This is a genomic window from Prauserella flavalba (assembly GCF_003202235.1).
Classification (GTDB): domain Bacteria; phylum Actinomycetota; class Actinomycetes; order Mycobacteriales; family Pseudonocardiaceae; genus Prauserella_A; species Prauserella_A flavalba.
Window position 1 is genome coordinate 228,827 of sequence record NZ_MASU01000009.1, and the last position, 55,921, is coordinate 284,747.

Here is a 55,921-nt window from a genome sequence, read left to right on the forward strand (position 1 = left end):
TTGGTCCAGGGGCAGCCGGGTTTGGTGAAGCGGCGTTTGATGCTCCAGGCCGTGCAGACCCAGCCCCAGTCGGTGCCGCGCCGGTAGACCAGGGCGTTGTCGGTCAGGACGCGGCGCACGCGGATGTTGTGGGCGGCGAACCAGGCCAGCGCGCGGTGCAGGAAGGCCGCACAGGTGTGGTCTTTCTCGTCGGCGAGGACCTCGCTGTAGGCCAGGCGGGTGTGGTCATCGATCGCGGTGTGGACGTAGTCGTAGCCGATCTTGGTCTTCTTGTGGCGGTTCGCGACCGATACCTTCGCCTCGCGCCCGTGCAGTCGCCACCCGCCACCGGCCGGGATCCGGCCCAGTTTCTTCACGTCCACGTGGATCATTGACCCGGGTGTGCGGTGTTCATAGCGGTGGGGGCTGCACCGCGAACCGCGTACCGGCTCGCCGGTAATCGGGTCGATCGCGGCCAGGTGCGGCACGGCGTGGCGGGCCAGGATCCGTCCGACCGTCGACGGGTTGAGACCGAGCTCGGAGGCGAGCGCGACCGCGCCGCGACGGCGGCGTCGCCGCGCGGCCAACACCCGCTGCTCGACCCATTTCGGGGTGCGAGTGGGCATCCGCCGCGGCCGCGACGAACGATCACCCAACGCGGCGTCGCCACCCTCGGCGTAACGGCGCACCCACTTGTACACCGTCGCGCGCGACACCCCCAGCTGCTCGGCCACGTGCGCGGCCGGCCACCCGGCAGCGACACGCTCAACGATCAGGCGACGAGCGAACACATTGGTACGGGCATTAGCGTGAGCCATCGAGGACCTCCTGCGGGTGAATGCCAGACACATCCACTCCGCCAGGAGGTCCTCCCACGTTCAAGCAGGCGCGCCGTCAACAACCTCCCGGGTCACGACATCTAGGCGCCGCCAGGTTCGCCTCCGGCGGGGACGGCGGTTAGCCTCGCGGCATGGCGACTCTGGTTACCTTTCACGCCCACCCCGACGACGAGTGCATCGGTTGCGGCGGCATCATGCGCAAGGCCCACGAGGAGGGGCACCGGGTCGTGCTCGTGGTGGCCACCCGGGGTGAGCACGGGGAGGTTCCCGACGGTTTCCTCGCCGAGGGTGAGCCGCTCTGGGAGCGCCGCGTCGCCGAGACCCACGCCTCCGCCGGCATCCTCGGCGCCCAGCGCGTCGAGTTCCTCGGCTACGCCGACTCCGGGATGATGGGCACCCCCACCAACGACGCGCCCGGCTCGTTCTGGACGACGCCCGTCGAGGACGCCGCCCACAAGCTCGCCGCCATTCTGCGCGAGGAGTCCGCCGACGTGCTCACGTGCTACGACGACAACGGCGGGTACGGCCATCCCGACCACATCATGGTCCACCGCGTCGGCATGCGTGCCGCCGAACTGGCCGGCACGCCGCGCGTCTACCAGAACACCATCAACCGCGACCACATGCTGCGCGGCAGGCAGGCGCTGGCGAACGTTCCCGAGCTCGCCGGGATCGACATGCAAGAGCCGGACGAGAGCTTCGGCAAGCCCGAGTCGGTCATCACCGCCGCCGTGGACGTCACCCCCTTCCTCGGGCACAAGCGGCACGCCATGCGCGCGCACGCGAGCCAGATCAGCGAGCAGTCGTTCTTCCTCGCGATGCCCGACGAGGCGTTCGCCTACGCCTTCGGCACCGAGTGGTTCATCCGCGAGGGACAGGGCCCCGGCATCACCGAGACCGACCTCCTCGCGGGGCTGTGACCGCGGCCGTGTCCGTCTCCATCGCACTGTTCACCCGTGATCCGCGCGGGCGGCGCACGTCGCCGCCGACGTCAGCACCTGCCCGCACCGGCGGGAAACGGCGGTGCGGCAACGACTTCGCGAGAGCAGGCGCGAGCTGCGGGTGCACGATGCCGTGACCCCGCCGCTGGTCGGCCGAGCGCAAGCGCCCGGTGCTCGGCCCGCCGGGCATGATCGCCCCGCCCCGGCTGAGGGCTGGGAACTCCACGGCTCAGGGTGCCGGGGCGCCGACCGGGTTCGGAAACGGCACGACCTCCGCCGCGAGCGTCCGCGCCGCGGGCCGCAGAAACGCCGCCAGGCTCGTCAGCTCGGTCTCCCGCACCACCCCGTACGGCGGCGCGGCCAGCACGTCGGTGCGCCGCTCGATGTGCTCACGCAGCGCGCGGCCGCTCTCGCTCAACGACCCCGGAGCGCTCAGCAGCCCGCGCTCGCGCAGGCGCTCGGCCGCCTCGGCCCACTCCTGTTCCGTCCAGCCGCGGGCGGGCTCGGTGACGGCCCTGCTGCCGTCGGCGGCGTCGCGCAGCACGTGGGCCTCCACGCCGTCGATGCCCTCCGAGACGAGCACGGCGACGTGGCCGTCGCCCCGGTGCTCCCGCAGGGTCGTCGCGGCTTGCCAGAGCGCGGCCAGCGGCTCGTCGGGCCAGTCGAGCGCGGCATTGGCGGCGGCCAGCGGGCGGCCGGACCACGAGACGGCGCCGACGATCCGGTGCAGCACCTCCACGCTCACGGAGAGCCGGGAGTCCTGGCGCAGCGACGGCACGTACGCGTCGAGCGCGGCGACGGCGCCGTCGCCGCGCGCGGCGAGCGCCTGCGCCGGGGCGGCCATCTCCCACACGGCGGGAATGGAGCGGGCGAGGAAGGCCGGCGCGAAGTTGTGGAACACGGCCGTCACGGTGCCCAGGCCCACCACGCCGAGCGGAGCGGCCCGCGTGGCGACGTAGCCGCGCCAGAAGCCGCGCAGGCCCACGGCCTCGTGCGCGGCCCGTGCCTGCGGGGCGAAATACGTGACGTCGTGCACCGGCTCCAGCAGGACCCATAGCGAACGCGCGGCTTCGGGGCTCACCGGCTCAGTATGCCGGAGCCGCGAGGGCCGACCGTGGGATCATGGCCACGTGCCGAGCGCCTCCGACCGCCGCCTGATCGACCCGCCGAGGGTGGAAGCCGCCCTGGCCGGGCTCGGCGACCGCGAGACCGTGCAGGAGTGGGCGGGGCGGTTCTCCGTGCTGGCCGACCCGTCGCGGCTGACGCTGCTCGTGTGCATCCACTACGCGCGGGAGATCTGCGTGTCCGACCTGGCCGTGGCGGCGGGTATGAGCGACACGGCGGTCTCCCAGGCGCTGCGGCTGCTGCGGGCGCACGGGCTGGTGACCGCCCACCGCAGCGGTCGGGTCGTCTACTACCGCCTCGCCGACGAGACGATGCACGAGCTGATCCACCACGTGCGGCCGCACACTACGGCCGAGTAGCTTCTCCCGTTGTGCGGCCCCTGCCGCGGTTCTACCGTGGAGACATGAGGCCCCGGGTTCTCCTCGCCGGCGTCGGCAACGTGTTGCTCGGCGACGACGGCTTCGGCGTCGAAGTGGTCCAGCGGCTCGAGGAGGCGGTGCTGCCGAGCTGGGTCCAGATCGCGGACTACGGCATCGGCTGCGGGCGGCTCGACCGCCTGCTCGGCGGGTACGACACCACGATCCTCATCGACGCGACACCACGCGGGGGCCGTCCCGGCGAGGTGTACGTGATGGAGGCCGAGCTCGACGAGCACCCCTCGCGCATTCCAGAGCTGCTCGACCCGCACGGCATCCGCCCGGAGGGCGCGCTGCGGCTGCTGCAGGTGCTCGGCGGTGACGCGGGCCGCGTGCTCGTGGTGGGCTGCGAGCCGGTGAAGCGGACGGGCATCGGGCTGAGCACACCGGTCGCGGCGGCGGTGGCCGAGGCCGTGCGGGTGGTCACCGACCTCGTGTGGGGCACGGACCCGCGCCGCCCGGTGACGTCAGTCCAGCCGGAAGCCCCACGGCAGCTCGAGGCGATGGGCGGCGAGTAGCCCCCGGTCGGCGAGCAGGTCGCGGGTGGCCCGGTCGGCCACCACGACGCCGTCGTCGATCAGCACGCTGCGCGGGCACAGCTGCAACGCGTACGGCAGGTCGTGGCTGACCATGAGCATCGTGCGGCCCAGCCCGAGCAGCAGCTCAGCGAGTTCGCGGCGGGCCACGGGCTCCAGGTTCGACGACGGCTCGTCCAGCACGAGGATGTCGGGGTCGCACGCGAGCACGGTGGCGAGCGCGACGCGGCGCCGCTGCCCGCCGGAGAGGTGCATCGGCGAACGGTCGGCGTGCGCCGCCATGCCGACGGCCGCGAGCGCCTCGTGCACGCGCGCGGGCACGTCGGCCTCGGGGACGCCGAAGTTGCGGGGCCCGAACGCGACGTCCTCGGCGACGGTGGGCATGAACAACTGGTCGTCGGGGTCCTGGAAGACCACGCCGACACGGCGCCGGATCTCCTTGAGCGTGCGCTTGCGCACGGGCACACCGGCCACCTCCACGTGCCCGCGCGTGGCGGACAGGACGCCGTTGAGGTGCAGCACGAGCGTCGTCTTGCCCGCCCCGTTGGGGCCCAGCACGGCGACCCGCTCCCCCGGCTCGACGCGCAGGTCGATCCCGGCGAGCGCGCGATGCCCGTCGGGATAGCTGAACTCGAGGTCCTTGACCAGCAGTGCGGCGGTCACGTCGTCCACAGTGCCGTCCCGCAGACGAGCGCGGCCAGCAGGGCCGGGGTGAGGCCGGCGAGCCAGCGCCGCGGGCCCGCTCCCGGCGACGGCGGCACCGGCAGGGCACCGGTCCAGCCGCGGGCGAGCATCGCGAGGTGCACGCGCTCGCCGCGTTCGTAGCTGCGCAGGAACAGCATGCCGATGCCGCGAGCCGTGGCGGCCGCCTGCCACAGGAAACGCGGGTCGTGACCCCGGCAGACGCGGGCGGTGCGCATGCGCCGGGCCTCGGCGGCGATCACCTCGGCGTAGCGGAGCATGAGGCTCGCGATGGTGGTGAGCAGCCGGGGCGCGCGCAGGCGCTGCAAGCCGGCGACGAGGTCGCGCGGATGGGTCGTGGCAGCCAGGGTGAGCGAGACGAGCACGCCGAGCGTGCCCTTGGCGAGGATGTTCCACCCGGCGAGCGCCCCGTCGACCGACACGGACACGCCGAGCACGTCGGTGCGCGGCCCGCCGCCCGTGAACGGCAGCACGAACGCCAGCAGCACGAACGGCACCTCGATGAGCGCCCTGCGCGCGTACCAGCCCGGGGGCACGCGCACCACGGCCCACACGGCGAGCAGCACCAGCAGGTGCAGGCCGAACGCCCAGAACGCCGCGCGCGGCGTCGCGACGACGCACAGCACGGCGGCGAACGCGCACACCACCTTCACCTCGGGCGGCAGCCGGTGCACCGGCGAGTCGCCGGGCCGGTGCAGCACCGTGGCGCTCACGGCCCCGGCGAGCCGTCCCGCCCGGAGCGGGACCGGGTGCGCAGCAACCAGAACAGCCCGCCGGACACCACCAACGTCGCCAGCACCCCCAGTACGCCGGCGAGGCCGGTGAGCCCGTCGTCGCCGCCGACCGCGTAGTCGGCGAGCGGCGAGTCCGCGAGCGCGTGGTCCTCGGCGTGCGCCGCCGGGCACGCGCCCTGAAGCTGCCCCGCGACCTCCGTGCAGCCCCGCGTGGTCACGTGATCGAGACCGTCGGGGTCGCCGTCGGCGAAGTACGACACCACCCCGGCCAGCACCAGTGCCACCACGGCGAACGCCGCGAAGAACCACGCTCCCCGTTTCCGGGCGCTCACGACGCCGCCTCCCTCGCCACCGGTGCCCCGCGCAGCAGGTGCACCAGGTCAGGCCGCGCCGAGGCGACCGCACCCACCGTCAGGGCCGTGATGACGCCCTCGCCTATCCCGATCAGCACGTGCACGCCGAGCAGCGCGGCGGCGAAGCCGCCGAGGGACACCGCACCCTGCCCGCCGATGGCGTACTCGAGGACGAACCCGGCCGACGCGACGACGGTGTTGACGAGCGCGGCCGTGAAGGCGACCGCGAGCAGGCCCGGCCTCGACCGCGTCGCGAACCGGCGCAGTGCCACCGCGACGACGTACCCGGCGGCGGTGCCGAGCAGGGCCATGTTGGTGATGTTCGCGCCGAGCGCGGTGAGCCCGCCGTCGGCGAACAGCAGCGCCTGCACCACGAGCACCACGCTCACGCACAGCGCGCCGGTCCACGGTCCGACGAGGATCGCGGCGAGCGCGCCGCCGAGCAGATGACCGCTCACACCGGGCAGCACGGGGAAGTTGAGCATCTGCACGGCGAAAACGAACGCCGCCACGAGCCCGGCGAGCGGCGCGGTGCGGTCGTCGAGCTCGCGCCGCGCCTTGCCGGTCGCGACGGCGAGGCCCGCGACGGCCACCGCCCCGAACAACAGCGAGGTCGGCGCGTTGAGCAGTCCATCACTGGCGTGCATCGCGAGCGTGCTCATCGATGCCTCCGAGGGTGCTCGTCTCATCATCTTTTCAGCCGCTCAGATGTTAGACGTGGCGGCTGTCGAAAACCACCACTAGCGTGAACCGCATGATCGGGTTACCCAGCACGATCACGGCGTGCCTCTTCGATCTGGACGGCGTGCTGACCAGCACCGCGGCCCTGCACCGGCAGGCGTGGAAGCAGACCTTCGACGACTTTCTGAAACGGCGCGACGCGACGCACTTCACACCGTTCACCGAACGTGACTACGCGTCCTACGTGGACGGCAGGCCCCGGCTCGACGGCGTCCGCACGTTTCTCGCCTCGCGCGGGATCGACCTGCCGGAAGGCAGCCCCGGAGACCCGCCGGACGCCCAGACCGTGCACGCCGTGGGCAACCGGAAGAACGACCTCGTACTGCGCATCATCGACGAGCAGGGCGTGCGGCCCTACCCCGGCTCGGTCCGCTACCTCGAGGCCGTCGAGCGCGCCGGGCTGGCGATCGGGGTGGTGACGTCGTCGGCCAACGCCGTGAGCGTGCTCGCCGCCGCCGGGCTCGACCGGTTCGTGCGCAGCCGCATCGACGGCGTCGTGATCACCAGGGACCGGCTGCGTGGCAAGCCGGCGCCCGACTCGTTCCTGGCCGGCGCCAGGGAGCTCGGCACGGAGCCGGAGCACGCCGCCGTGTTCGAGGATGCGCTCGCCGGTGTGGAGGCGGGCAGGGCGGGCCGGTTCGGCTACGTGGTGGGGGTGAACAGGGCCGATCAGGCGGACGCGCTGCGGGAACGCGGCGCCGATGTGGTGGTGGACGATCTCTCCGAGCTGCTGGGGGTTTCCGCGTGACCGACGCCGCACGTGGCTACGAGTGCTCGCCGTGGGAGCTGCGCTGGCGAGGGCTGGCGGTCGACCAGCTGCAGCGCACGGAGTCCACTTTCGCCCTGTCCAATGGGCACATCGGCATGCGCGGCACGCTCGAGGAGGCGGAGCCGCGCGGCCTGCCCGGCACGTACCTCAACGGCTTCTACGAGGAGCACGGCCTGCCCTACGCCGAGGCGGGCTACGGCTATCCCGAGGCGGGCCAGACGGTCGTGAACGTCACCGACGGCAAGATCATCCGCCTGCTGGTGGAGGACGAGCCGCTCGACATGCGCTACGGCCACGCGACCGCCCACCACCGCGTGCTCGACTTCCGCTCGGGAACTCTGCGCAGGGTCACGGACTGGACATCGCCGACGGGTCGCAGGGTGCGCGTGCGCACCGAGCGGCTGGTGTCGTTCACCCAGCGCGCCGTGGCGGCCATCCGCTACGAGGTCGAGCCGCTCGACGACGAGGTGCAGCTGGTGGTGCAGTCCGATCTGCTCGCCAACGAGCCGATCGAGTCGGACACCAGCGACCCGAGGGTCGCGGCCGCGCTGGAGGCGCCGCTGCAGGCCGAGTACATGAAGGCCGAGGACTACCGCGCGGTGCTCGTGCACCGCACGAAACGCTCGGGGCTGCGCATGGCGGCGGCGATGGACCACCAGGTCGATACCAACGACGGGCTGCGCACCGACATCAGCGTCGAGGAGGACCTCGCGCGGCTGACGATCGCGGTCGACGTCCCGCTCGGGCACACGCTGCGGCTGACGAAGTTCCTCGGCTACGGCTGGTCGGCGCAGCGCTCGATCCCCGCGCTGCGCGCGCAGGTCGACGCCGCGCTGGCCGGCGCGCTGCAGACCGGCTGGGAGGGGCTGCTCGCCGAGCAGCGCGAGTTCCTCGACCAGTTCTGGCGGACCGCCGACGTCGAGCTCGATGGCGATCCCGAGCTGCAGCAGGCGATCCGCTTCGCGTTGTTCCATGTACTGCAGGCCGGGGCCCGTGGCGAGAGCCGCGCGATTCCCGGCAAGGGCCTCACCGGACCCGGCTACGACGGGCACGCCTTCTGGGACACCGAGAGCTTCGTGCTGCCCGTGCTCACCTACACGCTGCCGGACGCGGCACGCGACGCGCTGCGCTGGCGGCACTCCACACTGGACAAAGCGAAGGACAGGGCCGCACAGCTCGGGCTGCGCGGCGCCGCGTTCCCCTGGCGCTCCATCACCGGCGCCGAGTGCTCGGCGTACTGGCCGGCGGGCACGGCGGCGTTCCACGTCAACGCCGACATCGCCGACGCCGTCGCCCGCTACCTCGCGGCGACCGGCGACACCGAGTTCGAACGGCAGCACGGCACCGAGCTGCTGCTGGAGACCGCGCGGCTGTGGATGTCGCTCGGGCACCACGATCCGCACGGCGGCTTCCGCATCGACGGCGTCACCGGGCCCGACGAGTACTCGGCCGTGGCGGACAACAACGTCTACACGAACCTGATGGCGCAGCGGAACATGCGCGAGGCGGCCGACTCGTGCGAGCGGCATCCGGACGTCGCCGAGTACTTCGGTGTCGACGAGGCCGAGATCGCGCGCTGGCGTGACGCGGCACGGAAGATGCTCGTGCCCTACGACGAGCTGCTGTCGGTGCATCCGCAGTCGGAGCGGTTCACCGAGCACGCGCGCTGGAACTTCGCGGCCACACCGCCCGGCAACTATCCGCTGCTGCTGAACTACCCGTACTTCGACCTGTACCGCAAGCAGGTGGTGAAGCAGGCCGACCTGGTGCTCGCCATGCACCTGCGCGGGGACGCCTTCTCGGCGGAGCAGAAGCGCCGCAACTTCGCCTACTACGAGGGCCTGACCGTGCGGGACTCGTCGCTGTCGGCGGGCACGCAGGCCGTGCTGGCCGCCGAGTGCGGGCACCTCGACCTGGCCTACGACTACCTCGCGGAGGCGGCGCTCACCGATCTGCACGACCTGCACAACAACGTCCGCAACGGACTGCACATGGCATCGCTCGCGGGGGCCTGGGTCGCCACCGTCGCCGGGTTCGGCGGGATGCGCGACCACGGCGGGAAGCTGACGTTCCGGCCCCGCCTGCCGTCCGCTTTGGACCGGATCGCGTTCCGGATGAACTTTCGCGGTTCACAGTTCGCCGTGGAGATCGAGCAGGACAAGGCGAGCTACCGCCTGGTGCACGGGGACCCGCTGACGATCACGCACTACGACACTCCCATCACGGTCACCGAGCAGACCACGCCGCTGCCGGTGCCGGATCTGGAACCGGCCGAACGGCCGAGCCAGCCGGAGGGCAGGGCGCCCGCGCGCCGGGGCGACGACATCGCCCGCGAGGGCGACACCATCCAGCCCTGGTACGCCCGCGAGCCCCGCTGAGGTCCACCGGGGAGCCCCACCGCAGTGAAGGTGGCCTTGCCTGCGTTCAACGCAGTGAAGGTGGCCTTCACTGCACACAGGACTGCACACGGGCTCAGTCCGGGGGTTCCGTGGTGCCCGCCTCCGGGGTCACGTCGTCGTCGGGGCGGATCTCGTCCTTGTTCGGCGGTTCCGGCACGTCCTCGGTGCCGTGGTCGAAGTCGTGATGGGGCGGGGCCGGGACGTCCGGCGACAGCGGCCGCTCCGGTTCCCTGGGGTTCACCTCGTCGTTCCGCATGCCTCGATCTCTACTCCCCTCGACGCCGCTTGTCATTCCGGCTGGCAGCGCGGGCACCACACCGTTCCCCTGCCATCGACCCGGCCGTGGCTCAGCGTCGTGCCGCAGCGCGGGCAGCTGCCGGACGGTTCGTCCCTGCGCCCGGTGAGCCACGACGGCCTGGGCGGCACGCGGCCCGCCTCGACCGACCGGCGCAGCACCGTGCCCATGCGCGCGTGCAGGCGGGCGACGTCGGCGCTCGACAGGTCCGTCGTCGAGCGTCGCGGGTGCAGCCTGGCGCGCCACAGGATCTCGTCGGCCAGCAGGTTGCCCAGGCCCGCGAGCACGGACTGGTCGGTGAGCGCGGGCTTGAGGCGACGGCGCAGGCCGGAGAGCAGCCCGCCCAGTTCGGCCTTGGAGACGCTCAGCGCGTCGGGCCCGAGCCCGGCCAGCACCTCCTCCCGCTCGGACGCGTCGCGGGCGAGCCGCAGGCCGGTGAGCTTGCGCATGTCGCGGTAGCGCAGCTCGCCCGAGGGGAACGTGAAGACCACCCGGTCGTGCCGGTGCCTCGGCTCGCGGTCGCCGGCCCAGTCGAGCGAGCCCGTCATGCCGAAGTGCAGCAGCACGGCCTTCCCGGTTCCGCTCACCTCGCTGACGAGCCACTTCCCGTGGCGCGCCGGGTCGCCGAGCCGGTGTCCGCGCACGGCCTCACGGAACGTCTCCGCCCCGACGCCCTTCAGCACACCGGCGTCGAGCACCTCCACGTCGCGCACCCGCCTGCCGGCGGCGTGCCCGGCGAACACGCGCCGGAAGCCTTCCACGTCGGGCAGCTCGGGCACGGCCTCACGCCACCGATCGGCGTGGTCCCCGCTGCTCGGTCCTGTCGAGCAGGGTCAGCAGCAGCCCCTGGGTGGTCGACCAGGGGCAGACGACGAGCGAGCCGCCCAGCACGGTCAGCAGCGCCTCCGCGACCACGGCCCCGCCGAGCGCCTGGTGGGCGCGCGAGCGGGAGATGCCGGGCAGGTCGGCCCTGCGGGCCGCGGGCATCACGGCGAGCCGGGGGATCCACGTGCGCAGGTCGTCGACGTGCAGTTCCGGCGACGTCGCGTCGCGGCCCGGCCGCGCGCCCGCGAGGCGCGCAAGCTGCCGCAGCACCTTCGAGCAGCCCACGGTGCGGTAGCCGCGCAGCGTCGGCTCGGCCTCGGCCAGCACGTCGCGGGCCCGTTCGAGCGCGAAGCCGCGCAGCGCCGCGATGCGTTCCTTCGGCGGGACGTCGGTCTGCAGCCAGGTCCGCGTGCTCTCGCGGGCGCCGAGCCGCAGCGACCGGGCGAACGACGCCTGCTCACCCTCCCCCGCGGCGAGCTCCACCGTGCCGCCGCCGATGTCGAGCACGGCCAGCGGTCCCGCCGACGCGCCGAACCAGCGGCGAGCGGCGAGGTAGGACAGCTCCGCCTCGCGCTGGCCGGAGAGGAACCGCAGCTCGGTGCCGGTCTCGCGGCGAACGCGCTCCACGACCTCGGTCGCGTTGGCGGCATCCCGGATCGACGACGTGGCCAGCGGGAACACGGAGTCCACGCCACGACGGGCGGCGATCTCGCCGGCCTTGCCGACGGCGGCGACGATCGAGTCGACGCCCTCGGGCCCGATGCGTCCCTCGCGGTCGAGTGCGCGGTCGAGGCGCAGCCGGGTCTTGTGGCTGCACACGGGGTCGAGCAGCGAACCACCGCGCTCGACCACCAGGAGCCTCGCGCTGAAGCACCCGACATCGAGCACGCCTACCGCTGTCGCCGTTCTCACCCTCGACCTCCATGTCCGCCGCCGAATCGGACATTCCCACTAACCGGGGCGGATAACGAGTGGATAACCCGAATGAGTGACATTTAACCGTGTGACGGTCCGGCCCGTAACGACACATACCGCTCACGGCGATCAGCAGGCATCGACACGCAGACGGGGAAACACCGTGCGTGCAGGGTGGGAAACTCCTGGTAGAGGGGGCGGCCATGAGCCGAACGCTGGCCGTGGGCCGAGGGGGCGGCGAATTCCGGTGGATGTGACCGTGAACACTCGGAGGGACGACACGGGCAGGCTCGGTGCCGTGGCGGCCGCCGTGGTGGTGACGCTGGCCGCCGTGCTGACCACGGTGACGCTGGTGCGCTCGCAGCCCGGTGACACGCTCGACCACACCACCCCGCTCGGCACCGGCACGCCGACCGGCACGGGTGAGGTGCTGAGCGGTCCGGTGCCCGAAGCACACGATCCACTGCCCGCCTCGGCACCCGAGTCGCTGCACGTTCCCGCGATCGGACTGGACACCGGGTCGCTGGCCGAGCTCGGCCGCACCCCGACCGGGGTCGTGGAGGTGCCCGGCAACGCCGCGACCGTGGGCTGGCTCGCCGAGACGGGCAGCCCCGGTGAACGCGGCGCCGCCGTGCTCACCGGTTTCGTCGACTTCGCCTACGAGCGCGGCGCGTTCTTCCCGCTGGACGACGTGCGGCCCGGCGCCGAGGTGAGCGTCGGCAGGGCCGACGGCAGCACCGCCGTCTTCACCGTCTACCGCGTGGGGACGCTGCCGAGGGCCGCGGCGCTCGCACAGGCCACCGCCCACAGCGACCACCCAGACCTGCGGCTGCTCAGCGTTTCGGGCGAGTTCGACTCGGCGGGCGCCGAGCCCGACGCCGTCGTGGTGTTCGCCCGCCTCACCGGAGTCGAGCGCTGACCCAGTCCGCCACCGCGTCGGCGAGCACGGACATCGGCAGTGCACCGCTGCCGAGCACGAGGTCGTGGAAGGCCTTGATGTCGAAGCGGTCGCCGAGCGCCCGCTCCGCCTCGGCGCGCAGCCGCTGGATCTCCAGCCTGCCCACCATGTACGACAGCGCCTGACCCGGGTACGCGATGTAGCGGTCGACCTCGGCGACGATCTCCGTCTCGGTCATGGGCGTGTGCTCCAGCAGGAAGTCGATCGCCTGCTGCCTCGTCCAGCCCTTCGCGTGCAGGCCGGTGTCGACCACGAGCCTGCCCGCGCGCGTGGAGTCCAGGCTGAGCATCCCGAGCAGCGACACGTCGCCGGAGTACAGCCCCATCTCCTGGGCGAGCCGCTCCGAGTACAACCCCCAGCCCTCGGCGTAGGCGTTGAAGTCACCGAGCCTGCGCAGCAGCGGCAGGTCGGTGAGCCCGAGCGCGGTGCTGAGCTGGAAGTGGTGGCCGGGCACGGCCTCGTGGAAGGCCGTCACCTCGGCGGTGTGCCGCAGCCGCTCGGTGACCTGGTAGGTGTTGGCGAAGTAGGTGCCCTGCCGGGAGCCGTCCGCCGAGGGCATCAGGTAGTACGCGGCCACCGTGCCGGGCGCCTCCGCGGGCGGGACGGGCTCGACGGCGCACGACTGCTCCGGGATCCGGCCGAACCACTCCGGCGCGGCGGCCTCGGCGCGGGTGATGGCGGCGCGGGCGGTGTCGAGCAGCTCGTCGGCGTCCTTCCAGCGCAGCGCGGGATCGGTGCGCAGCCGCCGGAAGATCTCGGGCACGTCACTCGTGCCGAACACCCGCCCGCCGATCTCGGCGTACTCCCGCGCGAGTTGCTCGATGAGCGCGAGGCCGGTGGCGTGCAGGTCGTCGGGGCCGCGGTCGGTCGTGGTGTGAACGCGGGCCAGTGCGGCGTACAGCGCGTCGCCGCCGGGCAGGTGGCACACGCCGGGGCGTTCGTCGGGCCGCCCGTGCGGGAGGATCTCGCGTTCGAGCACGTCGCGGTACGCGGCGAACGCCGGGCGCACCGTGTCCCGCAGCAACGCGGCCCTGCGCTCGGCGAAGTGCTCGTCCGGCGGCTCCTGGCGCAGCAGCGGGTCGGCGTCCGGCTCGGCGAGGTAGCGGTCGACGTGCTCGACGGAGGCTCGCACGAGCCGTGCCACCGGCACGCGCCCGCTCGCGACGCCGGTGCGGTGCCGCTGCGCCACCTGCTCCAGGTAGGCGGGGATCGCGGCGAGGCGGTCGAGGTGCGCCGCCCCCTGCGCGCTGTCGGAGACCGGCACCATCGGCAGGATGGTCAGCAGCATCGACGCCGGTGCCACGAACATCGGGCTGACCGTGAACTCGACCAGCCTGGCGTCGATCTGCTCGACCCGCGCCCGCGCCGAGGCGAGCAGCACGTCACGCGTGATCCGGTCCTGCGGCTCAAGCCCCGAGGGATCGAGCGCCTCGGCGCGCCCGATGATCTCCCGCAGCGCACGCCGGTGCCGCTGCTCGGCCTCCTCACTGAGCTCCTCCAGCCCGGACCTCGGCGGCTTGAAGCCGAGCATCGCGGGCCACACGGGGTCCGCGTCGAACAGCAGGTCCATGTACTCGTCCGCGAGCGAGGCGACAGCGGTCATGGCCGCAGCATACTGACGCGCACGCCGCCGACTACGCTTCTCGGCGTGGCTGTGACCGACCCTCTCGACGCTCGCCTGCTCGCCGCGCTCGCGGAGCTGGGCAAGGCGGCGGTACACGAGGTCGCGGCCAAGGTCGGCATGGATCCGCGCGACGTCGCCTACCGGCTCGTGAACCTCTCCGCGAGCGGCCTGCCCCTGCTCGTCGGTGTCGAAAGCGATCCGAACGGGCTGCGCGCCGCACTCGCGGGCGCGTGGGGCGCCCCGCAGCAACCGCCACCACCCCCTCAGCCCCCTCAGCCCCCACAGCCCCCACCACCCGCACAGCCACCGCAGGGCGTCCACGGCGCCCCGAGTGGCGCCTACCCGGTGCAGGGCGCGCCGAGCGGCGCGTACCCCGTGCACGGCGCACCCAGCGGGGCCTATCCCGTGCAGGGCGCGCCGAGCGGGGCGTATCCCGTGCAGGGCACCCCGTCCGGCCGGTACCAGCCACCGCCACCCCCGCCGCAGCAGCAGCGGCCGCCCCAGCCACCCCAGCCGCCGCCACCCCCGGACCCGGTGATGAGCACGTGGGGCCCGCCGCAGAGCGCGCTGTGGGCCCGCGGCGACCAGCCCCCGTCGGGCGCGCGGGCTCCCGCGACGCCGAAGACGGGCCGCGCCGGCGACGTGCTGGAGACGCAGGGGCTGGAGGGCGAGCAGCTCGCGGTGCAGCTGCTGGAGGTGCAGGATCCGGCCGACTACCTCTTCGGCGCCGCGGGTTACCGGCTCGACGAGGGCGAGCGCGCCGTGGTGGTGCACACCGAGATCACCAACCGAGGGCGGATCCCGTTCGCGTCGCTGCCCGACAACTACCTGGAGCTGATCACCAGCGACGGCGCCGCGATCGCCAAGGCGCCCGTGTCGCTGACCTCCCGGCCACCGCACAAGATCGGCGTGCAGCCCGGCGAGACGACGGGCGGGCACACGGTGTACGTGCTGCCGGAGGCCACCCGGATCGCGTCGGTGCGCTGGAGCCCGCGGCCGGAGCCGGACGAGCGCTCGCTGCTCTGGTCGATCGACGACTGAACGCTGAGTCCTAGGACTCGGCGCGCAGCACGTCGAGTGCGGCCGCGAGGTCGGCGGGGTACTCGCTGGTGAACTCCACGTGGCGGCCGTCGGCGGGGTGGGCGAAGCCGAGCGTGCGGGCGTGCAGCCACTGCCGGGAGAGGCTCAGCTTGCGCGCGAGCACCGGGTCGGCGCCGTAGGTGAGGTCGCCGACGCAGGGGTGCCGCAGCGCGGAGAAGTGCACGCGGATCTGGTGGGTGCGGCCGGTCTCCAGCTTCACGTCCACGAGGGACGCGGCGCGGAACGCCTCGATCACCTCGTAGTGCGTCACCGAGGGCCGGCCGCCCGCGACGACCGCGAACTTGTAGTCGTGCCGGGGGTGCCGGTCGATCGGGGCGTCGATCGTGCCGCGCGTCGGATCGGGGTGGCCCTGCACGAGCGCGTGGTAGCCCTTGTCCACGGTGCGTTCCTTGAACGCGCGCTTGAGCACCGTGTAGGCGTGCTCGCTCTTGGCCACCACCATCACGCCGGTGGTGCCCGCGTCGAGCCGGTGCACCACGCCCTGCCGCTCGGCGGCTCCGGAGGTAGAGATCCGCAGGCCCATCGCGGCGAGCCCCGCCACCACGGTGGGCCCGGTCCAGCCGGGGCTCGGGTGCACGGCCACGCCGACGGGCTTGTCGACCACCACGATGTCGTCGTCGTCGTGGAGCACCTTCAGCCCGTCGACCGGCTCGGCCACGACCTCCAGCGGCGCGTCGGGCTCCGGCAGCGTCACCTCCAGCAGGCCGCCCGCGGTGAGGCGGTCGGATTTGCCGGCGGGCTTGCCGTCGAGCAGCACGTCGCCGGTCGCGGCCAGCTCGGCGACCACGGTGCGCGAGAGGCCGAGCAGCTTCGCGAGGCCGGCGTCGACCCGCATGCCGTCGAGCCCCTCGGGGACCGGGAGCATCCGCGCGCTCACGCCGTGCCCTCTTCGGCGTCCTCGTCGGCCCGCTTCTTGGTCTTGGTGCTGGTGCCGTCGTAGTCCTTGCCGAGCAGCGAGAGCAGCACGATCAGCACGGCGCCGATGCTGATGGCGGAGTCGGCGGCGTTGAAGACGGGGAAGAAGTCGCCGTTGGGCTGGAACGCGGAGATGAAGTCGACGACGTGGCCGTGCAGCGGGCCGGGCGCGCGGAAGATGCGGTCGGTGAGGTTGCCGAGCGCACCGGCGAGGATGAGGCCGAGCCCCACCGCCCAGCCCGCGGAGCGCAGCCGCCGCGAGAACCAGATGATCGCGCCGACCACGAGCATGGCGACGATCGCGAGGATCCAGGTGCCGCCGAAGTCCATGCCGAACGCCGCGTACGGATTGCGGACGAGCTGCAGGTAGACGGCGCCGCCGAGGATGCGGATGGGCTCCTCGCCCTCCAGCGTCGCCGTGACGATGATCTTGGTGACGAGGTCGACGGCGTAGGCGAGCACCGCGACCACGGCCAGCAGCCAGATCCGGCGCTTCGGGGGCGCGGCGGCGGGCGGCTCCGCTTCGCCGGTGGTCTGCTCGGGTTCCTGCTCGGTGCTCACCGTTCCATTGTCCACGGCTACGCCGAGTGCCTCGCACGCAGCACCAGCGCCACCATCGCGCCGGCCAGCGACACCGCGGCGGGCACCACCAGCGCGGCCGGGTCGGCGGCGCTCACGGCGCCCCCGCTCAGCAGGAACAGGGCCGCGACCGCGCCGAGCAGCACGCTGCGGTGCACCCACGCCAGCAGGAACAGCCCGGCGCTCAGGACGATCACGGCGGCGGCCTCGTCGGCCGAAGGGAGCAGGACCGAGCCGATCGCGACGCCCAGCAGCACCACGCCCAGCACGCCCGTGACGCGGCGCGCCGTGCCCTTCAGGAAGTAGGCGCCCGCCAGGGAGATCAACCCCAGCAACGCCAGCGGCAGGCTCAGCGCCGCGGCGAAGGCCTCGCCCGTGAGGCCCTTCGGGACGTTCAGCAGCCCGAGGTAGGCACCCTCGACGGCGAGCGCGCCCCCGGCCGCGACGACCACGATCCGCGGCGCCGGCCACGGCGTGCCCGCCTTCCGGGCGCGTGCCGCGTACCAGGCGACGCTCGCCAGGAACAGCGCGACGATCGCGACGTGCGCCTGCCAGCCGTAGGCGCCTCCGGCGACGACGTGGAACCCCGCCTCGACGTCGACCGACTCCGCGTAGCTGACGCTCGTCAGGTACTGCCGTTCACTCCCCGGCCGGTAGGCGAACCAGCCGACGTCGGCCGCCGGCCGCACCGTGACAGCACCCAGCAACCCGAACCCCAGTAGCGCCAGCGGAAACCAGTAGCCGTACCTCTCCGCACGCATGGCGGTCAGTCTCCCAGCTCGCCCTTCCACTTCGCGAGCGGGCCCGCGCGGTCCACGGCCCTGATGCGGCGCTCCGCCGCGGACCTCGCGGCCTGTGTGGTGACCACCAGCAACTGGTCCAGCTCCTGCAGGCGCGTGGTGTCGGCGGGGGTGAAACCCTTGCCCTGCCGCACGACCAGGCTCACGCCGGAGCCGCTCGGCAGCCGCAGCTCCGCGAGGTACACGCCGTGCAGGCGCGAGCCCCGCTGGATGCGCACCTGCAGCAGCACCGCGCCGAGCTCGTCGAGCGGGGCCGCGTCGACCTGGATCTCCTCCGGTTCGGCGTCCCTGGCGAGCCCCAGCCATCTCGCCAGCGGACCGAGCAGCGCGGCCTGCAGCAGCGTGAAGACGATCACGAGCACGAACACCGCGTCGAGCAGCCGCTGGGCACCGGGCAGGCCCTCGGCGAGCGGGATGGTGGCGAGCACGATGGGCACGGCTCCGCGCAGCCCCGCCCACGACAGGAACACCTGTTCCCGCCAGGGCACGCGGAACGGCGCCGCCGACAGCACCACGGAGACCGGCCGGGCGAGCAGCAGCACCACCGCCCCGGCGACGAGGCCCGGCACGACGCTGTCCACGAGCCGCTCCGGCGAGGCGAACAACCCGAGCAGCACGAACAGGCCGATCTGCGCGATCCAGCCGAGCCCCTCGGCGAAGGAGAGCGTGTCGGAGCGGTGCGGGAGCCGCGAGTTGCCCAGCACCACCCCCGCCACGTAGGTGGCCAGCAGCCCCGAGGCGTGCCCGGACTGCGCCGACGCGTACGCCACCACGCACACGGCGACCGTGGCGAGCGGGTAGAGACCGGTGGCGGGCAGCGCGGCCTTGCGCAGCGCCAGCGCCCCCGCCCAGCCCAGCAGGAACCCGATCAGCGCGCCTGCCACGAGCTCGTAGACCACCAGCAGCGGCAGGCTCCACGTCAGGGTCGCCCCCGTCGCGAGCAGCACCACCGCGATGTAGGCGGGCGCGTCGTTGAGGCCCGACTCCAGCTCGAGGGTTCCGGTGACCCTCCTGCCGATCCCCGACGAGCGCAGCACCGAGAACACCGCGGCCGCGTCGGTCGAGGACAGCACGGCGCCCCACAGCAGCGCCGTCCGCCAGTCGAGGCCCAGCAACAGGTGCAGCACCGAGCCGGTGACGAGGATGGTCACCAGAACGGCCACTGTGGACAGAGCGATGCCGGGTCCGAGCGAGGGCCGCACCGTGGACCAGCGCGTGGTGAGCCCGCCCTCGGTCAGGATCATCACGAGCGCGGCGAGGCCGAGACTCTGCGTGAGCTGCGGGTTGTCGAACTCGACCCCGAACCCGGCCTCGCCGATCAGAACGCCGATCCCGAGGTAGATCAGCAGCGAGGGCAGGCCGAGCCGGATCGAGAAGCGGACGGCGAGCACCGAGGCGAGCAGGACGATCGCGCCCGATCCGAGGATGACCGGAAGATCGCCCATGTCACCTCCCGTTCAGCCCGTTCGTGGAGTTTGTGGGCCCTCCACAATAGATCCACGCAGGGTCGCGAGCCGCCGCGCGGTGTGCGGCGGGGCGTCCGCGAGTTCCATCAGCTTGTCGCGAGAGCGTTGTCCCCGCACGACAAGGAGATCCCGGGCACGCACCGACAGCTCCGTGGCGAGCACACGGCACACCGCCTCGTTGGCCTTGCCGTCCACGGCGGGTGCCCGCACCGACACGACGAGTGCCTCACCGAGCGCGCCGTCCCACCGGCCCCCGACGGCGTCGCGCTTGGCCCCGGGCTTCACCCGGACGGCGAACCTCACGGCAGGCATGGGCCTCACCGTAGCCGGTTCAGCCCGGCAGCCCGCCCAGGAACGTCCCCGCCGCCCGCACCGCGGGCCCGGCGCTGCCCGCACGCTCGACCAGCACGGCGAACGCGACGTCGCCCCGGTACCCGGCGAACCAGCCGTGGGCCTGGGCCGGGTCGGCGAGCTGGGCGGTGCCGGTCTTGCCGCGGACGTCGCCGAGCCCGGCGAGCGCGGTCGCGGTACCTCCCGTGACGGCCTCGCGCATCATGCCGCGGACGTCGGCCAGCACCGCGGCGGGCGGTGGTTCGTACCCCGTGACGACCGTGGTGCCGAGGTCCCGCCACAGCTGCGGCGTCACGGCCCGCCCGCTCGCGACGGTCGCCGTCATGAGCGCGAGACCGAACGGGCTCGCCTGCACCCTGCCCTGCCCGATGCCGTCCTCGAGCCGCTGCACGGGGTCGGCCGCGGGGTCGGCGCGGCCTGCCTCCGTGGTGAGGCCCGGGATCTCGAAGTCGGCGCCTGAGGCCCAGGCTGCTCGCCGCTGCCGAGAGGGCGTCCGAGGGCAGGCCCGCGGCGAGCCGGGCGAAGGTGGTGTTGCAGGAGTGGGCGAACGCCGTGCGCAGCGGCACGGCGCCGAGGTCGAACTCGCCGTCGTTGGGGATGGTCCTGGTGCCGATGCGGTCGCGGCCGGGACACGGCAGCACCGTTTCCGCCTCCGCCGCGCCGGTGCCGAGCACGGCCGTGGCGGTGGCGATCTTGAACGTCGAGCCGGGCGCGGAGAGCCCGTTGAGCGCCTTCGGCGCGTCCCCGGCGGCCGGGTTCTGTGCCACGGCGAGGATGCCGCCGGTGGAGGGCTGGATGGCCACGAGCAGCGCGGGCGCCGCCACCTCGTCGACCGCGGTCTGCGCGGCCCGCTGCACCGGACCGCTGAGCGTCGACACGAGCGGGCCCGCCCCGGCACCAGCGGGGGCGTGGACAGTGCTCACCTCGGCGCCCCCGGCGTCGACGATCACCACCGACCAGGCGGGCTTCAGGTGCCGGGCCGCGAGCCGCGACATCGCGGGCAGCAGAGTCCGCGCGCCCGCCACCTCCGCCGGTTCCCGTCCGCCCGCGCGCCGTTCGAGCAGCGGCGGCCCCTCGCGGTCGACCACGCCGGGCGAGCCTTCGCCGGTCCGCAACTCCAGTGCCTGCCCGTCCTTCAGGCGGGGGTGGATCAGGGCCGGCGTCCAGTCCACGCGACGGCCCTCGCCCGTCCGCACTACGCTCACGCGGTTGTCGTAGGCCCATGTGCGGCCTTCGCCGAGGGTCCACGTGACGCGGAAGTCGCGGAAGGTCTCGTCGCCCCTCGGCGGTACGGCCCTCGTCTCGGCACCGGTGACGCCGAGCCGCGTGGTGGCCCGCGACAGCGCCGCCTGGGCGGCGGCCGGGTCATCGGTCAGCGCCGCGGCCGCCGCGACGTCCCCTGCGGCGAACGCGTCGAGGAAGTCGAGCGCGACCTCGCCGGCACCGGCATCGTCATGGGGCCGCTGCGCGGTACCCCGGGTCGACTCGCCATACAGCACGAGCACGCCCGCCGTGACGATCGCGACCACGGCCAGCGCCGCGCCGCCCAGCACCCAGCGTCTCCTCCGAGCCTCCACGCGGCTCCCCCAGTCTGTTCAGTTCTCAGTGTTCACCCGCGTGAACCCTAGCGGTGGTGGCAAGCGCCGAGCCCACGAGAACGAGCCGCAGCGCGCGCTCGGTGGCATCGGCGACCAGGTCCTCCGCGTGCTCGATGGCCTCCGCGAGCGCGATCGGTGCGGCGAGGATGCCCGCGTACGCGTCGATCCCGGCGTCGTGCGTGGTGCGGGCTCCCCTGCCGATCGTGCCTGCCAGCGCGATCACGGGCTTGCCGAACAGCTTGGCGCGTCTGGCGACCTCGGCGGGCACCTTGCCGCGCGGGGTCTGGAAGTCGATCGCGCCCTCGGCGGTGATCACGAGGTCGGCCTCGGCGAGCCGGGCGTCCAGGCCGGTGTGGTCGAGCAGCACGTCGAACCGGGAGCGCAGCGTCGCGCCGAGCGCCCCGGCCAGCCCGGCGCCGAGACCGCCGGACGCGCCGCCGCCGGGCACCAGCCGCAGATCGGTCCCGCAGCGGTGCTCGATGAGTTTCGCCCACCGGGTCATGGCCGCCTCCAGCACCGCGACCTGCTCGGCGCTCGCACCCTTCTGCGGCCCGAAGACACGGGCGACGCCGGAAGGACCGGTGAGGACGTTGTGCGGATTGCAGGCAACGAGTATGTCCGTTCCCTCGAGCCGAGAGTCCATCCTGGACAGATCGAGTTCCACGGCGCCGGCGAGCGCGTACCCGCCGGGCTCGGCCTCCCCGCCGGAAGGGCCGAGCACACGGGCGCCGAGCGCCGTGAGCGCCCCGGCCCCGCCGTCGCACGTGCCCGAGTCTCCGCAGCCGACCACGATCCGGCGGCAGCCCTCGTCGAGAGCCGCGCGGATCAGCTCGCCGACGCCGCGCGTGGTCGTCAGCCCGGGGTCGCGCGCGCCGGGTGGCACGAGCCGCAGCCCCGCCGCGGCGGCCATCTCGACGAACGCCGTTCTGGGCCCGTCCCCGCCGAGCACGGCGAAGTGCGCGTCCACCGGGTCGCCGACGGGGCCCGTGACGGTGACGGGCACGAGCCTGCCGCCAGTCGCGGCGGCGAGGGTGCGTGCGGAGCCCTCACCGCCGTCGACGAGCGGCACGGTGTCGATGACGGCACCGGGCACCACGCGGCGCAGCCCGGCGGCGATCGCCCCGGCCACCACCTCGGCGGTGAGCGACTCCTTGAACCCGCTCGGTGCGACGACGAAACGCAGCGGCATGATCGCGGTCATCTTCTTGTCTCCCTGGGGTTTTGTCAGCGCAACGGCAGGCCGAGCGCGGGCCAGACGGCCCATGCGAACGCGAGGACGAGCAGGATCGTGAGCGGGCCGAGCACGGCGGAGAGCCGCAGCAGGTCGGTGCGCCGGTACGTCGGTGCGCCCTCCACCGAGGCGAACAGCGCGACGGGTTTGGCCGACGAGGGCAGCGTGTGGCAGAAGCCGGCCGCCGCGGTGGAGGCGAACGCGACGGCCGCCGGGTTCAGTCCCGCCGCGGTCGCGAGCGGGATCAGCAGCGGCACCAGCACCGACGAGCGGGCCGAGCGCGACTGCAGCACGAGGTGTGCCGCCGCGCTGACGCCGACCACGACGGCGAGGAAGGTCAGCTCGTCGGCGGTGTCCCCCGGCAGCGCGCCGCCGAGCCACGCGGCCGCGCCCGACGACGTGAGCGCGATGCCGAGCACCGCCGTGGTGACCATGAACAGCAGCAGCGACCACGGCACCGAGGCGAGCGCGGCACCGAACCCGGTGGTGCCGAGGCCCGGCGCGGTGATCAGCACGGCCCCGGCGAGCGCGACCAGTGCGGGCGAGGCGCCGTGCAGGGTTTCCGTGCACCAGAGCGTCACCACGAGAACGAGCACGGCGAGCGCGCGGCGCTGCGATGGCGTGAGCGGGCCGGTGACGGTCGTCCCGGCGAGCTCGGCGACGTGGGCGGGGTCGAGCTCGAGCGGGTGCCGCCGGTCGGCGCGGCGGGTCATCAGCAGGAGCACGACCTCGGCCGCGAGGTGGGAGCTCAGCACCGCGAAGGGGAAGCCGAGCAGCAGCCAGTGCGCGTAGCCGATGCCGGCACCGGTCGCGTCGGCGAGCAGCTGGCTGGTGATCACGTGGGCGCCCGCACCGGTGAGCGTGGCGACGGCCGAGAGCAGCACGACGGTGGGGAACAGCAGGGCGAGCGCGCGGACGACCCGCTCGCGGCAGGCGAGCGCCGTCGCCAGCGCGAGGAAGACGGGCAGGGCGAGCGCCGCGCGTCCCGACGTGGCGGGGATCGCGAGCGCTGTCAGTACCAGTGCGGCGGTGACGCGGTGGGCGAGGCCGCGGACGGTGCGGGCGCGCCCGCACACCGCGAGCGCGACGCGCGTCGGCAACCCGGTGGCGGAGAGCCCGGCGGCGAGCACGAACGCGGCGATGAGGAGCCAGATCGCCTCGCCGCCGAGCGCGGCGAAGAGGTCCCCTTCCCGGAGAACGCCCGCGCCGACGAGCACGAGCACGGCCGCGAGCCCGACGAACGTGTCGTCAAGCCGGGTGACCATCCACAGGAGAACGGCGACGCCGAACACCCCGAGGGTGACCCAGCCGTGCGCGGAAAGTCCAGCCATGGAAACCAGAATCGGTCGCACCGCTGAACCACGGGTGAAACCCACATGAGGCGATCTTCATGCGCCGCGAGTCGTGCACTCAGGTTCGCGAGTCGTACGTTCCGGGGCGCGAGTCGTGCACTCCGGCGCGCGAGTCGTGCATTCCGGACGGCGAGTCGTGCATTCCGGGGCGCGAGTCGCCCACTCGGGACAACGCAAGGCACCCCCAGGTCGCCCCGAACCCGAACGCAGTGAAGGCCACCTTCACTGCGTTGAACGCAGGGAGGGTGGCCTTCACTGCAGCGAGCGCGTCCCGGGCGGGCCCCGGTGCCCCAACGGGGAACTCGCGGGCCCGAGCGGGGACTCGCGAACCGGAGCGCACGACTCGCGAACGGGAGCGCACAACTCGCGAACGGGAGCGCACAACTCGCGCGCTGGAGTGCACGACTCGCGAACGGGAGTGCACGACTCGCGGGTCAGCCCAGGCGGTAGCCCATTCCGCGCACGGTCACGATGTGGTCCTGGCCGATCTTGCGGCGCAGCGTCCGCACGTAGACGTCCACGACGTTGGAGCCGGGATCGAAGTCGTACCCCCACACGTGCGAGAGGATCTGCTCGCGGGAGAGTACCTGCCCCGGGTGCCGCAGGAACAGCTCGAGCAGCGCGAACTCCCTCGCCGTGAGGTCCACCATTCCCTCCGGGGTCTCCGCGCGGCGCGTACGGAGATCCAGCGACACGGGTCCGTTGCGCAGCACGGTGACCTCGGGGGTGCGGTCGGCAGGCCGGAGCCGGAGCCGGACCCGCGCCAGCAGCTCCTCGAAGCGGAACGGCTTGGTCATGTAGTCGTCGGCGCCGCCTTCGAGGCCGGCGACGGTGTCGTTCACCGAGCCACGCGCGGTCAGGATGATCACCGGCGTGTTGACCCGCGCCTGCCGCATCGCCTGCAGCACCGCGAAACCGTCCCGCCTCGGCAGCCCGAGGTCGAGCACGACGAGGTCGAACCCGCCCGCGACGACGTGGGCGAGCGCGGCGTCGCCGTCACCCACCACCGTCGTCACGAAACCGTTGGCGCGCAAGCCCTTCTCGACGAACGAGGCGATGCGCTGCTCGTCCTCGGCGATCAGGATCCGGCTCATCCTCGTGCTCCCCCCGCTGGTAGTTCGAGCCCGAACGTCGCACCCTGGCCCGGCTGCGACACCACCCGGGCCTGGCCGTGATGCGCCTCGGCGATGGCCTTGACGATCGCCAGGCCGAGGCCGGCGCCGCTCCCGTCGCGCGCACCGGAGGCGCCGCGCACGAACCGGTCGAAGATCCGCGGAGCGTCCTCATGCGACACTCCGGGTCCCGTGTCGGTGACCCAGAACGACACCGATCCGTTGTGGACTGCCGAGCCGATCCTGATCACCGCGCCGTCCTTCGTGTGCTGCACGGCGTTCTGCGCCAGCTGCACCACCGCCTGGGTGACCCGCTGGCCGTCGATCCAGACCTCGCCCTCGCCGAGCGACTCCAGCACCCACGACCTCGGTGCGATGGCCCTGACCTTCGCGTCGATGTCACTCGTCAGCTCCGGCACGGACGTCCACTCGGGACGGAGGAAGTCCGGCTGCTCGGCCTTCGCCAGCAGGAGCAGGTCGTCGACGATGCGCGCCATCCGGTCGAGCTCGTCGGTGCACAGCCGCACGACCTCGGCCCGCTCGGCGGGATCGTCGCCCATCACCTCCAGATGCCCCCGGATGATCGTGATCGGGGTGCGCAGCTCGTGGCCGGCGTCATCGAGGAACTGCCTGCGCGTGGCGAACGCGCTCTCCAGCCGGTCGAGCATCGCGTTGAACTGCTCGGCGAGCGCGGCGATATCGTCGCGGCCGTGCACGGGGATCCGGTGGGTGAGGTCCTGTTCGGTCAGTTCCGCCGCCGCGCGGCGCACCGTGTTGACCGGCGCGAGGATCTGCCCGGCGACCACCCACGACACCCCGGCGGCCAGCACGAGCGCCACGGCGCTGATCGCCAGCAGCGTGCGGACCGTGTCGTTCGCGTCGGCCTTGGCCACGTCGACGAAGTAGCCGCTGACGAACCACGCCTGCGGCTGACCGGAGCCCGACGGCGGCAGGACGTCCACCCGCAGCCAGCGCAGCTCGCCGCCCTCGGTCTGCACGGTTCCGGTCGCCTGCGGCGGGTTCACGATCTCCCGCAGCAGGGCATCGTCGAACGCGACGTGGTCGAGCCCCTGGTCGCTCTGCCGCACGGTCTTGAGGCCCCCGGCCTCGGTCACGACACCCAGCAGCACCTCGGCCCGGTCCGGGTACTGGCCTGCCAGGTGCCGCTCGAACAGCTGGTACGGGTCGGTCAGCAGCTGGTCGGTCGCCGGATCCCTGCCCATCTGCGCGACCCGGCGGAACTCCTCGACGTCCTGCTCGAGACCGCTGTTGACCCTGCGGTCGATGGCCCGGTACTCGAACTCGGCGACGAGCAGCACCACGGTGGCGAGCCCGGCGGTCATCACGAGCACGAGCCAGCCCATGATCTGCACCCTCGCCGGCACGCGCGTGCCGCGCGCCGACGCCGGTTTGCCCGCGATGGGCTGGTACACGGTCGGCCGGTCGCTCATCGGCGCACCCGGCTGCCGCCCCGGGCCGTCAGCCATCGTCACGGTCGTCGTCATCACGGTCGTCGTCGTCATCGTCGTCGTCCACCGGCGGTGGCGGCGGCAGCTTGGTGCGGCTCGGGGTGCTCGTCGGCTCGCCGGACGGCGTGGTCGGCGTGGCGGCGGAGGTGCCTGCGGGCGCGGACTCGCCGATGCGCACGACCTGGGAGGTCTCCTTCGGCGGGCTCGGTTCCGACAGCAGCAGCGTGGCCAGTACGGCCGCGACGGGCAGGGCGAGCACCGCCACCAGCGCGACGATTCGCGGTGTTCGGCTCATACCCCCACTCTCCTGCCCGGAGGAAAAGGCCGGATGAGCCGAAGATGAGGAAATCTTCATCGACGGCTCACCCGGCCCGGTCCTCAGCTTTTCGCGACGGCGACGCTGACCTTCTCGCCCTCGCCCACCGAGCCGGAGAACCCGGCGGGCACCGGGCCGTACTCGACGGCCGTGGCGAGGGTCTCGGCGGCGAGGAACCGCTCGTGCGCCCTCGCCGCGGCGAGCACGTCCTCCGGCGCGTCGACGGTCAGCGCGATCCGGTCGGCCACGTCCAGCCCGGCGTCGCGGCGGGCCTGCTGCACCACGCGCACCAGGTCCCTCGCGAGGCCCTCGGCCGCGAGCTCCGGGGTGACGCCGGTGTCGAGCAGCACGAGGCCGGAGCCGCCGGGCAGCTCGGCGGCCGCGCCGGAGTCCTTCGCGACGAGCTTGCGCTCGTACTCGCCCTCGGCCAGCTCGATGCCGGCGGCGACGACGGCGCCGTCGGGGGTGGTGCTCCACTCGCCGGCCTTGACCGCCTTGATGACGCGCTGCACGTCCTTGCCGAGCCGGGGCCCCGCCGCCCGCGCGTTCACCGCGACCTCGAAGCCGCCGTGCGCGGCGACGTCGGTGGTCAGCTCCACCGACTTGACGTTCACCTCGTCGCGGATGATGTCGGCGAACGGCCGCAGCAGCTCCGAGTCCTCGGCGGCCACCAGCAGCTTGGCCAGCGGGAGCCGCACGCGGAGCTTGTTGGCCTTGCGCAGCGACAGCGCCGACGAGCACACCTGGCGCACCCGGTCCATCGCCGTGACGAGCGCGGCGTCGGCGGGCAGCTCGGACACGCTCGGCCAGTCGGTGAGGTGCACGGAACGGCCGCCGGTGAGCCCCCGCCACACGGCCTCGGTGGTGAGCGGCAGCAGCGGGGCCGCCGTCCGGCAGACCACCTCCAGCACGGTGTGCAGGGTGTCGATGGCGTCCTGCTCACCCGCCCAGAACCGGTCGCGCGAGCGCCGCACGTACCAGTTGGTCAGCACCTCGAGGAAGTCCCGCAGCGTCGCGCACGCGCCCGCGACGTCGTAGTGGTCGAGCGCGTACTCGACGTCGGTGACGAGCTCGTGGGTCTTCGCCAGCACGTAGCGGTCGAGCACGTGCCGCGAATCCGTACGGACCTTGCCCTCCACCCCCTCGGCACCCGCATACAGCGCGAGGAAGTAGTACGAGTTCCACAGCGGCAGCACGGCCTGGCGCACGGCGTCGCGGATGCCCTTGTCGGTGACGATCAGGTTCCCGCCGCGCAGGATGGGGCTGGCCATGAGGTACCAGCGCATCGCGTCGGAGCCGTCCCGGTCGAACACCTCGGTGACGTCCGGGTAGTTGCGCAGCGACTTCGACATCTTCTGCCCGTCGGAGCCGAGCACGATGCCGTGTGAGACGCAGGTCCGGAACGACGGCCGGTCGAACAACGCCGTCGCCAGCACGTGCAGCGTGTAGAACCAGCCGCGGGTCTGGCCGATGTACTCGACGATGAAGTCGCCCGGGTAGTGGTGCTCGAACCAGTCGGCGTTCTCGAACGGGTAGTGCACCTGGGCGTACGGCATCGAGCCCGAGTCGAACCACACATCGAGCACGTCCGGCACGCGGCGCATGGTCGACTTCCCGGTGGGGTCGTCCGGGTTGGGCCTGGTCAGCTCGTCGATGTAAGGCCGGTGCAGGTCGGTCGGGCGCACCCCGAAGTCGCGCTCCAGCTCGTCGAGCGAGCCGTAGACGTCCACGCGAGGGTGGTTCGGGTCGTCCGAGATCCAGACCGGGATCGGCGTGCCCCAGTAGCGGTTGCGCGAGATCGACCAGTCGCGGGCGTTCTCCAGCCACTTGCCGAACTGGCCGTCCTTGACGTGCTCCGGGTACCACGTGATCTGCTGGTTGAGCTCGACCATGCGGTCCTTGAACTCGGTGACCGCCACGAACCACGACGAGACCGCACGGTAGATCAGCGGGTTGCGGCAGCGCCAGCAGTGCGGGTACGAGTGCTCGTAGGTCTCGTGCCGCAGCAGGATCGCGCCCTGCCGCGCCGGGGAGCCCGTGCCGTTCTTGAGGTCGCGGATGATGTTCGGGTTGGCTTCGAAGACGTTCTGGCCCTCGTAGTCGGGCACCTGCGCGTCGAAACGCCCCTTGGCGTCGACCGGCGTGACCGGGGTGATGCCCGCCGCGTCGGTGACGACCTTGTCCTCCTCACCGTAGGCGGGGGCGATGTGGACGATGCCCGTGCCGTCGTCGGTGGTCACGTAGTCGGCGGCGAGCACGCGGTGGGCGTTCTCGTGGCCGACGAAGTACGGGAACGGCGGCGCGTAGCGGGTGCCGAGCAGGTCGGCGCCCTGGTACCTGCCGACGACCGACGGCTCCTCGCCGAGCTCTTTCGCGTAGGCGGCGACGCGGGCCTCGGCGAGCACGAACCGCCTGCCCTCGGCGTCGGCCACCTGGACGTAGTCGACGTCGGGGTGCACGGCGGTGGCCAGGTTGGACGGGACCGTCCACGGCGTGGTGGTCCAGATGAGCAGGTACGCGCCGTCGAGGTCGCTGTCGTTGCCCTCGACGCGGAAGCCGATGGTGACCGCGGGGTCCTGGCGGCTCTGGTAGACGTCGTCGTCCATCCGCAGCTCGTGGTTGGACAGCGGCGTCTCGTCGCGCCAGCAGTACGGCAGCACCCGGTAGCCCTCGTACACGAGGCCCTTGTCCCAGAGCTGCTTGAACGCCCAGATCACCGATTCCATGTAGGTGACGTCGAGTGTCTTGTAGTCGTGGTCGAAGTCCACCCACCGGGCCTGGCGGGTGACGTACTCCTGCCATTCCTTGGTGTAGCGCAGCACCGACTCACGGCAGGCGCGGTTGAACTCCGCGATGCCCATCTCGTCGATCTGCGACTTGTCGGTGATGCCCAGCTGGCGCTCGGCCTCCAGCTCGGCCGGCAGGCCGTGGGTGTCCCAGCCGAAGCGGCGCTCGACGCGCTTGCCGCGCATGGTCTGGTAGCGGGGAACGATGTCCTTGACGTAGCCCGTCAGCAGGTGCCCGTAGTGCGGCAGGCCGTTGGCGAAGGGCGGGCCGTCGTAGAACACGTACTCGTTGGCACCGTCGGTGCCGGGCTCGCGGGCCTCCACGGTCGCCGCGAACGTGCGGTCCGACTCCCAGTAGGCCAGGACGTCCTTCTCCAGCGCGGGGAACGACGGCTGGGAGGGGACCTGGTCGGCGGGCTGCCCGCCGACGGAAGCCTTGGGGTACATCCGGGATGCTCCTCGCGGTTCGTCTGCTCTCGTACGGGCTCTGGAGCCCACACGGGGACGACACGGCGCACTGGGCGCACGTTCCGCGGTACCACCCCGCTTGCCCGCGCCACGCGGCGAGGGCCTCTCGTTCGGCGGCTGTGACGGGCCGCGACCGTCCGGTTCTACTGAGGCACGTACCGCGCCCGTTCTTCCGGAGGCTCCCCGGTGATGGCCGGATCGACGCCTGTGCCTACCAGATTAACGGGTCCCGGCAAACCCTTTGTGCGCGGCTCCTCCGCGTCACTTGCGCGACTTGCGCCTCTCGCGGTGCTCGGCGGCGAGGGTCGCGTCGGGGGTGCAGAGCGCGCACGGCGTGAAGCCGAGGTCGCGGGCCTCCTTGACGGGCAGCGGAATGGTGTCCTTGCTCTCCAGCCACGTGCACCCGCCGACGTGGTAGCGCGGGTACTCGTCGACCACGAGCACCTCGGACTCGAGTGCGGAGACCACGAGCAGGTCGGCGGCGTCGGTCTGCTCCTCGGCCGGGTCACCCGCGACGGTCTTGAGCTCGCCGCTCGCGGGCAGCAGCGCCGTCTGGGCCTCACCCGCGGGCTCGTCCGCCGCGTCCTGCCCGGTGTCCTCGTCCCCTGCCGTGTCGCCGTCACCGTCGCCGGCGCCGTCCGGTTCGGCGTCGGCGGGGCTCTGTGCCCTCGCCGCGGCCCGCCTGCGCAGCCAGTCGACGACCAGCAGGAGCCCGGCGAGCACCGAGAGGCCGATGGAGATCCAGGCCCACAGCGAGTTGGCGGTGATGAGCGCCGTGACCACCAGTCCGAGGGCGGCCAGCACCAGGATGAGGACGAAGTAGAGCACGGTGAATTACAACACGGAAGAGACAGAAAAACGGCTCCGACCCTCCCGCGAGGAGTGTCGGAACCGTTTCTGAGCGCTACGAGCGGGCGTCAGCCCGCCTCGGCACGGGGACCGAACGAGTAACCCTGTCCGCTGCCGCCGCCCGAGCCGCCGCTGCCGGACTGGCCGGAGCTGGTCGAGGACGCCGAAGCGGGTGCGGCGGAGCCGCGGTCGTCGAGTTCGCGCAGCTGGGACTCGAGGAACCCGCGCAGGCGCGTGCGGTACTCGCGCTCGATGGTGCGCAGCTCCTCGATCTTCTTGTTCAGCGAGCTCTTCTCGGCGTTCAGGTTGTTCATCGTCTCGGTGTACTTGCGCTGCGCCTCGCGATCCAGGGTGGTCGCCTTGTCGCGCGCCTGGCGTTCGAGGGTCTCGGTCCTCGTCCGCGCGTCGTTCAGCATGGTCTCGGCACGGGTGCGTGCCTCGTTGACCATCGAGTCGGCCTTCGAGCGGGCGTCGGAGAGCAACTGCTCGGACTTGGTCCGCGCCTCGGCCAGCATGCCGTCGGACTCGGTCTTGGCCTCGGCCGTCAGCCGGTCGGCCATCTCCTGCGCGAGCCCCAGAACCTTCGCGGCCTGCACGTTCGGCTCACCGCTGTCCCCCATGAAGCCGTGGGCCTGCGTCTGCTCCATCGACGACGGCGGGGGAACCGGCGCCAGCCTGCGCGACGGGGTCTCGTCGCGGGGCGGAGCCTGCGGCGGGGCGCCGACACCGGCCTTCGCGGACTCCAGCTCGCTACGAGTCGATTCCAACTCGGCATCGAGCTGTTCGACCTGCTGCCGCAGCTCGTTATTGTCCTCGATCAACCGGGCAAGTTCGGTCTCCACCAGGTCGAGGAACGCATCCACCTCGTCCTCGTTGTAGCCCCGCTTGCCGATGGGAGGCTTGCTGAACGCGACGTTATGCACGTCAGCAGGGGTCAACGACATCTGATCACCTCACGCACTCCATGGCCTGCCGGACAACCCGGGTTCCCCGTTACCCGGGATACGCCAGTTGCATCAGTATGAACACAACCAACAGCAGCACCATAATCGATAAGTCCAGCCCCACGCCGCCGATCCGCACGATCGGAATAATCCGGCGGACGAGTCGAACCGGTGGGTCCGTCACTGTGTAGATGGTCTCGAGCGTGACCGCAACCCCTCCCGCGGGCCGCCAATCACGGGCGAACGCTCGAACCAGCTCCACCACGATCCGCGCCGTGAGCAGGAGCCAGAAGGCAAAGAGCAGCCAATAAAGGATCAACCGGACCGCATCCACGTCACCACTCTGCCACACCCCGGACATCCGCCTAGTGGCGGAGGAACAAGCCACCCTCGGCGATGCGCCTGCGGTCCTCGGCGGTCACGTCGACATCCGGCGGTGAGAGCAAGAACACCTTGTTGGTGACCTTGTCCATGGAGCCCCTGAGCGCGAACGCGAGCCCCGCCGCGAAGTCGACAAGTCGCTTCGCGTCGGCGTTCTCCATCTGGGTCAGGTTGATGATCACCGGGGCACCGTCGCGGTACGCCTCGCCGATCTCGCGCGCCTCGTGGTAGCTCTTCGGGTGCAGCGTGGTGATCCGGCTCAGCGGATCGCGGCCGGCCGCCGCCGACGACGACACCGCACGCACCGGCTCCGGCGCCGGCCGCAGACGCGCCACCGGGTCGGGCTGCCGGTCGACCGCGAGCGCTCCGTGTGTCGCGGGCTCGCTCGGCGTGACCGGACGGCGGGTGCGCACCGGCTCGACCTCGTCGAACTCGTCCATCACGTGGTAGCGGGGCCTCGATCGGCGCGGCTGCGCGTCGCGGGGCTCGTCGTAGCCGTCGTAGTCGTCCTCGTCGGAGTAACCGCGCCGGTAGTCGTCGTCGAAGTCGTACTCGTCCTCGGCTGGGACCATCCCGAAGTAGGCCTTCAGCTTCTGCAGCGCGCTCATGCCCCTCCTTCGCCCTTCACGGCCGTCCCCACCCTGACGCTGAGTCACGCGCACGGACGCCGCTGTGGGTGAACCTCTCTATGGCGAGGCTAGACCGCGACCCCCGAGCAACGCAGTTCCGACACGCACACACGTCGAGCCGTGCGCGATGGCATCCTCCAGGTCGCCGCTCATACCAGCGGAAATCTCGGTCGCCTCGGGATGATCACGACGAAGCGACGCGGCGGCCTCCGCGAGCCGCGCGAACGCGGGCGCCGGTTCGGCGCCCAGCGGCGCGACCGCCATGAGCCCCCGCAAGTGGAAAATGTCACCCTTCCGAGCGACCTGCTCGGCGAGCGCCGGCAACTCTCCGAGCGGGCAGCCGCCCCTGGCCGGGTCGTCGTCGAGACTCGCCTGCACCAGCACGTCGAGGGGCCGGTCGCGCTCGCCGGCGTCGCGCGCGGCGGTGACCGCCTTCGCGAGCGCGTCGGCCAGCCGGGGCGAGTCGACGGTCTGCACCTCGGCCGCCCATCTGGCGACGGAGCGGGCCTTGTTCCGCTGGAGCCTGCCGACCATGTGCCAGCGGACCGCCGCCTCCGGCCGCAGCCGCGCGACCTCACCGGTCTTGGCCGCCGCCTCCTGGTCCCGGTTCTCCGCGAGCTCGGTCACCCCGAGGTCGGTCAGGAGCGCGGCGTCCCCGGCGGGGAACGTCTTGGTGACGGCCAGCAGCCGGACCTCGCTCTCGGGGCGGCCCGCGGCCTCGCACGCGGCGGCGATCCTGGCGCGGACGGCGGCGAGGTTCTCGGCGAGCTCGGCGCGGCGGTCCATGTTCAGTCCTCGATCCACGTGATGCCGGCCAGCCGCCCGGTCGGGGCCTGCCTGCGGTGACTGAACAGCGTGTCGTCCTCGAACGTGCACCGGGGGTCGACGCCGATCTTGCCCACGCCGGCGTCGGCGAGCTGGCGCCACAACCCGGCCCGCAGGTCGAGCGCCGCGGTGCCCTTGCGGCTGCGGCACCGGCTGCCCGGCAGGTGGGCCTCGACGTCGGCGGCCATCTCGGGCGGCACCTCGTAGCACTCCCCGCACACCGACGGTCCCAGCAGCGCCTCGATGCGGTGGGGCTCCGCGCCGAGCGAGCGCATGGCCTCCAGCGCGGCGGGCACCACGCCGACCCTCGCGCCGACGCGGCCGGCGTGGACGGCGGCGACGACCCCGGCCTCGGCGTCGCCGAGCAGCACGGGCACGCAGTCGGCGACGAGCACGACCAGCGCGACGCCCGCCCGCGCGGTCACGAGCGCGTCGGTGGCCTCGGCGGGCTCGCGCTCGGTGCCGTCGACGATCGTCGCGGTGCGGCCGTGGACCTGCTCCATCCAGGCGATGCGGTCCAGGCCCAGCTCGGTGGCGAGCCGCTCGCGGTTGGCGGCGACGGCGGCCGGGTCGTCACCGACGTGGTCGCCGAGGTTGAAGGAGTCGTACGGCGGCTTGGACGCACCGCCAGCCCTGGTCGTGACCACCCGCCGGATGCGCAACACGCCACCCTTTCCGTCAGTGCGAAGTCTTCCCGGAGAGCCTAATAAAAGCCCCCAAGGCCACCTTCGGTGCGCTGAACGCACCAAAGGTGGCCTTGGGGGCAGTTGTCAGTGGGTCAGCGGCGCATGAAGGGCGGGACGTCGACGTCGTCGTCGGACGGGTCGTCGGTCACCGGGAAGGCGCGGCTGGGTAGGCTGCCCTGCGGGCGCTGCGCCGACGACGCCGGCTGGTAGCCGCCGCGCGCGCCCGTGCCCGCCTGCGGCGGGAGGGAGCCCGACTGTGACCCGTGCCCGTTGCCGGCCGCGGGCGGCTGGGTGCGGTTCACCGGCGGCGTCGGGTGCCCGTTGCCGCCGTTGCCCGCGGGCGGCGGGGTGCCGGGCGCGGGAGCCTGGGCGGAGCCGCCGCCGACCTGTCCGGCCTCGGCGCTCGCCGTGGAGCCGCGCGAACCGAACGTGCCGGGGTCGAGCTTCTTGTGGGTGGGCGCGCCCGCGTCGAACCCGGCCGCGATCACGGTGACCCGCACCTCGTCGCCGAGCGAGTCGTCGATGATCGTGCCGAAGATGATGTTCGCCTCGGGGTGCGCGGACTCCTGCACCAGCGAGGCCGCCTCGTTGATCTCGAAGAGCCCCAGGTCGGAGCCGCCCGCGATCGAGAGGAGCGCGCCGTGCGCGCCGTCCATTGACGCCTCGAGCAGCGGCGAGTTGATCGCCTTCTCCGCGGCCTGCACGGCGCGACCCTCACCACGCGCCGAGCCGATGCCCATCAGAGCGCTGCCCGCACCCGACATCACGCTCTTGACGTCGGCGAAGTCCAGGTTGATCAGACCGGGCGTGGTGATGAGGTCCGTGATGCCCTGCACACCGGAGAGCAGCACCTCGTCGGCCGAGCGGAACGCGTCCATGAGCGACACGCCGATGTCGCCGAGCTGCAGGAGCCGGTCGTTGGGGATCACGATCAGCGTGTCGCACTCGTTGCGCAGCGCCTGGATGCCCTCCTCGGCCTGGCGGCCGCGGCGCTTGCCCTCGAACGAGAACGGGCGCGTGACGACACCGATCGTGAGCGCACCGAGCTTGCGCGCGATCTGCGCGACGACGGGCGCGCCGCCGGTGCCGGTGCCACCGCCCTCGCCCGCGGTCACGAACACCATGTCGGCGCCCTTGAGGACCTCCTCGATCTCCTCGCGGTGGTCCTCCGCGGCCTTCTGCCCGACCTCGGGGGCGGCGCCTGCGCCGAGGCCACGGGTGAGCTCGCGGCCGATGTCCAGCTTGACGTCGGCGTCGGACATCAGCAGCGCCTGCGCGTCGGTGTTCACCGCGATGAACTCGACGCCTTTGAGGCCGACCTCGATCATCCGGTTCACGGCGTTCACGCCGCCGCCGCCGATACCGACGACCTTGATCACCGCGAGGTAATTGTGCGGGGGCGTCATCGGGTTCGCCTTCCTGATCGTGGTGCTGTTCCTGCCTCCGCCGGAGGTCGACGACCGGGTGGTGTGCTCCCCCTGAAACTCTCAACCTCTAGTCGAGGCTTAGAGTTATGTCAACTCCAACGTTGCTGTAGGACGGTAGGCATCGCGAAGGCCCGAATCCAGGAGCCACGCCGTGTGTCGCGGACGTCATTCGACACAACGTGTTCCGGCGTTCGCCCTCACGCCGGCATGTCGACCTGGAGGATCGGCGCTCCGGACGGCGCGCCCGTCGGCGATCCGCCCGCCTGCTCCACCGTCACGGCCATCGCCCTCGCCGTGTCCACCCCCTCCGCCGGACCGGCCAGCAGCATCTCGTCCGAGGGCAGCACCCCGGCCGAATGCATCTCGCCGTCCGGCTGGAGCAGCCACAGCTCGTAGTCGCGGCCCGGTTCCCTCGGCGGCAGGCCACCGCCGAGCACCATCATCGACTCCCGCGCGCGCGACACCAGCACCGTGGCCGAGCCCCCGATGGTCGACGGCGCGCGTTCCACCCGCACGTCGGGCGCGGCGAGCAGCTCCGCCACGGGGCCGTAGCGGCGCGTGGCCTGGTCGATCCGCTCCTGCGCGGCCTCGTACCGGTCCTGCGTGTGCAGCGCGATCCCGCCCGCGACGCCGGCCAGCGCGAGCCCGACGACGGCGGCCGCGATGGCGGCGATCAGCGCCCAGCGCGGCTCGCGCCCCGCGCGCCTCGGCTTCTCCCCGGCCGACGGCGGCAGCTGGCGGGTGTTGCGGAGCTCGGCGAGCACGCGGTCCTTCAGGTGCTCGGGCGGCGTCTGCGCGGCGGCCTCGCCGAGCCGCGCGGCCGTGGCCCTCAGCTCGCGCACCTCCTGGGCGCACGCCGCGCACTCGCCGAGGTGACGGTGAAAGCGGGCGCTCTCGTGCTCGTCGAGCGCGTCCAGCGCGTAGGCCCCCGCGAGGGTGTGGAGATCGGGCGAGGTCATGCGGTCACCCCCAGGCAGTCACGCAGCCGGATGAGCCCGTCGCGCAGGCGGGTCTTGATCGTCCCCTGCGGGGTCGAGAGCACCTCGGCGACCTCGCGGTAGGTGTAGCCCCGGTAGTAGGCCAGCAGCACGGACTCCCGCTGCAGTTCGGTGAGGTGGGACAGGCAGCGGCGCACCTGCCTGCGCTCCCAGCGGTTGCCGACCTCCTCGGCCACCTCGTCGTAGGGCCTGCCCCGGCCTGCCTCGAAGGTGGCCCGGCGTTCGCGTTCGGTGCCCGCGCGGGTGGAGCGCACCCGGTCGACGGCACGCCGGTGCGCGAGCGTCAGCGCCCAGTTGAGCGCGCTGCCGCGCTCGGGCGAGTACCTCGGCGCGGTGCGCCACAGCTCGACGAGCACCTCCTGCGCGACCTCCTCCGACTGCGCCGTGTCGCGCAGGACGCGGCGCACCAGTCCGAAGACCGGGCCCGCGAGGCGCTGGTAGAGCCGTTCGAAGGCGCGCTCGTCGCCCTTCGCGACCTCGCCCATGAGTTCCTCGCTGGTCGGCTCCGCGGGGTCGGGCATGGCTCCGGCCGCCCTCACCGGCTCGTCCATCGAGCCCTCCCCGCCTCGCCCGCTCTTCGTGTGCACGCTAGTCCTTCGGAGCCACCGTGCCCGCGGATTGCCCGCCCGATCGTGCCCGCGATGATGACGCTCGTCGGCAGGCCGGCGTGGTGGTTCCCCGCGTACCGCCCAATGTGGACGTCAAGGACGAGGTACCGCGGAGCTACGAGACGGTCGGCAGCTCCGGGCTGGAGACGTCGTAGATCCTGCCCTCGCGGGTCATGAGCGCGGCGAGCACCTTGCCCTTGCGGTCGGCCTGCTCGGCGTCGCCCCAGCGCACCACCTTGCCGTCGGCCAGCGTGAACTCCACGCTGCCCGGCGACTCCGCGCGCAGCACGGTCACGCGCTCACGCAGCTGCCCCGGCAGCGAGGCGAGCACCTCGGTCACGGCGCGCGTCGCCGGATCACGCGGGCCCACCTCGGAGAGCTTCAGCTCGGGAAAACCCTGGGGCGGCTCGGAGATCTCCTTGTACACCACGCCACCGGTGTCCACGAGGAACAGCGCGTCGCCCGTGTTGTAGAAGCCGATCGGGGTCCGCTCGGTCACCGCGATCTCGATCGTCGAGGGCCACGAGCGGGACACGTCGACCGTGGCCACGCCCGGCAGCGTCGCGACGCGCGCGGCGATCTCGTCGGTGTCCACCCGCAACATCGCGCGCCGGTCGGGCACCTGCGCGACCTCCCGCACCTGCTCGGCCGGGATGCTCTCCGCGCCGACCACCTCCACCGAACGCACACCCAGCAGCGAGGTGAAGAACAGCACGTAGCCGAGTCCGGCGACCGTCAGCACGCTCAGCAGCGCGACCCAGCGCCGCCGCAGCGCCTTGCGCCGCGTGACCCCCGTGCCCGTGCGGGCCCTCGCCGACTCGGGCCTGCGGCCACGACTGCTGCGCAGCTGCTCGGTGGTGCGCCGCCGCGACCGCGTCCGCCGCTCCGGGCCCCGGCCGGCGCGCTGCCTCGTGGTGGTCATGGGCAGCGCCGCCTAGGCGCCGCGGCGGTCGAGCTCGGCGAGGATCTCGGGGCCGAGCTGGGTGACGTCCCCCGCGCCCATGGTGACCAGCAGGTCCCCGGGCTTGACCAGGTCGGCGGCGAGCGCGGCCGCCCGGTCGAACGCGGGCTCGTAGTGCACGGTCGCACCGGTGATCCGCTCGGCGATCAGCTCACCGGTGACGCCGGGCTGCGGCTCCTCGCGCGCGCCATAGACGTCGAGCATGATCACCTCGTCGGCGAGCCCGAGCGCGGCGGCGAACTCGTCGGCGAAGGTTCGCGTGCGCGAGTACAGGTGCGGCTGGAACACCACCAGGACGCGGCCGAGTCCCGCCGCGTGCCGCACGGCCTTCAGCTGCGCGGCGACCTCCGTGGGGTGGTGGGCGTAGTCGTCGTACACGCGCACGTCACCGGCGCGGCCCTTGAACTCGAAGCGCCTGCGCACCCCGCCGAACGCGGCGAGGCCCTCGGCGAGGCCGTCAACGGGCGCGCCCAGCTCCAGCCCGGCCAGCAGCGCGGCGACGGCGTTGAGCGCCATGTGCTCGCCCGGCACCGCCACCCGCACGTCGCGCTCCTCGCCGGCGAGCGCGATCCGCACGGTCCCGCCGTCCTCGCCGGGCGTGTAGCCGAGCACGCGGGCGTCCTGCTCGCCGGTGGCCGCGCGGCCGTAGCGGCGCACGCGCACGCCACCGGCCTCCGCGCGGGCGGCGAGCTCGGCCGCGGGCGCGTCGTCGGCGCACACGACGAGCACCCCGCCCGGCTCGATGCGCTGGACGAACTGCGCGAACACCGCGACGTAGGCCTCGGCGGTGCCGTGGTGGTCGAGGTGGTCCGGTTCGACGTTGGTCACCACGGCGACCGACGGGGTGTAGGTCAAAAACGAGCCGTCGCTCTCGTCGGCCTCGGCGACGAACAGACCGCCCTCACCGTGGTGGGCGTTGGCCCCCGACTCGTTGAGGTCGCCGCCGATCGCGAACGACGGGTCGAGCCTGCAGTGCTGGAGCGCGACCGTGAGCATCGAGGTGGTCGACGTCTTGCCGTGGGTGCCCGCGATGCACGCGGTGCGGTGGCCCGCCATCAGCGCGGCGAGTGCCTGCGCGCGGTGCAGCACCGGCACCCCACGCTCCCTGGCGGCGGCCAGCTCCGGGTTGGTGTCCTTGATCGCGGTCGACACGATCACGGCCGACGGCCCGCCCTCGAAGGCGTCGAGGTTCTCCGCGCGCTGGCCCACCTCGATGCGGGCGCCCTGCGCGCGCAGCGTGAGGAACGCGCGGGAGTCCTTCGCGTCGGAGCCGGACACCTCCGCGCCGCGGGCGAGGAGGATGCGGGCGATGCCGCTCATCCCGGCACCGCCGATGCCGATCAGATGGGCGCGCCGCAGCTCATCGGGAAGTTCCATGTCCCCCAGCCTCCAGAACGAGTTTCGCCAGCACCTCGTCGGCCTCGCGGTGCCCCAGCGCCACCGCGGCCGCGCTCATCTTCGCGAGCCGCTCCGGGTCGGTGACGAGCGGCAGCACCAGCTCCGCGACCTTCTCCGGGGTCAGCTCGGCGTCGGGCACGAGCAGGGCCGCACCGGCGTCGACGGCGGGCTCGGCGTTGAGCGCCTGCTCGCCGTTGCCGTGGGGCAGCGGCACGAACACCGACGGCAGGCCCACGGCCGACACCTCGGCCACGGTCATCGCGCCCGAGCGGCACAGCACCATGTCGGCGGTGGCGTAGGCGAGGTCCATGCGCTCCAGGTACGGCACCGGCACGTACGCGGGGCGGCCGGGGTACTCGCGCACCGCCACGGTGTTCTTCGGCCCGTGCGCGTGCAGCACGCCGACCCCGGCGTCGGCGAACTCCTTCGCCGCGCCGGACACGGCGGTGTTGATCGAGCGGGCACCCTGCGAACCGCCGAAGACCAGCAGCGTCGGCGCGTCCGGGTCCAGGCCGAAGTGCTCGCGCGCCTCGACCCGCAGCGCGGCCCGGTCGAGCGCCGTGATCGAGCGGCGCAGCGGGATGCCGACGACGTCGGCGCCGGGCAGGGTCGTCCCCGGCACGGCGACCGCGACCTTCTTCGCGAACCGGGCGCCCACCTTGTTGGCGAGGCCCGCGTGCTTGTTCGCCTCGTGCACCACGATCGGCACGCGGCCGCGCGCGGCCAGGTAGGCGGGCAGCGCGACATAGCCGCCGAAGCCGACCACCACGTCGGCGCCGACGCGGTCCAGCACCTCGCGGGTGCGGCGCACGGCGTCGCGGACCTTCAGCGGAAGCCGCAGCAGCTCCGCGGTGGGCTTGCGCGGCAGCGGCACGGGCGGGATGAGCTCCAGCGGGTAGCCCCTCGCGGGAACGAGCCGGTTCTCCAGACCGCGCTCGGTGCCCAGCGCGACCACCCTGGCGTCCGGCCGCAGCCGCTTGACGGCGTCGGCCAGCGCGAGCGCCGGTTCGATGTGGCCGGCCGTTCCCCCACCGGCGACGACCACCGTCGGTGCCGCCGCAGCAGCGGCCTTCTCGCCCCCAGGTACGGGCTGGCTCACCTGTGTCCTCTCCGCGTCGAACTTCCTCGCTGGGTGCCGCCTCGCGGCGTGCTCCGTCGACCGTACTCCGGGGCCGCCCGCCTGCGGTCGGGCGCCGCCGCCGAACGCGCGCTGCGGGGAGCGGGCCTGCCGCCCTTGGACTGGCCGCTCCGGCCGCTGCCCCTGCGCTTCGAGGGGGGCCGGTACGGGTCCGGCGCGGGCAGCCTCATCAGGCGCCCGAACTTACCGGGGCCCTGGGTGCGCAGTGCCGCCACCGCCTCGGGCTCGTGCCGGGCGCAGTTGGCCAGGATGCCGAACAGCAGCATCGTCACCAGCAGCGACGTCCCGCCGTAGGAGATCATCGGCAGCGTCACGCCGGTGACGGGCAGCAGGCCGACGACGTAGCCGATGTTGATGGCCGCCTGCGCCACCAGCCACACCGTGAGCGTGCCCGCGACGATGCGGATCCACGGGTCGAGGTTGCGCACGGCGATCCGCAGCCCGACGAAGGCGAGCAGCCCGAACAGGCCGATCACCACGAGGCAGCCGACGAAACCGAGCTCCTCGCCGATGAGCGCGAAGATGAAGTCGTGCTGCACGTTCGGCAGGTACATCCACTTCGACTGGCCCTGCCCGAGGCCCTTGCCGAACAGCCCGCCGTCGGCGAGCGCGTAGAGCGCCTGATTGGCCTGCAGCCCCTTGCCCAGCGGGTCGGAGTCGGGGTTGAGGAACGACATGATGCGGTCGAGCCGGTACTGCGCGACCAGCGCGAGCGCGATGGCCCCCGCGACACCCCCCGCGAAGATCACCGCGAACAGCCGTTTCGGCGCGCCGGCGAACCACAGCAGCGCCACGAGCACCACGCCGAGGGTGATCGTGCCGCCGAGGTCGGGCTGGGCCATCACCAGCGCGAACATCAGCAGCGCCACCGGCACCAGCGGCACGAGCAGGTGCCGCCACTGGTGCAGCACCTGGTACTTCACCACGAGGATGTGGGCGCCCCACAGGGCGAGCGCGACCTTCGCGACCTCCACGGGCTGCAGCGAGAGCGGGCCGATCACGAACCAGCCCTGCGAGCCGTTGACCTGGCTGCCGAGCGGGGTGAGCACGAGCGCCAGGAGGCCGAGGCACACGACGACGCCGGTGGACGACAGCGCGCGGATGCGTTTCAGCGGCACGCGCACGCCCAGCCAGAAGACGATCGCGCCGAGCACGCAGAACAGCAGGTGCCGCTGGAAGAGCGCGTAGACGCTGGAGTCGCTGCCCGGGCTGTACGACGAGACCGACGACGCCGACAGCACCATCACGATGCCGATCGCGCCGAGCGTGCCGCACGTGGCGAGGATCAGGTGGAAGTCGGCCAGCGGGCGGGACAGCCACGCCGTGAGCGCCGTGCGCACCGCCGTGAAGCCGCGCTCGGCCCGTTCCCTCCTGCGGCGGGGGCCCCGCTCGCCGGTGCTGTCCCGGACCTCGTCAACCGCCGTCACGCTCGTGCTGCCCTCTCAGCGCGGCCACGGCCGCGGCGAACGCGTCCCCGCGTGCCGCGTAGTCGCGGAACATGTCCAGCGACGCGGCAGCGGGCGCGAGCAGCACCGCGTCACCGGGTTGCGCCAGGGCGCGGGCCGCGCTCACCGCCGAAGTCATGGGTTCATGGTCACCCGGACCCAGCCGCTTCACCGGGACATCCGGCGCGTGTCGCGCAACAGCGGCGGCGATCACGTCGGCGTCGGCGCCCAGCAGCACCACCCCGCGGAGCCGTCCCGCGACCGTCGCGACCAGCTCCTCCACCGACGCGCCCTTGAGCAGGCCGCCCGCGATCCACACCACGGAGGGGTGCGCGAGCAGGGAACCCACGGCGGCGTGCGGGTTCGTGGCCTTCGAGTCGTTGATGTAGCGGACGCCGCCGAGCTCGGCGACCTCGACGGCCCGGTGCGCACCGGGCCGGAACGCGCGCAGCCCCTGCGCGACCGCCTCGGTACCGACGCCGTACGCCCTGGCCAGCGCCGCGGCGGCCAGCGCGTTGGCCACGTTGTGCGGCCCGGCCGGGCGCACGTCGGCGAGCGTGGCGAGCTCCTCGGCGTGGTGCGCCGGATCGGCGACGAACGCGCGGTCGACCAGCAGGTCCTCCACCACGCCGAGCTCACCGGGCCTGGGCGTGTCCAGGCGGAAGCCGACGCGCGCGGCGCCCTCCGGCGCGTGCTCCCCTGCCAGCCGCACGGACGTCGCGTCACCGGCGTTGTGCACCACGGTCGCCGAGTGCGCGTGGATCGTGCCCTTGGCCTCGGCGTAGGCGTCGAAGCCGCCGTGCCAGTCCAGGTGGTCCTCGGCGACGTTGAGCACCACGGACGCCGTCGGCGCGAGCGTGCTCGACCAGTGCAGCTGGAAGCTCGACAGCTCCACGGCCAGCGCCTCGTGCCCCGCGAGCACGGCGTCGAGCACGGCGAAGCCGACGTTGCCGCAGGCCACCGCGTCCACCCCGCCCGCACGCAGCATCGACTCCAGCATGCCGACCGTGGTGGTCTTGCCGTTGGTGCCGGTGACCGCGAGCCACGCCGGCGGGCGGTCGAGGTCCCGGGAGATCCGCCAGGCCAGCTCGACGTCGCCGATCACCTCGACGCCTCGCGCGGCCGCCGCCGCGAGCAGCGGGGCGCCCGGCCGCCAGCCGGGGCTGGTCACGACCAGGGACGTGCCTTCGGGCGGCTCGGTGAGGCCGGGGACGAGCGTGGCGCCGAGCCCGTCGAGCTCGGCGAGCCGCTCCGCGTTGCCGTCGGTGACGGTGACCTCGGCGCCCAGCCCGGTCAGCGCGGTGGTCACCGACCTGCCGGTCACCCCGGCACCCGCGACGAGCACTCGCATCCCGGCTGTGTCCACGCGGTCCGCGCGGTCCATGCCTTCTAGCCTCCTCCGAGCCCGAGCTGCTCGCTGTAGAACAGGCCGAGTCCGAACATGCAGCAGATCGCCGCGAGCAGCCAGAACCGGATGATCACCGTGGTCTCGGCCCAGCCTGCCAGCTCGAAGTGATGATGAAACGGCGCCATCCGGAACAGCCTGCGCCGCGTCGTGCGGAACACCGCGATCTGCAGCACCACCGAGATCATCTCGACCACGAACAGGCCGCCGATCACGATCGCGAGCAGCTCGGTGCGGGTGGTCATCGACAGCCCGGCGACCAGGCCACCGAGCGCGAGCGAACCGGTGTCACCCATGAAGATCTTCGCGGGCGCGGCGTTCCACCACAGGAACCCGACGCACGCACCGGCCCCGGCCGCGGCCACCACCGCGAGGTCGAGCGGGTCGCGCACGTCGTAGCAGGCGGCCTGCGGCGACTCCACGCAGCTGAGCCGCGCCTGCCAGAACGCGATCACGACGTAGGTGGACAGCACCATCGCGGCGGCGCCGCCCGCGAGCCCGTCGAGGCCGTCGGTGAAGTTCACCGCGTTCGACCACGCCGAGATCAGCAGGTAGCAGAAGAGGATGAACACCGGCACCGGGAAGAAGATCAGCGCCAGGTCCCGCACATAGGAGAGGTTCTGCGACGCCGGGGTGAGCCCGTTCTCGTCGGCGAACTGCAGCGCGAGGATGCCGAAGCCGAGCGCGACGACGAGCTGGCCCACCAGCTTCGCCGTCTTGTTCAGCCCGAGGTTGCGCTGCTTGCGGATCTTGATGAAGTCGTCGAGGAAGCCGACGATCCCGAGCCCCACCGACAATCCGAGCACCAGCAGTCCCGACGCCGTCGGCCCGTCGTTGCTGGAGCTGCGCAGCCAGTCCGCGAGGTGGGCGACGAAGTACGCGACCACCATCGCGACGATGATCGCCACGCCGCCCATCGTCGGCGTGCCGCGCTTGGACTTGTGCCCCTCCGGGCCCTCCTCGCGGATCTCCTGGCCGAAGCCCTGCTTGGAGAAGAACCGGATCAGGTACGGCGTGAGCAGGATGGAGACCAGCAGCCCCACCGAGGCTGCGATCATGATGCTGATCACGCGTTATCGCCTTCCAGTAGCGAATCGGCCACGCGCCACAGCTCGGCGACCTTCGAGGCCTTCACCAGAACGACGTCGTCGGGACGCAGCTCGCCGCGCAGCAGCGCGACGGCGGCGTCGGTGTCGGGCACCAGGACCGACTCCTCTCCCCAAGAACCCTCGTGGCTCGCGCCGTGATGCATGGCCGCGGCCTCCTGGCCGACCACGACGAGCCTGCTGATGTTGAGCCGGACGGCGAGCCTGCCGATCTCGTCGTGCGCGGACACGGTATCCGCCCCGAGCTCGCCCATCACACCGAGTACCGCCCACGAGCGGCGCTGCTTCGCCATCGACGCCAGCGTCTTGAGCGCGGCCCGCATCGACTCCGGGTTGGCGTTGTAGGAGTCGTTGAGGACGGTCACGCCGTCCGCGCGGGTCGTGACCTCCATGCGGCGCGCGGAGCGGCGCTGCGCGGCGGACAGCCGCCGCGCGACGTCGGCGATCGGCGAACCCAGCTCCAGCGCCACGGCGGCGGCCGACAGCGCGTTGCCGACGTGGTGCTCCCCGAACAGGCCGAGCGTCACGTCGGCCTCGCCCTGCGGGCTGACCAGCCGGAACGACGCGCGGGCCTGCTCGTCGAGGCGCACGTCCTCGGCGCGCACGGTGGCGTCCGGGTGCTCGCCGACCCCGACGATCCTGGCCTTCGTGCGCGCCGCCATCGCGGCGACGAGCGGGTCGTCGAGGTTGAGCACCGCGACGCCGTCGGCGGGAAGCGCCTCGACGAGCTCGCCCTTGGTCTTGGCGATGCCCTCGCGGGAGCCGAACTCACCGACGTGCGCGCTGCCGACGTTGAGCACCACGCCGATGCGCGGGGGCGCGACGGCCGCCAGCTCGGCGATGTGACCGGGCCCGCGCGCGGAGAGCTCCAGCACCAGGTGGCGGGTGCTCTCGTCGGCGCGCAGCGCCGTCCACGGGTGGCCGAGCTCGTTGTTGAACGAACCCGGCGGGGCGATGGTCGGCCCGAGCGGCTCCAGCAGCTGCGCGATCAGGTCCTTGGTGGACGTCTTGCCCGACGAGCCCGTGACGCCGACGACCGTGAGCCCGCCCTCGGCGAGCCGGGTGACCACGTGCCGGGCGAGCTTGCCCAGCGCGGCGAGCACGGCGGCGCCGGAGCCGTCGGTGTCGCCCGCCAGCGCGACCGAGCGCTCGTGGGCCGCGCCCGGCGGCAGCGGCGGCACGATCACGGCGGGCGCGTCGACCTCGCGGGCGGCCAGCACCCCGGCGGCGCCCACCTCGATCGCGCGCGCGGCGAACGTGTGCCCGTCCACCCGCTCGCCGGGCAGCGCGACGAACAGCCCGCCCTCGGTGAGCTGCCGGGAGTCGAACTCGACCGACCCGGTGACGCGCTCGCCGCCGTCGGTGTTGTGCAGCCTGCCGCCGACGACGTCGGCGATCTCGGCCAGGCTCAGCGCGATCACACGGTCACCTCGAGTTTGTCGCGGATGGCTGCCTCCAGCTCGTCGCGGTCGGAGAAGGGGTGGACCACACCGGCGACCTCCTGGCCGGTCTCGTGGCCCTTGCCCGCCACGAGCACCACGTCGCCGGGGCGGGCGCGCTCGACGGCGGTGACGATGGCCTCGCGACGGTCGCCGATCTCCAGCACCTCACCGCCTCGGGCGGGGCTGACGGCGCGCGCGCCGTGCAGCATCGCGGCCCTGATGGCGGCGGGATCCTCGCTGCGGGGGTTGTCGTCGGTGACGATCACCAGGTCGCTGCCCCTGACCGCGGCCTCGCCCATCATCGGGCGCTTGGCGGTGTCGCGGTCGCCGCCGCAGCCGAGGACGGTGATGATGCGGCCCTCGGTGCGGGCGCGCAGCGCCTGCAGCGCCTGGGTGACGGCGGCGGGCTTGTGGGCGTAGTCGACGACGGCCGTGAACTCCTGGCCGAGGTAGACGCGCTCCATGCGGCCGGGCACCTCGACGCTCGCGAGTCCCTCGACGATGTGCTCCAGCGGCACGCCCGTGGTGTCGAGGATCGCGGCGGCCAGCGCGGCGTTGGCGACGTTGAACTCGCCCGGCAGCGGCAGCGTCGCGGTCGCGGTGCGGCCGTCGGGGTGGTGCAGCACGAAGGACTGCTCGCCCGTGCCCGTGATCGCGATGTCGGAGGCACGCCACACGGCCTTGGTGCCGGGCTCGGTCGACACGGTCACGGTCTGCGGGGTCACCAGCTGCTGGCCCCACGCGCTGTCGACCACCACGGCCTCGTGCGTGGACCGGCCGTCGAACAGCAGCGACTTGGCGGCGAAGTACTCCTCCATGTCGCGGTGGAAGTCCAGGTGGTCCTGGGAGAGGTTCGTGAAGGCGCCGACGGCGAAGCGGGTGCCGTTGACGCGGCCCAGCGCGAGGGCGTGGCTGGAGACCTCCATCGGCACGTGCGTGACGCCCTGCTCGGCCATCACCGCGAACAGCGCCTGCAGGTCGGGGGCCTCGGGGGTGGTGAAGGCGCTGGCGAGGCGCTCGCCCGCGATACGTGTCTCGACCGTGCCGATGAGGCCGGTGATCCGGCCCGCCGCGCGCAGACCCGACTCGACGAGGTAGGCGGTGGTGGTCTTGCCGGAGGTGCCGGTGATGCCCAGCACGGCGAGTTGCAGCGACGGCTCGCCGTAGATCCACGCGGCGATCTCGCCGAGGACCGCGCGCGGATCGCTGTGGACGAGCACGGGGAGGTCGGTGTCGCGCAGCGCGGGGCGCTCCGCGCCCGCCTCGTCGGTGAGGATCGCGGCGGCGCCCGCGGAGATCGCGTCGGCGGCGAAGTCGGCGCCGTGCGCGCGGGCGCCGGGCAGCGCGGCGAAGAGGTCACCGGGGATCACGTGCTGCGCACGCAGCGTCGCACCGGTCAGCGCGATCTCGGCGGCGGCCGGGTCGGCGATCAGGCGGGCATCGGCGCGCGCGACCAACGTCGTCAGCGGCACCGGTTCGATGCGGTGCGGACGCGGCGGCGCGACGACGGCCTTGGCCGGGCTGTCCGGAACCCGCCCTGCCTGGGCGGACTCGTCCTTGTTGACAGACACGCGGGAAGGTTACCGGCGCGGCACTCGGCTCCTGGAAGCGGTGCAGCCCCTCGCGCGAGTCCCCCGCTCCTGCCCGCGAGCCCCCCACTCGGAGCAGCGAGTTCCCCGCTCCAGCGCGCGAGTCGTGCACTCCCGTTCGCGAGTCGTGCGTTCCCGCTCGCGAGTCGTGCACTCCCGTTCACGAGTCGTGCACTGGAGACGGCGAGTTGTGCGTTCACGGTGGCCCGCGGATTTCGCGGCGGCTCCGAACGCACAACTCGCGCGCCCGAACGCACGACTCGCGGTCCCGAACGCACGACTCGCGGTCCCGAACGCACAACTCGCGGTCCCGAACGCACGACTCGCGCGCTGGAGCGGGCGACTCGCGGGGTCAGAGGCCCGCCAGGGCCGCGATCCTCCACTCGCCGCCGACGCGCTTGGCGACCACGGCCAGCGCGGCGCTCGTGGTCTCCTGGCGGCCGGCGTCACCCGGATGGAGGGTCTGCTGGTCGACGAGGGCCAGCACGCGCGCCTCGTCGCCGGTCAGCTCCTGCACGCCGATCGAGCGCACCGTGGTGGTGCGCACCAGGCGCTGTTCGCGCGCCTGCGCCGACGCCGCCGCGAAGCTCGCCTCGTACTGGCCCACCGCCCGCTCCACCAGCACGCGGCCGGCCGCGCGCTCGGTGCGCTCGAGGTTGTTGTAGTCGTAGGAGAAAATCGCCTTGAGTCCCGTGCTCACCTGGTCGGCGACCTCGCGCGTCGCGGCGTCGTCCGCCAGCGCGACGTTGCCGCCCGGGTCCCGCAGCCGCTGCGCCTCCAGCGCCGACCACACCGCCACGCCCACCGCCAGCACCAGCACCGCGGCCAGCACCGCCATGATCGTCGCCCGCCTGGCCGGCATCCCCGCGACCCGCCCGGCCGCGGCGGCACCGGCAGTCGGCTCGCGGTCCCGCTCCGGCTCCGCGGCGTGCTCGGCCGCCGGATCCAGGTCCCGCTCCCGCTCCGGTTCGGGGTTCCGCTCCGAGGCCGGGTCTCGCTCCGCTTCGGGTTCCCGCTCGGCCGCCTCCGGCTCCCGCGCCCGTGCGGCATCGCTCGCCGACGCCGCGAGGCCCTCCCGGTCCGCAGGACGGGAGCCCGCGGCGCCCCGCGCGAACGGCGACGGCACCCGCCGCCGCACCATCTCCTCCGCTCCGGCCTCGGTACCCGGCTCGCTCATCGGCCCGCCGCCTGCACGTCGCTGACCTTCCAGCCCTGTTCCGTCCGCTCGGCGCGCACGGTCAGCCTGCTGCGCTGCGGCGCCGCGGGCTGCCCCTGCGTGCCCAGCCGCACCTCCAGCACCGCGACGAGCCGGGCGCTGCCCGCCTGGAGGTCCAGCTCGGTCACCGCCGCCTGCAGCAGGGTCGCCGACGCGACCGTCCGCGTCCCCGCCGCGCGGTCGAGCTGCAGCTGCCGGTCCCGCTCGAGGTCGTCGCCGAGCTTGCCCGTGGTGACGTCGAGCCAGCGGCCCACGTCGCGCTCGGCGGTGCGGTGGTCGATCGTGTGCAGCGTGACCAGCCCGTCGGAGACGGCCGCGAGCACGGCGTCACGCTCCCGCGACACCTCCAGCGCGTCGTCGTTCGCCGCGCTCACCCACGACCAGCCGAACCACGCGGCCGCGGCCACGGCGAGCGCCGTCAGCACCGCGAGCACCCTCATCGGGGCAACCCCAGCAGCGAGCCGACACCACCGGACCCGGACCCGCCGAGCAACCCGAGCAGACCGGGCAGCGCGTCGTCGCGCGGCTGCCCGTCCGTGGGCTGCGTGGAGCTCTGTTCGGGCACGTCCACCGGCACGCCCGCGTACGGCGCGTTCTGCGCGCCGCGCACACTGCTCGGGCTGCCGGGCGGCTCCGCGCAGTACGCCTCGGTGTTGGCGGGCAGTTCCCGGGTGTCCTCGGCGCGCCGCTGCTGCGTGCCCTCGTAGCCGCGCGTACACGAATAGGGGTCGAACAGGTTCAGCACGAATCCGAGGTGGCCTTCGCCGCCCGAGGTCACCGAGCGCGTGAACGCCGAGATCACCGGGTAGGCGACGAGCAGCTGCTCGATCGCGTCGACACGGGCCGTGGTGATCGTGGACGTCGTGAGCAGATTGGCGATCACGACGCCGAGGTCGGTGCCGGACACGGCGAGCACGTCGCTGACCTCTCGGCTGAGCTTGGGCGCCTCGTCGATCACCTTCCGCAGGTCCGGGTCGGCGCCCTTGAGCTGCCCCGCGATGGTGCGCAGCCCCTCGGCGATGGCCATGATGTCGCCGCTCTGCCGCCGCTGCGTGTCGAGCACGACGCGGCCGTCGGCGAGCAGTGCCCGTGTCTGGGGCAGGTTCTCGGTGGCCGTGGCGGTGAACGAGCCCGCCGCGTCGAGCAGCTGCTGCAGCTCGGGGCCCGCGCCCGCGAACGCGTCGTAGGTCTCGTCGACGACCGTGCGCAGGGAGCCGGGATCGACGCTGGCCACCAGCTTGTCGAGGTTGGCCAGCACGGTGTCGGGCGCGAGCGGGATGGACGTGCGTTCCTGCGTGATCACCGAGCCGTCCTCGAGGTAGGGGCCGTTCTGGTGACGCGGGACGAGGTCGACGTACTGCTCGCCGACCGCCGACCGGTTCGACACCCTCGCCTCGGTGTCGGCCGGGATCGGCTCCGCCCCGGACTCGACGTCGAGGGTCAGCTCGACGCCGTGCTCGGTGAGGTTCATCGCCACGACCCTGCCGACCGCTACACCCCGGTAGGTCACCTCCGCGTTCACGAAGATGCCACCGGAGTCGACCAGCCGCACGGTCACCGCGTAACCGCGCGTGCCGAAGAGCCGGTCCAGCCCCGCGTAGCTGATGCCCGCGTAGAGCACGGACACCACGGCGATGACCACGAACGCGAGGAGCTTGATCCGGTGCCGTCCGGTGAGCATCAGCCACCACCTCCCAGCAGCCCGCCGAGCAACCCGCCCAGCACGCCGCCCTCCCGTGACTCGGTGGCGGGCGGGTTCGTCTCCGGCAGCGGCAGCGCGGGCGGCGCGGGGCCGCCGAGGTCGAGGGACGGCGGCTGGATCGGCGGCTGGGAGGAGTTGGTGAAGTTCTGCAGTAGCAGGTCGAGGTTGAGGTCGACGCGCGCGGTCACGTTCGCGTAGTCGCCCCTGATCACCGCGCCCGCCGCGTCCGGGAACGGGTAGGTGGGCAGGATCTTCAGCGCGGTCGGCAGGTCGGTGCCCGCCTCGGCGAGCTTCTCCAGCGTCGGCGCGAGCGCGTGCAGGTTGGCGACCAGTTCCTCGCGGCTGGCGTTGATGGTGTCGGTGGCGACGCCGGAGAGCGTGTCGAGCGACCGCAGCATCCCGACGAGCTGGTCGCGCTGCGCGGTCACCACCCGCAGCCCCGGTTCGAGGTGGTCGAGGGCGGTGGTGAGATTGCCGGTCTGCGCGACGAGGGTGCTGGAGAGCCGGTTGAGCCCGTCGATCGCGCGGATGATCTCCCCCTTCTGCCCGTCCAGCTCGGTCGCGAGCTCGTCGACGCGCGAGAGCAACGCCCGCACCTCGGCCTCGTTGCCGGACAACGCCGCGTTGAGCTCCTCGGTGATCGTGGACAGCTGCTCGATGCCGCCGCCGTTCAGCAGCAGCGACAGCGCCCCGAGCACCTCCTCGACCTCGGGGTTGCGGTTGGTGCGCCCCAGCGGGATGCGCGCGCCGTCGGCGAGCGTGCCGGTGGCCCGTTCGCTCGAGGGCGGGCCCAGCTCGACGAACTTCTCCCCCAGCAGGCTCGACTGGCGCAGCCGGGCGTCGGCGTTGGCGGGCAGCACCACGTCGCCGTTGACGGCGAGGGTGACGATCGCCGACTTGGTGTCCTTCGCCAGCTCCACCTTCTCCACGCGGCCCACGGCCACGTCGTTGACCTTCACGGCGGCCTGCGGCACCAGGTCGAGCACGTCGGCGAACTGCGCCGTGACGCGGTACGGGTGGTCGCCGAGGTCGGCGCCGCCGGGCAGGGGCGTGTTGTAGAGCCCGCCGAAGCCGCCGTCACCGCAGCCGGCGAGCAGCACGCAGGCGGCGAGGGCGGGGAGCAGTCGTCTCATCAGCCCGTCTCCAGCGGTGTCGTCAGCAGGTCGACCACCGGCAGCGGCAGGGGCGGCAGCTTGCCGTTCTGCAGCGCGTTGAGCGTCTCCGGCAGCGAGGGCAGCCGCAGGGTCTCGTCGAAGAACGGCGCGAGGCCGCGGCACAGGTCGCCGAGCGTGTCGGGCAGCTGAGCCGGGGAGCCCGCGCTGACGAGCCTGCACAGGGTCTCCATCAGCGGGTGCGCGAGCTCGTTGGCGTTGTAGCGCACCTGGATGCTGCCGGACGCCGCGTCGTAGGTGTTGATGAAGTTGGTCATGCCGGTCGGGCCCACGTCGAGCACCTCGGCGAGCGCGGCCCGCTGGTCCACGAGCACGCCGGTGATCCCCGCGAGCTTGTCCACATTGGAGGAGAGAAGGTCCCTGTTGTCCTCGACGAACCGCCGCACCTCGGTGAGCGATCCGCCCAATGCGGACAGTGCGGCCGCCACGTCGCCGGAGTCCTCGGCGAGGAAACCGGTCACCTGCGCGAGCCGATCGTAGAACTCGGTGAGCTGCGCGTCGCTCTGCGCGAGGGTCGAGGTGAACGTCTGCAGGTTCCGCACGGTGGCGAAGAGGTCACCCTTGGAACTGTCCAATGTGGTCGCCAGCTCGGCGAGCCGGGTGATGGTGGTGTTGAGGTTCTTGCCGTTGCCGTCCAGATTGGCCGCGGCGGTGTCGAGCACGTCGGACAGTGCGCCGCCCGAGTTGGCGCCGTCGGGGCCGAGGCTCGTGGACAGCTCGTTGAGGCTGTCGTAGAGATCGTCGAGCTCCACCGGGGTCGCGGTGCGCTCGCGCGGGATCACGGCCCCGGCCGCCAGCGCGGGCCCGGTGTCGTAGGCGGGGGTCAGCTGCACGTACCGGTCGCTCACGAGGCTCGGCGCGACCACGACGGCGCCCGCCCCCTCGGGGACCGGGACGTCCACCTCCATGTCCACGCGCACCGCGCCGCCCTCGGGCTTGACCTCCGTGATCTGCCCGACGGGGACACCCAGCACGCGCACCGACGAGCCCGCGTAGAGCCCGACGGTGCGGTCGAAGTAGGCGGTGATCCTCGTGCCGCCCTCGCGCGTGAGCCACCACAGCGCGGAGGCGAGCACGAGCACGGCCACGCACGCCATCGCGAGCCAACTGTAGAGGCTGCGCCGGGCTCTCGTGTCGACGGTCATCAGTTGCCTCCGACACCCTGGTTCGGCGCCGCGACCGGCGGCTCGCAGCCCCCTCGGTTGAGCTGCGCGCCGTTCACGGTGATCGTGGGCGGCAGCAGGCCGCAGATGTAGCCCTCGAACCAGCGGCCGTTGCCCGTGGCGTTGGCGCCGATGCGGGTGAACGGCGCGAGCAGCTCCAGGCTGCGGTTGAGGTTGTCCTGGTTGCGCTGCAACAGGTCCGTGACCACACCGAGCTGCCGCAGCGCGGGCGTGAGCTGCTCGCGGTTGTCGGCGACGAGCCCGGTGAGCTGCTCGGAGAGCTGCTGCGCGCCCGTGAGCAGCCGGTCGATGGCGTCCTCGCGGTGCTGCAGCTCGGTCAGCAGCAGGTTGCCGTCGTCGATCACACGCCGCAGCTGCGTGTTGCGGTCGGCGAGCACCTTCGACACACCGCTGGTGCTGGACAACAGGCGGGCCAGCTCGTCGTCGCGGGAGGACACCGTCTGCGCGAGCGCGGACATGCCGCTGAGCGCGTCCTTCAGGTGCTGCGGGGTGTTCTCCAGCGAGTCGGCGATCACCTCGAAGCTGTGGGCGAGCTGCCCGGTGTCGATGTCGCCGACGGTCCGGTCGAGATCGGAGAAGACGTCCTGGATCTGGTACGGCGCCCTGGTGCGCTCCAGCGGGATCGGCTCGTTCGGGTCGAGCACGCCCTCGCCCATCGGCCGCAGGGAGAGGAACTTCTCGCCCAGCAGGGTCTTCACCTCGATCGAGGCCTCGGTCTGCCTGCCGAGCCGGACGTTCTCGACGGCGAAGGTCACGTGCACCTTCCTGCCCTCCAGCGTCACCTCGTCCACCTCGCCGACCTTGACGCCCGCGACCTGCACCTCGTTGCCGGAGGACAGGTCGGCGGACTCGGCGAAGTAGGCGGAGTAGGTGGTGCTGTTGCTGAACAGCGGCAGCTGGTCGGCGTTGTAGGCGACCAGCCCGGCGAGCGCGATGAGCACGAGCGTCACGGCGCCCACCGCGGCCTGGTTGCGTTCCTTGAGTGGCTTCATGGTCCTGTCGGTGCTCCCGTCGGCTTGCACCGCTCCGGTTGTTCGGTGGCCGGCAACGGCAGGAAGGGCAGCGTGATGTTGAGCGAGGAGACGCCGATGGTGCCGGTGAGCCCGCAGAGGTAGTAGTTGAACCAGCTGCCGTAGCTCAGCGTGCGCGTGAACTTCTCCAGGTTGCCCGGCATCACCTGCAGCAGGTGTTCGAGCAGTTCCTCCGAGCCGGCGAGATTGCCGGACAGCGCGCCGAGCGCGGCGATGTCGCGTCGCAGCGGGGGCCGCGCCTCGGTCAGCAGCCCCGACGTGACGGTGGTCAGGTCGCCGAGCGCCGACACCGCCTCGCCGATCGGCTGCCGCTGCTCGGAAAGCCCCGTGACGAGCTGCTGCGTGGCGTCGATGAGCCCGCCGAGCTGGGGGCCGCGCTGGTTGACGGTGCCGAGCACGGTGTTGAGGTTGCCGATGACCTGACCGATCACCTCGTCCCTGCTCGCGATGGTGGACGTGAGCGACGCGGTGTGCGACAGCAGGCTCTCGATCGTGCCGCCCTCCCCTTGCAGCACCTGGATGATCTCGTAGGAGAGCTGGTTGACCTGCTCGGGATCGAGCGCGTCGAACAGCGGCTTGAACCCGTTGAACAGCACGGTGAGGTCGAGCGCGGGCTGCGTGCGCTCGACGGGGATCCGCGCCCCCGGCTCCAGCACGCCCTCGCCCGCGACGTCGGTGCCGAGCGACAGGTAACGCTGCCCGACGAGGTTGCGGTACTTGATCGTCGCGGTCACCCCGGACGGCAGCTCCCGCACCGACTCGACGTCGAAGTGCACCTCCGCGAGGTTCACTCCGCCCTCCTCGGACACCGTGATCTCGGAGACCTGCCCGACCTTGACGCCGACGATGCGCACGTCGTCGCCGCGCTGCAGCCCGGAGGCGTTGGTGAACAGCGCCGTGTAGCCGGACGTGGGGCCGAAGTTGGTGTTGGCGATGGTCGCGCCGAGGATCCCGGTGAGCAGAACGGTGACGGCCGCGAACACGAGGATCTTCAGCAGCGAGGGAACGAAACTCCTCACTCGAGCACCACCTCCGCACCGCGATAGAGCGGCCCGACGAGCAGGCTCCCCCAGCCCGGCGCGTCCTCGGGCGCGATGCCCGTGGACGGTGCGAGCAGCTCGGCAAGCAGCTGGTGCTCGGCGTGGGAGTTCGCCACCTGCGGCACCCCCGCCGTCGTCCCGCCGCCGTAGCCGGCCCGCTTGGGTGGCGGCGGATGCGTGGAGCCGTCCTGGATCGGGCCGTCGGGCGGGTACTGCGGCCACGCGCCCGGCGGCTCCACCTGCGGGTAGCAGCGGGGACCGCGTTTGTCGTCGTAGCGCGGCTCGTCCTGCCCCGGCAGGTACTTGCCGCGGCTAGCCGTGATCCGGATCGTCACGTGGTTCATCTCGTCGGTGCCCTTGCCGAACGCCTCCTCCGCGCGGGGCACGGCCTCGGCGAGCTGGCGCAGCAGGCACGGGTACTCGGGCGCGTACCTGGCGAGCACGTCGAGCGTCGGCTGCACGGTGCTGGTGAGCGCGATCAGGTTGTCCTGGTTGACCTCCAGGAAGCGGCCGAGGTCCACCGACGCGGTACCGACGCTCGCGTACAGCTCGCCCAGCGCCTGCTGCTTCTCCACGATCGTGCGCGTGGTGGTGGTGAGGTCGGACAGTGCCTGCAGGAAGTCCGGCGCCGCACGGTCGTAGGTGTCCGCGACGTCGGCGAGACCCGTGATGTCGGCCTTGAGGTCCGGCAGCGACGGGTTCAGCTGGCCGAGGTAGTCCGACAGCCGCACGAGCGTCTCGCCGAACTGTTCGCCGCGGCCCTCTAGTGCCGTCGACACGGCGTTGAGCGTGGACGAGAGCTTCTGCGGCTGCACGGCCTGCAGGAGCGGCAGCACGTTGTTCAGCACCTGCTCCAGCTCGATCGCCGAGCTGGAGCGGTCCTGCCCGATCACGGCGCCGGCCGCGATCGGCCCGGCCGCCCGTTCCGGCAACTGCAGCGCCACGTACCGCTCACCGAAGAGCGTCTTGGGCAGCAGCCGCGCGGAGACGTTCGCGGGGATCACGCCCACCTTGTCCGGCTGCAGCGCCAGTTCCAGCGCCGCGCCGTCG

General features: G+C 72.7%; 56 protein-coding genes and 1 pseudogene (2 of these 57 cut by a window edge). 8 read left to right on the forward strand and 49 right to left on the reverse strand.

Translation table 11 applies throughout. From position 1 onward, the window contains the following. Positions 1-797 carry the 5' portion of an IS481 family transposase gene (locus BA062_RS23120; protein ID WP_110340084.1) on the reverse strand. It extends 175 nt beyond the left edge of the window, so only the first 797 of its 972 coding nucleotides appear in the window; the start codon lies at positions 795-797; its stop codon lies off the left edge, out of view. 152 nt (positions 798-949) lie between these two features. On the opposite strand from BA062_RS23120, the gene BA062_RS23125 reads away from it, so the two are divergent. Further along, entirely contained in the window at positions 950-1,738 is a 789-nt protein-coding gene (locus BA062_RS23125; protein WP_110340086.1) for a PIG-L family deacetylase, read from the forward strand. Between the two features lie 250 nt (positions 1,739-1,988). Here the strand turns inward: BA062_RS23125 and BA062_RS23130 are convergent, their stop codons facing one another. Then, the gene (locus BA062_RS23130; protein ID WP_110340088.1) at positions 1,989-2,840 is read right to left on the reverse strand and encodes an SCO6745 family protein; all 852 of its coding nucleotides are present in this window, start codon (positions 2,838-2,840) and stop codon (positions 1,989-1,991) included. Positions 2,841-2,889: 49 nt separating this feature from the next. On the opposite strand from BA062_RS23130, the gene BA062_RS23135 reads away from it, so the two are divergent. Together BA062_RS23135 and BA062_RS23140 are read left to right on the forward strand one after the other, a co-directional pair. After that, the gene (locus tag BA062_RS23135) at positions 2,890-3,243 is read left to right on the forward strand and encodes an ArsR/SmtB family transcription factor (protein WP_110340090.1); all 354 of its coding nucleotides are present in this window, start codon (positions 2,890-2,892) and stop codon (positions 3,241-3,243) included. A gap of 44 nt (positions 3,244-3,287) precedes the next feature. Beyond that, positions 3,288-3,818, forward strand: coding sequence for a hydrogenase maturation protease (locus tag BA062_RS23140; protein ID WP_110340092.1), 531 nt, complete (start codon positions 3,288-3,290; stop codon positions 3,816-3,818). Here BA062_RS23140 and BA062_RS23145 read toward each other — a convergent pair. From BA062_RS23145 to BA062_RS23160, 4 genes are read right to left on the reverse strand one after another with little or no spacing between them, the layout of a single operon-like run. Continuing rightward, positions 3,768-4,499 carry an energy-coupling factor ABC transporter ATP-binding protein gene (locus BA062_RS23145; RefSeq protein ID WP_110340487.1) on the reverse strand — a complete coding sequence of 244 codons (732 nt, stop codon included), beginning with the start codon at positions 4,497-4,499 and terminating at the stop codon, positions 3,768-3,770. The two genes, BA062_RS23140 and BA062_RS23145, sit on opposite strands and share 51 nt — an antisense overlap. Further along, complete coding sequence (cbiQ, locus tag BA062_RS23150) at positions 4,496-5,251, reverse strand: cobalt ECF transporter T component CbiQ (RefSeq protein WP_110340094.1); 756 nt, start codon at positions 5,249-5,251, stop codon at positions 4,496-4,498. The genes BA062_RS23145 and cbiQ overlap by 4 nt, the downstream gene beginning before the upstream one ends. Continuing rightward, positions 5,248-5,604: a PDGLE domain-containing protein gene (locus BA062_RS23155; protein WP_110340096.1), complete on the reverse strand. Its 357-nt coding sequence runs from the start codon at positions 5,602-5,604 to the stop codon at positions 5,248-5,250. The genes cbiQ and BA062_RS23155 overlap by 4 nt, the downstream gene beginning before the upstream one ends. Beyond that, entirely contained in the window at positions 5,601-6,287 is a 687-nt protein-coding gene (locus BA062_RS23160) for an energy-coupling factor ABC transporter permease (RefSeq protein ID WP_110340098.1), read from the reverse strand. The genes BA062_RS23155 and BA062_RS23160 overlap by 4 nt, the downstream gene beginning before the upstream one ends. A gap of 92 nt (positions 6,288-6,379) precedes the next feature. Between BA062_RS23160 and BA062_RS23165 the strand changes: the two genes are divergently transcribed. Together BA062_RS23165 and BA062_RS23170 are read left to right on the forward strand one after the other, a co-directional pair. Next, entirely contained in the window at positions 6,380-7,114 is a 735-nt protein-coding gene (locus BA062_RS23165; protein WP_110340100.1) for an HAD family hydrolase, read from the forward strand. After that, the gene (locus tag BA062_RS23170; protein WP_110340102.1) at positions 7,111-9,513 is read left to right on the forward strand and encodes a glycoside hydrolase family 65 protein; all 2,403 of its coding nucleotides are present in this window, start codon (positions 7,111-7,113) and stop codon (positions 9,511-9,513) included. The genes BA062_RS23165 and BA062_RS23170 overlap by 4 nt, the downstream gene beginning before the upstream one ends. 94 nt (positions 9,514-9,607) lie before the next feature. Here BA062_RS23170 and BA062_RS23175 read toward each other — a convergent pair whose 3' ends face one another. Genes BA062_RS23175 through BA062_RS23185 form a run of 3 tightly spaced genes read right to left on the reverse strand, consistent with a single transcriptional unit; the run spans position 9,608 to position 11,566 of the window. Then, the gene (locus BA062_RS23175) at positions 9,608-9,790 is read right to left on the reverse strand and encodes a hypothetical protein (protein ID WP_110340104.1); all 183 of its coding nucleotides are present in this window, start codon (positions 9,788-9,790) and stop codon (positions 9,608-9,610) included. Positions 9,791-9,822: 32 nt separating this feature from the next. After that, positions 9,823-10,608, reverse strand: a complete 786-nt coding sequence (locus BA062_RS23180) for an Fpg/Nei family DNA glycosylase (protein ID WP_110340106.1) — start codon at positions 10,606-10,608, stop codon at positions 9,823-9,825. A gap of 4 nt (positions 10,609-10,612) precedes the next feature. Continuing rightward, the gene (locus BA062_RS23185; protein WP_110340108.1) at positions 10,613-11,566 is read right to left on the reverse strand and encodes a Ppx/GppA phosphatase family protein; all 954 of its coding nucleotides are present in this window, start codon (positions 11,564-11,566) and stop codon (positions 10,613-10,615) included. Positions 11,567-11,828: 262 nt separating this feature from the next. Here BA062_RS23185 and BA062_RS23190 point away from each other — a divergent pair, with 262 nt between their 5' ends. Further along, on the forward strand, positions 11,829-12,488 hold the full coding sequence (locus BA062_RS23190) for a sortase domain-containing protein (protein WP_245959965.1): 660 nt from the start codon (positions 11,829-11,831) through the stop codon (positions 12,486-12,488). Here BA062_RS23190 and BA062_RS23195 read toward each other — a convergent pair. Further along, a complete protein-coding gene (locus tag BA062_RS23195) occupies positions 12,469-14,130 on the reverse strand; it encodes a DUF885 domain-containing protein (RefSeq protein WP_110340112.1) in 1,662 nt (553 codons plus the stop codon). The genes BA062_RS23190 and BA062_RS23195 overlap by 20 nt on opposite strands. A gap of 45 nt (positions 14,131-14,175) precedes the next feature. On the opposite strand from BA062_RS23195, the gene BA062_RS23200 reads away from it, so the two are divergent. Continuing rightward, positions 14,176-15,192: an AsnC family protein gene (locus BA062_RS23200; RefSeq protein WP_110340114.1), complete on the forward strand. Its 1,017-nt coding sequence runs from the start codon at positions 14,176-14,178 to the stop codon at positions 15,190-15,192. Between the two features lie 10 nt (positions 15,193-15,202). Here BA062_RS23200 and BA062_RS23205 read toward each other — a convergent pair whose 3' ends face one another. The 9 genes and pseudogenes from BA062_RS23205 to BA062_RS23240 all read right to left on the reverse strand — a co-directional run bounded on the left by BA062_RS23205 (position 15,203) and on the right by BA062_RS23240 (position 23,523). After that, on the reverse strand, positions 15,203-16,129 hold the full coding sequence (locus BA062_RS23205; RefSeq protein ID WP_110340116.1) for an RluA family pseudouridine synthase: 927 nt from the start codon (positions 16,127-16,129) through the stop codon (positions 15,203-15,205). Then, entirely contained in the window at positions 16,126-16,728 is a 603-nt protein-coding gene (gene lspA / locus BA062_RS23210) for a signal peptidase II (RefSeq protein WP_110340118.1), read from the reverse strand. Before lspA ends, BA062_RS23205 begins: the two co-directional genes overlap by 4 nt. Positions 16,729-16,745: 17 nt before the next feature. Beyond that, the gene (locus BA062_RS23215; RefSeq protein ID WP_110340120.1) at positions 16,746-17,507 is read right to left on the reverse strand and encodes a hypothetical protein; all 762 of its coding nucleotides are present in this window, start codon (positions 17,505-17,507) and stop codon (positions 16,746-16,748) included. 5 nt (positions 17,508-17,512) lie between these two features. Further along, positions 17,513-18,991, reverse strand: coding sequence for a potassium/proton antiporter (locus BA062_RS23220; protein WP_110340122.1), 1,479 nt, complete (start codon positions 18,989-18,991; stop codon positions 17,513-17,515). Between the two features lie 12 nt (positions 18,992-19,003). Then, positions 19,004-19,324: a DUF167 domain-containing protein gene (locus tag BA062_RS23225; RefSeq protein WP_425452940.1), complete on the reverse strand. Its 321-nt coding sequence runs from the start codon at positions 19,322-19,324 to the stop codon at positions 19,004-19,006. A gap of 19 nt (positions 19,325-19,343) precedes the next feature. Continuing rightward, the gene (locus BA062_RS41205; protein WP_342768948.1) at positions 19,344-19,688 is read right to left on the reverse strand and encodes a penicillin-binding transpeptidase domain-containing protein; all 345 of its coding nucleotides are present in this window, start codon (positions 19,686-19,688) and stop codon (positions 19,344-19,346) included. A 166-nt stretch (positions 19,689-19,854) separates the two neighbouring features. Continuing rightward, positions 19,855-20,940 (reverse strand): annotated as a pseudogene (locus BA062_RS23230) (penicillin-binding transpeptidase domain-containing protein); the annotation flags it as partial. A 25-nt stretch (positions 20,941-20,965) separates the two neighbouring features. Continuing rightward, on the reverse strand, positions 20,966-22,162 hold the full coding sequence (locus tag BA062_RS23235) for a glycerate kinase family protein (protein ID WP_210406966.1): 1,197 nt from the start codon (positions 22,160-22,162) through the stop codon (positions 20,966-20,968). Positions 22,163-22,185: 23 nt separating this feature from the next. Then, entirely contained in the window at positions 22,186-23,523 is a 1,338-nt protein-coding gene (locus BA062_RS23240) for an SLC13 family permease (RefSeq protein ID WP_110340124.1), read from the reverse strand. 306 nt (positions 23,524-23,829) lie between these two features. Here BA062_RS23240 and BA062_RS41370 point away from each other — a divergent pair, with 306 nt between their 5' ends. Next, complete coding sequence (locus tag BA062_RS41370; RefSeq protein WP_210406967.1) at positions 23,830-23,994, forward strand: hypothetical protein; 165 nt, start codon at positions 23,830-23,832, stop codon at positions 23,992-23,994. Here the strand turns inward: BA062_RS41370 and BA062_RS23250 are convergent. From BA062_RS23250 to BA062_RS23395, 30 genes are all read right to left on the reverse strand, one after another. Continuing rightward, positions 23,979-24,638, reverse strand: a complete 660-nt coding sequence (locus BA062_RS23250; RefSeq protein WP_110340128.1) for a response regulator transcription factor — start codon at positions 24,636-24,638, stop codon at positions 23,979-23,981. The two genes, BA062_RS41370 and BA062_RS23250, sit on opposite strands and share 16 nt — an antisense overlap. Further along, positions 24,635-26,179, reverse strand: a complete 1,545-nt coding sequence (locus tag BA062_RS23255) for a sensor histidine kinase (RefSeq protein ID WP_245959966.1) — start codon at positions 26,177-26,179, stop codon at positions 24,635-24,637. The genes BA062_RS23250 and BA062_RS23255 overlap by 4 nt, the downstream gene beginning before the upstream one ends. Further along, positions 26,136-26,420: a hypothetical protein gene (locus BA062_RS23260; RefSeq protein ID WP_110340130.1), complete on the reverse strand. Its 285-nt coding sequence runs from the start codon at positions 26,418-26,420 to the stop codon at positions 26,136-26,138. Before BA062_RS23260 ends, BA062_RS23255 begins: the two co-directional genes overlap by 44 nt. 83 nt (positions 26,421-26,503) lie before the next feature. Continuing rightward, positions 26,504-29,674 carry an isoleucine--tRNA ligase gene (gene ileS, locus BA062_RS23265; protein ID WP_110340132.1) on the reverse strand — a complete coding sequence of 1,057 codons (3,171 nt, stop codon included), beginning with the start codon at positions 29,672-29,674 and terminating at the stop codon, positions 26,504-26,506. Positions 29,675-29,956: 282 nt separating this feature from the next. Beyond that, the gene (locus BA062_RS23270; protein ID WP_110340133.1) at positions 29,957-30,523 is read right to left on the reverse strand and encodes a hypothetical protein; all 567 of its coding nucleotides are present in this window, start codon (positions 30,521-30,523) and stop codon (positions 29,957-29,959) included. Positions 30,524-30,612: 89 nt separating this feature from the next. Then, entirely contained in the window at positions 30,613-31,488 is an 876-nt protein-coding gene (gene wag31, locus BA062_RS23275; RefSeq protein WP_110340135.1) for a DivIVA-like cell division protein Wag31, read from the reverse strand. A gap of 49 nt (positions 31,489-31,537) precedes the next feature. Further along, positions 31,538-31,822, reverse strand: a complete 285-nt coding sequence (locus tag BA062_RS23280) for a YggT family protein (RefSeq protein ID WP_110340495.1) — start codon at positions 31,820-31,822, stop codon at positions 31,538-31,540. Between the two features lie 31 nt (positions 31,823-31,853). Continuing rightward, a complete protein-coding gene (locus BA062_RS23285) occupies positions 31,854-32,477 on the reverse strand; it encodes a cell division protein SepF (protein WP_110340137.1) in 624 nt (207 codons plus the stop codon). Between the two features lie 78 nt (positions 32,478-32,555). Further along, on the reverse strand, positions 32,556-33,284 hold the full coding sequence (locus tag BA062_RS23290) for a YggS family pyridoxal phosphate-dependent enzyme (RefSeq protein ID WP_110340139.1): 729 nt from the start codon (positions 33,282-33,284) through the stop codon (positions 32,556-32,558). A 2-nt stretch (positions 33,285-33,286) separates the two neighbouring features. Further along, on the reverse strand, positions 33,287-33,985 hold the full coding sequence (pgeF, locus tag BA062_RS23295) for a peptidoglycan editing factor PgeF (RefSeq protein WP_110340497.1): 699 nt from the start codon (positions 33,983-33,985) through the stop codon (positions 33,287-33,289). A gap of 116 nt (positions 33,986-34,101) precedes the next feature. Continuing rightward, positions 34,102-35,415, reverse strand: coding sequence for a cell division protein FtsZ (ftsZ, locus tag BA062_RS23300; protein WP_110340141.1), 1,314 nt, complete (start codon positions 35,413-35,415; stop codon positions 34,102-34,104). A 218-nt stretch (positions 35,416-35,633) separates the two neighbouring features. Continuing rightward, entirely contained in the window at positions 35,634-36,395 is a 762-nt protein-coding gene (locus tag BA062_RS23305) for an anti-sigma factor (protein ID WP_110340143.1), read from the reverse strand. After that, a complete protein-coding gene (sigK, locus tag BA062_RS23310) occupies positions 36,392-36,985 on the reverse strand; it encodes an ECF RNA polymerase sigma factor SigK (RefSeq protein WP_110340145.1) in 594 nt (197 codons plus the stop codon). The genes BA062_RS23305 and sigK overlap by 4 nt, the downstream gene beginning before the upstream one ends. A 172-nt stretch (positions 36,986-37,157) precedes the next feature. After that, entirely contained in the window at positions 37,158-37,964 is an 807-nt protein-coding gene (locus BA062_RS23315; RefSeq protein WP_110340147.1) for a cell division protein FtsQ/DivIB, read from the reverse strand. Positions 37,965-37,976: 12 nt separating this feature from the next. Further along, positions 37,977-39,380: a UDP-N-acetylmuramate--L-alanine ligase gene (gene murC, locus BA062_RS23320; RefSeq protein ID WP_110340149.1), complete on the reverse strand. Its 1,404-nt coding sequence runs from the start codon at positions 39,378-39,380 to the stop codon at positions 37,977-37,979. Then, entirely contained in the window at positions 39,364-40,500 is a 1,137-nt protein-coding gene (gene murG / locus BA062_RS23325) for an undecaprenyldiphospho-muramoylpentapeptide beta-N-acetylglucosaminyltransferase (RefSeq protein WP_110340151.1), read from the reverse strand. Before murG ends, murC begins: the two co-directional genes overlap by 17 nt. Continuing rightward, positions 40,497-41,966: a putative lipid II flippase FtsW gene (ftsW, locus tag BA062_RS23330; protein ID WP_110340153.1), complete on the reverse strand. Its 1,470-nt coding sequence runs from the start codon at positions 41,964-41,966 to the stop codon at positions 40,497-40,499. The genes murG and ftsW overlap by 4 nt, the downstream gene beginning before the upstream one ends. Next, entirely contained in the window at positions 41,953-43,368 is a 1,416-nt protein-coding gene (murD, locus tag BA062_RS23335; protein WP_110340155.1) for a UDP-N-acetylmuramoyl-L-alanine--D-glutamate ligase, read from the reverse strand. The genes ftsW and murD overlap by 14 nt, the downstream gene beginning before the upstream one ends. Before the next feature lie 5 nt (positions 43,369-43,373). Further along, positions 43,374-44,459 carry a phospho-N-acetylmuramoyl-pentapeptide-transferase gene (gene mraY, locus BA062_RS23340; protein ID WP_110340157.1) on the reverse strand — a complete coding sequence of 362 codons (1,086 nt, stop codon included), beginning with the start codon at positions 44,457-44,459 and terminating at the stop codon, positions 43,374-43,376. Further along, positions 44,456-45,916, reverse strand: a complete 1,461-nt coding sequence (locus BA062_RS23345; protein WP_110340159.1) for a UDP-N-acetylmuramoyl-tripeptide--D-alanyl-D-alanine ligase — start codon at positions 45,914-45,916, stop codon at positions 44,456-44,458. The genes mraY and BA062_RS23345 overlap by 4 nt, the downstream gene beginning before the upstream one ends. Beyond that, entirely contained in the window at positions 45,913-47,508 is a 1,596-nt protein-coding gene (locus tag BA062_RS23350; RefSeq protein WP_110340161.1) for a UDP-N-acetylmuramoyl-L-alanyl-D-glutamate--2,6-diaminopimelate ligase, read from the reverse strand. The genes BA062_RS23345 and BA062_RS23350 overlap by 4 nt, the downstream gene beginning before the upstream one ends. Next, positions 47,400-47,909, reverse strand: a complete 510-nt coding sequence (locus BA062_RS41375) for a hypothetical protein (RefSeq protein ID WP_391353644.1) — start codon at positions 47,907-47,909, stop codon at positions 47,400-47,402. Before BA062_RS41375 ends, BA062_RS23350 begins: the two co-directional genes overlap by 109 nt. Beyond that, positions 47,879-48,703 (reverse strand): hypothetical protein, encoded by an 825-nt coding sequence (locus BA062_RS41210; RefSeq protein WP_342768942.1) that lies wholly within the window; start codon positions 48,701-48,703, stop codon positions 47,879-47,881. Before BA062_RS41210 ends, BA062_RS41375 begins: the two co-directional genes overlap by 31 nt. Continuing rightward, on the reverse strand, positions 48,700-49,182 hold the full coding sequence (locus BA062_RS23365) for a hypothetical protein (protein ID WP_110340165.1): 483 nt from the start codon (positions 49,180-49,182) through the stop codon (positions 48,700-48,702). The genes BA062_RS41210 and BA062_RS23365 overlap by 4 nt, the downstream gene beginning before the upstream one ends. Further along, positions 49,179-50,423, reverse strand: a complete 1,245-nt coding sequence (locus tag BA062_RS23370; RefSeq protein WP_110340167.1) for an MCE family protein — start codon at positions 50,421-50,423, stop codon at positions 49,179-49,181. Before BA062_RS23370 ends, BA062_RS23365 begins: the two co-directional genes overlap by 4 nt. Next, positions 50,423-51,577: an MCE family protein gene (locus BA062_RS23375; protein ID WP_110340169.1), complete on the reverse strand. Its 1,155-nt coding sequence runs from the start codon at positions 51,575-51,577 to the stop codon at positions 50,423-50,425. The genes BA062_RS23370 and BA062_RS23375 overlap by 1 nt, the downstream gene beginning before the upstream one ends. After that, complete coding sequence (locus BA062_RS23380; protein WP_110340171.1) at positions 51,577-52,761, reverse strand: MCE family protein; 1,185 nt, start codon at positions 52,759-52,761, stop codon at positions 51,577-51,579. Before BA062_RS23380 ends, BA062_RS23375 begins: the two co-directional genes overlap by 1 nt. Next, the gene (locus tag BA062_RS23385) at positions 52,761-53,792 is read right to left on the reverse strand and encodes an MCE family protein (protein ID WP_110340173.1); all 1,032 of its coding nucleotides are present in this window, start codon (positions 53,790-53,792) and stop codon (positions 52,761-52,763) included. The genes BA062_RS23380 and BA062_RS23385 overlap by 1 nt, the downstream gene beginning before the upstream one ends. After that, the gene (locus BA062_RS23390) at positions 53,789-54,850 is read right to left on the reverse strand and encodes an MCE family protein (protein WP_110340175.1); all 1,062 of its coding nucleotides are present in this window, start codon (positions 54,848-54,850) and stop codon (positions 53,789-53,791) included. Before BA062_RS23390 ends, BA062_RS23385 begins: the two co-directional genes overlap by 4 nt. Next, on the reverse strand, positions 54,847-55,921 hold the 3' portion of the coding sequence (locus BA062_RS23395) for an MCE family protein (RefSeq protein WP_110340177.1). The gene runs 230 nt beyond the window's last position; only the last 1,075 of its 1,305 coding nucleotides appear in the window; its start codon lies off the right edge, out of view — the gene reads right to left on this strand; the stop codon is at positions 54,847-54,849. The genes BA062_RS23390 and BA062_RS23395 overlap by 4 nt, the downstream gene beginning before the upstream one ends.

What these genes read in the sequence shown, in the direction of transcription:
- BA062_RS23285 (WP_110340137.1), bottom strand. Translation starts at nt 32,477, where the DNA reads ATGAGCGCGCTGCAGAAGCTGAAGGCCTACTTCGGGATGGTCCCAGCC.
- BA062_RS23365 (WP_110340165.1), bottom strand. Translation starts at nt 49,182, where the DNA reads ATGAGGGTGCTCGCGGTGCTGACGGCGCTCGCCGTGGCCGCGGCCGCG.
- ileS (WP_110340132.1), bottom strand. Translation starts at nt 29,674, where the DNA reads ATGTACCCCAAGGCTTCCGTCGGCGGGCAGCCCGCCGACCAGGTCCCC.
- murD (WP_110340155.1), bottom strand. Translation starts at nt 43,368, where the DNA reads ATGGACCGCGCGGACCGCGTGGACACAGCCGGGATGCGAGTGCTCGTC.
- BA062_RS23140 (WP_110340092.1), top strand. Translation starts at nt 3,288, where the DNA reads ATGAGGCCCCGGGTTCTCCTCGCCGGCGTCGGCAACGTGTTGCTCGGC.
- BA062_RS23305 (WP_110340143.1), bottom strand. Translation starts at nt 36,395, where the DNA reads ATGACCTCGCCCGATCTCCACACCCTCGCGGGGGCCTACGCGCTGGAC.
- murC (WP_110340149.1), bottom strand. Translation starts at nt 39,380, where the DNA reads ATGGAACTTCCCGATGAGCTGCGGCGCGCCCATCTGATCGGCATCGGC.
- sigK (WP_110340145.1), bottom strand. Translation starts at nt 36,985, where the DNA reads ATGGACGAGCCGGTGAGGGCGGCCGGAGCCATGCCCGACCCCGCGGAG.
- BA062_RS23250 (WP_110340128.1), bottom strand. Translation starts at nt 24,638, where the DNA reads ATGAGCCGGATCCTGATCGCCGAGGACGAGCAGCGCATCGCCTCGTTC.
- BA062_RS23235 (WP_210406966.1), bottom strand. Translation starts at nt 22,162, where the DNA reads ATGACCGCGATCATGCCGCTGCGTTTCGTCGTCGCACCGAGCGGGTTC.
- BA062_RS23125 (WP_110340086.1), top strand. Translation starts at nt 950, where the DNA reads ATGGCGACTCTGGTTACCTTTCACGCCCACCCCGACGACGAGTGCATC.
- BA062_RS41210 (WP_342768942.1), bottom strand. Translation starts at nt 48,703, where the DNA reads ATGAGCGAGCCGGGTACCGAGGCCGGAGCGGAGGAGATGGTGCGGCGG.
- wag31 (WP_110340135.1), bottom strand. Translation starts at nt 31,488, where the DNA reads ATGTCGTTGACCCCTGCTGACGTGCATAACGTCGCGTTCAGCAAGCCT.
- BA062_RS23315 (WP_110340147.1), bottom strand. Translation starts at nt 37,964, where the DNA reads ATGACCACCACGAGGCAGCGCGCCGGCCGGGGCCCGGAGCGGCGGACG.
- ftsZ (WP_110340141.1), bottom strand. Translation starts at nt 35,415, where the DNA reads ATGACGCCCCCGCACAATTACCTCGCGGTGATCAAGGTCGTCGGTATC.
- BA062_RS23220 (WP_110340122.1), bottom strand. Translation starts at nt 18,991, where the DNA reads ATGGGCGATCTTCCGGTCATCCTCGGATCGGGCGCGATCGTCCTGCTC.
- BA062_RS23370 (WP_110340167.1), bottom strand. Translation starts at nt 50,423, where the DNA reads ATGCTCACCGGACGGCACCGGATCAAGCTCCTCGCGTTCGTGGTCATC.
- BA062_RS41205 (WP_342768948.1), bottom strand. Translation starts at nt 19,688, where the DNA reads ATGACGGCGACCGTCGCGAGCGGGCGGGCCGTGACGCCGCAGCTGTGG.
- BA062_RS23290 (WP_110340139.1), bottom strand. Translation starts at nt 33,284, where the DNA reads ATGGACCGCCGCGCCGAGCTCGCCGAGAACCTCGCCGCCGTCCGCGCC.
- BA062_RS23385 (WP_110340173.1), bottom strand. Translation starts at nt 53,792, where the DNA reads ATGAAGCCACTCAAGGAACGCAACCAGGCCGCGGTGGGCGCCGTGACG.
- BA062_RS23165 (WP_110340100.1), top strand. Translation starts at nt 6,380, where the DNA reads ATGATCGGGTTACCCAGCACGATCACGGCGTGCCTCTTCGATCTGGAC.
- BA062_RS23240 (WP_110340124.1), bottom strand. Translation starts at nt 23,523, where the DNA reads ATGGCTGGACTTTCCGCGCACGGCTGGGTCACCCTCGGGGTGTTCGGC.
- BA062_RS23225 (WP_425452940.1), bottom strand. Translation starts at nt 19,324, where the DNA reads ATGCCTGCCGTGAGGTTCGCCGTCCGGGTGAAGCCCGGGGCCAAGCGC.
- BA062_RS23260 (WP_110340130.1), bottom strand. Translation starts at nt 26,420, where the DNA reads ATGAGCCGAACACCGCGAATCGTCGCGCTGGTGGCGGTGCTCGCCCTG.
- BA062_RS23215 (WP_110340120.1), bottom strand. Translation starts at nt 17,507, where the DNA reads ATGCGTGCGGAGAGGTACGGCTACTGGTTTCCGCTGGCGCTACTGGGG.
- BA062_RS23195 (WP_110340112.1), bottom strand. Translation starts at nt 14,130, where the DNA reads ATGACCGCTGTCGCCTCGCTCGCGGACGAGTACATGGACCTGCTGTTC.
- BA062_RS23255 (WP_245959966.1), bottom strand. Translation starts at nt 26,179, where the DNA reads ATGACGACGACGACCGTGATGACGACGACCGTGACGATGGCTGACGGC.
- BA062_RS23175 (WP_110340104.1), bottom strand. Translation starts at nt 9,790, where the DNA reads ATGCGGAACGACGAGGTGAACCCCAGGGAACCGGAGCGGCCGCTGTCG.
- BA062_RS23380 (WP_110340171.1), bottom strand. Translation starts at nt 52,761, where the DNA reads ATGACCGTCGACACGAGAGCCCGGCGCAGCCTCTACAGTTGGCTCGCG.
- BA062_RS23160 (WP_110340098.1), bottom strand. Translation starts at nt 6,287, where the DNA reads ATGAGCACGCTCGCGATGCACGCCAGTGATGGACTGCTCAACGCGCCG.
- BA062_RS23375 (WP_110340169.1), bottom strand. Translation starts at nt 51,577, where the DNA reads ATGAGACGACTGCTCCCCGCCCTCGCCGCCTGCGTGCTGCTCGCCGGC.